Origin of the sequence: Asanoa ishikariensis, assembly GCF_900107455.1 — a bacterium.
GTDB classification, from domain to species: Bacteria; Actinomycetota; Actinomycetes; order Mycobacteriales; family Micromonosporaceae; genus Asanoa; species Asanoa ishikariensis.
The window spans coordinates 1,186,945-1,243,965 of the sequence record NZ_FNQB01000002.1; the positions used below are offsets into that span (position 1 = coordinate 1,186,945).

General features: G+C 71.3%; 51 protein-coding genes, 2 pseudogenes and 1 riboswitch (2 of these 54 cut by a window edge). Of the genes and pseudogenes, 26 read left to right on the forward strand and 27 right to left on the reverse strand.

The features are described 5' to 3' along the window. Window positions 1-13: the beginning of a CBU_0592 family membrane protein gene (locus tag BLV39_RS19860; RefSeq protein ID WP_090794512.1), read on the reverse strand. Its footprint begins 263 nt before the window's first position; 13 of the gene's 276 nt are visible here — the first part of the coding sequence; it begins with the start codon at window positions 11-13; its stop codon lies beyond the left edge, outside the window. Window positions 14-20: 7 nt separating this feature from the next. Beyond that, a riboswitch (guanidine-III (ykkC-III) riboswitch) is annotated at window positions 21-91 on the reverse strand. Window positions 92-183: 92 nt separating this feature from the next. Between BLV39_RS19860 and BLV39_RS19865 the strand changes: the two genes are divergently transcribed. The 7 genes from BLV39_RS19865 (at window position 184) to pspM (ending at window position 6,402) form a co-directional block, all read left to right on the forward strand. Then, window positions 184-1,104 carry an NAD(P)-binding domain-containing protein gene (locus tag BLV39_RS19865; protein WP_090794515.1) on the forward strand — a complete coding sequence of 307 codons (921 nt, stop codon included), beginning with the start codon at window positions 184-186 and terminating at the stop codon, window positions 1,102-1,104. 23 nt (window positions 1,105-1,127) lie between these two features. Beyond that, a complete protein-coding gene (rimO, locus tag BLV39_RS19870; RefSeq protein ID WP_090794518.1) occupies window positions 1,128-2,612 on the forward strand; it encodes a 30S ribosomal protein S12 methylthiotransferase RimO in 1,485 nt (494 codons plus the stop codon). Then, window positions 2,609-3,241 carry a CDP-diacylglycerol--glycerol-3-phosphate 3-phosphatidyltransferase gene (pgsA, locus tag BLV39_RS19875; RefSeq protein WP_090794521.1) on the forward strand — a complete coding sequence of 211 codons (633 nt, stop codon included), beginning with the start codon at window positions 2,609-2,611 and terminating at the stop codon, window positions 3,239-3,241. Before rimO ends, pgsA begins: the two co-directional genes overlap by 4 nt. 78 nt (window positions 3,242-3,319) lie before the next feature. Next, window positions 3,320-3,829, forward strand: a complete 510-nt coding sequence (locus BLV39_RS19880; protein WP_090794524.1) for a CinA family protein — start codon at window positions 3,320-3,322, stop codon at window positions 3,827-3,829. 158 nt (window positions 3,830-3,987) lie between these two features. Continuing rightward, window positions 3,988-4,515, forward strand: a complete 528-nt coding sequence (locus tag BLV39_RS19885; RefSeq protein WP_090794527.1) for a helix-turn-helix domain-containing protein — start codon at window positions 3,988-3,990, stop codon at window positions 4,513-4,515. Between the two features lie 170 nt (window positions 4,516-4,685). Beyond that, complete coding sequence (locus BLV39_RS19890; protein ID WP_090794533.1) at window positions 4,686-5,600, forward strand: PspA/IM30 family protein; 915 nt, start codon at window positions 4,686-4,688, stop codon at window positions 5,598-5,600. Window positions 5,601-5,616: 16 nt separating this feature from the next. Continuing rightward, window positions 5,617-6,402, forward strand: coding sequence for a phage shock envelope stress response protein PspM (gene pspM / locus BLV39_RS19895; RefSeq protein WP_090794537.1), 786 nt, complete (start codon window positions 5,617-5,619; stop codon window positions 6,400-6,402). 205 nt (window positions 6,403-6,607) lie between these two features. On the opposite strand, the gene BLV39_RS19900 is transcribed toward pspM, so the two are convergent. Genes BLV39_RS19900 through BLV39_RS19910 form a run of 3 tightly spaced genes read right to left on the reverse strand, consistent with a single transcriptional unit; the run spans window position 6,608 to window position 8,731 of the window. Beyond that, a complete protein-coding gene (locus BLV39_RS19900; protein ID WP_090794541.1) occupies window positions 6,608-7,405 on the reverse strand; it encodes a DNA-formamidopyrimidine glycosylase family protein in 798 nt (265 codons plus the stop codon). 27 nt (window positions 7,406-7,432) lie between these two features. Then, window positions 7,433-8,221, reverse strand: a complete 789-nt coding sequence (locus BLV39_RS19905; protein WP_090794544.1) for an SAM hydrolase/SAM-dependent halogenase family protein — start codon at window positions 8,219-8,221, stop codon at window positions 7,433-7,435. Window positions 8,222-8,224: 3 nt separating this feature from the next. Then, complete coding sequence (locus BLV39_RS19910) at window positions 8,225-8,731, reverse strand: GNAT family N-acetyltransferase (protein WP_090794547.1); 507 nt, start codon at window positions 8,729-8,731, stop codon at window positions 8,225-8,227. 18 nt (window positions 8,732-8,749) lie between these two features. Between BLV39_RS19910 and BLV39_RS19915 the strand changes: the two genes are divergently transcribed. Next, the gene (locus BLV39_RS19915; RefSeq protein ID WP_090794550.1) at window positions 8,750-9,673 is read left to right on the forward strand and encodes an LLM class F420-dependent oxidoreductase; all 924 of its coding nucleotides are present in this window, start codon (window positions 8,750-8,752) and stop codon (window positions 9,671-9,673) included. 48 nt (window positions 9,674-9,721) lie between these two features. Here the strand turns inward: BLV39_RS19915 and BLV39_RS19920 are convergent, their stop codons facing one another. After that, window positions 9,722-10,990 (reverse strand): hypothetical protein, encoded by a 1,269-nt coding sequence (locus BLV39_RS19920; RefSeq protein ID WP_090794554.1) that lies wholly within the window; start codon window positions 10,988-10,990, stop codon window positions 9,722-9,724. A gap of 91 nt (window positions 10,991-11,081) precedes the next feature. Between BLV39_RS19920 and BLV39_RS19925 the strand changes: the two genes are divergently transcribed. Continuing rightward, the gene (locus tag BLV39_RS19925; RefSeq protein WP_090794557.1) at window positions 11,082-11,684 is read left to right on the forward strand and encodes a phosphoribosyltransferase; all 603 of its coding nucleotides are present in this window, start codon (window positions 11,082-11,084) and stop codon (window positions 11,682-11,684) included. Here BLV39_RS19925 and BLV39_RS19930 read toward each other — a convergent pair. The 5 genes from BLV39_RS19930 to BLV39_RS19950 all read right to left on the reverse strand — a co-directional run bounded on the left by BLV39_RS19930 (window position 11,631) and on the right by BLV39_RS19950 (window position 19,372). After that, window positions 11,631-12,482: a hypothetical protein gene (locus BLV39_RS19930; protein WP_090794559.1), complete on the reverse strand. Its 852-nt coding sequence runs from the start codon at window positions 12,480-12,482 to the stop codon at window positions 11,631-11,633. The two genes, BLV39_RS19925 and BLV39_RS19930, sit on opposite strands and share 54 nt — an antisense overlap. Then, window positions 12,475-12,981: a SigE family RNA polymerase sigma factor gene (locus BLV39_RS19935; protein ID WP_090794562.1), complete on the reverse strand. Its 507-nt coding sequence runs from the start codon at window positions 12,979-12,981 to the stop codon at window positions 12,475-12,477. Before BLV39_RS19935 ends, BLV39_RS19930 begins: the two co-directional genes overlap by 8 nt. A gap of 196 nt (window positions 12,982-13,177) precedes the next feature. Beyond that, entirely contained in the window at window positions 13,178-13,396 is a 219-nt protein-coding gene (locus BLV39_RS19940) for a cold-shock protein (RefSeq protein WP_143049815.1), read from the reverse strand. After that, complete coding sequence (locus tag BLV39_RS19945) at window positions 13,393-17,958, reverse strand: ATP-dependent helicase (RefSeq protein ID WP_090797569.1); 4,566 nt, start codon at window positions 17,956-17,958, stop codon at window positions 13,393-13,395. The genes BLV39_RS19940 and BLV39_RS19945 overlap by 4 nt, the downstream gene beginning before the upstream one ends. Window positions 17,959-18,142: 184 nt before the next feature. Continuing rightward, entirely contained in the window at window positions 18,143-19,372 is a 1,230-nt protein-coding gene (locus tag BLV39_RS19950; RefSeq protein ID WP_090794566.1) for a bifunctional pyridoxamine 5'-phosphate oxidase family protein/GNAT family N-acetyltransferase, read from the reverse strand. 40 nt (window positions 19,373-19,412) lie between these two features. Here BLV39_RS19950 and BLV39_RS19955 point away from each other — a divergent pair, with 40 nt between their 5' ends. Then, window positions 19,413-20,747 (forward strand): aminotransferase class I/II-fold pyridoxal phosphate-dependent enzyme, encoded by a 1,335-nt coding sequence (locus BLV39_RS19955; protein ID WP_090794569.1) that lies wholly within the window; start codon window positions 19,413-19,415, stop codon window positions 20,745-20,747. A 201-nt stretch (window positions 20,748-20,948) separates the two neighbouring features. After that, window positions 20,949-21,641 carry a UdgX family uracil-DNA binding protein gene (locus tag BLV39_RS19960; RefSeq protein ID WP_090794572.1) on the forward strand — a complete coding sequence of 231 codons (693 nt, stop codon included), beginning with the start codon at window positions 20,949-20,951 and terminating at the stop codon, window positions 21,639-21,641. On the opposite strand, the gene BLV39_RS19965 is transcribed toward BLV39_RS19960, so the two are convergent. The 6 genes from BLV39_RS19965 to BLV39_RS19990 all read right to left on the reverse strand — a co-directional run bounded on the left by BLV39_RS19965 (window position 21,625) and on the right by BLV39_RS19990 (window position 28,498). Next, a complete protein-coding gene (locus tag BLV39_RS19965) occupies window positions 21,625-22,263 on the reverse strand; it encodes an HAD family hydrolase (RefSeq protein ID WP_090794575.1) in 639 nt (212 codons plus the stop codon). The genes BLV39_RS19960 and BLV39_RS19965 overlap by 17 nt on opposite strands. Then, window positions 22,260-23,054, reverse strand: a complete 795-nt coding sequence (locus tag BLV39_RS19970; protein ID WP_204082858.1) for an alpha/beta hydrolase — start codon at window positions 23,052-23,054, stop codon at window positions 22,260-22,262. Before BLV39_RS19970 ends, BLV39_RS19965 begins: the two co-directional genes overlap by 4 nt. Window positions 23,055-23,069: 15 nt before the next feature. Further along, entirely contained in the window at window positions 23,070-23,393 is a 324-nt protein-coding gene (locus BLV39_RS19975; protein ID WP_090794577.1) for a hypothetical protein, read from the reverse strand. A gap of 9 nt (window positions 23,394-23,402) precedes the next feature. Beyond that, window positions 23,403-25,568, reverse strand: a complete 2,166-nt coding sequence (locus BLV39_RS19980; protein ID WP_090794580.1) for a bifunctional polysaccharide deacetylase/glycosyltransferase family 2 protein — start codon at window positions 25,566-25,568, stop codon at window positions 23,403-23,405. Further along, window positions 25,568-25,840, reverse strand: a complete 273-nt coding sequence (locus tag BLV39_RS19985) for a hypothetical protein (protein ID WP_143049816.1) — start codon at window positions 25,838-25,840, stop codon at window positions 25,568-25,570. The genes BLV39_RS19980 and BLV39_RS19985 overlap by 1 nt, the downstream gene beginning before the upstream one ends. A 69-nt stretch (window positions 25,841-25,909) precedes the next feature. Continuing rightward, window positions 25,910-28,498 (reverse strand): DUF4062 domain-containing protein, encoded by a 2,589-nt coding sequence (locus BLV39_RS19990; protein WP_090794638.1) that lies wholly within the window; start codon window positions 28,496-28,498, stop codon window positions 25,910-25,912. A 308-nt stretch (window positions 28,499-28,806) separates the two neighbouring features. On the opposite strand from BLV39_RS19990, the gene BLV39_RS19995 reads away from it, so the two are divergent. Beyond that, the gene (locus BLV39_RS19995; RefSeq protein ID WP_090794641.1) at window positions 28,807-30,132 is read left to right on the forward strand and encodes an MFS transporter; all 1,326 of its coding nucleotides are present in this window, start codon (window positions 28,807-28,809) and stop codon (window positions 30,130-30,132) included. Window positions 30,133-30,177: 45 nt separating this feature from the next. On the opposite strand, the gene BLV39_RS20000 is transcribed toward BLV39_RS19995, so the two are convergent. From BLV39_RS20000 to BLV39_RS20010, 3 genes are read right to left on the reverse strand one after another with little or no spacing between them, the layout of a single operon-like run. Beyond that, the gene (locus BLV39_RS20000; protein ID WP_090794643.1) at window positions 30,178-31,173 is read right to left on the reverse strand and encodes an ABC-2 transporter permease; all 996 of its coding nucleotides are present in this window, start codon (window positions 31,171-31,173) and stop codon (window positions 30,178-30,180) included. Further along, window positions 31,170-32,060 carry an ABC transporter ATP-binding protein gene (locus BLV39_RS20005; RefSeq protein ID WP_090794646.1) on the reverse strand — a complete coding sequence of 297 codons (891 nt, stop codon included), beginning with the start codon at window positions 32,058-32,060 and terminating at the stop codon, window positions 31,170-31,172. The genes BLV39_RS20000 and BLV39_RS20005 overlap by 4 nt, the downstream gene beginning before the upstream one ends. Beyond that, window positions 32,057-32,443: a GntR family transcriptional regulator gene (locus BLV39_RS20010; RefSeq protein WP_090794648.1), complete on the reverse strand. Its 387-nt coding sequence runs from the start codon at window positions 32,441-32,443 to the stop codon at window positions 32,057-32,059. Before BLV39_RS20010 ends, BLV39_RS20005 begins: the two co-directional genes overlap by 4 nt. Before the next feature lie 147 nt (window positions 32,444-32,590). Here BLV39_RS20010 and BLV39_RS20015 point away from each other — a divergent pair, with 147 nt between their 5' ends. The 3 genes from BLV39_RS20015 (at window position 32,591) to BLV39_RS20025 (ending at window position 35,076) form a co-directional block, all read left to right on the forward strand. Then, window positions 32,591-32,791, forward strand: a complete 201-nt coding sequence (locus BLV39_RS20015) for a DUF3046 domain-containing protein (RefSeq protein ID WP_090794649.1) — start codon at window positions 32,591-32,593, stop codon at window positions 32,789-32,791. A 171-nt stretch (window positions 32,792-32,962) separates the two neighbouring features. After that, entirely contained in the window at window positions 32,963-34,015 is a 1,053-nt protein-coding gene (gene recA / locus BLV39_RS20020) for a recombinase RecA (RefSeq protein ID WP_090794651.1), read from the forward strand. A 506-nt stretch (window positions 34,016-34,521) separates the two neighbouring features. Next, window positions 34,522-35,076, forward strand: a complete 555-nt coding sequence (locus BLV39_RS20025) for a regulatory protein RecX (RefSeq protein WP_090797572.1) — start codon at window positions 34,522-34,524, stop codon at window positions 35,074-35,076. A gap of 581 nt (window positions 35,077-35,657) precedes the next feature. Here the strand turns inward: BLV39_RS20025 and BLV39_RS20030 are convergent. Continuing rightward, window positions 35,658-36,128: an NUDIX hydrolase gene (locus tag BLV39_RS20030; RefSeq protein WP_090794653.1), complete on the reverse strand. Its 471-nt coding sequence runs from the start codon at window positions 36,126-36,128 to the stop codon at window positions 35,658-35,660. Between the two features lie 557 nt (window positions 36,129-36,685). On the opposite strand from BLV39_RS20030, the gene rny reads away from it, so the two are divergent. Next, complete coding sequence (rny, locus tag BLV39_RS20035) at window positions 36,686-38,461, forward strand: ribonuclease Y (RefSeq protein ID WP_090794654.1); 1,776 nt, start codon at window positions 36,686-36,688, stop codon at window positions 38,459-38,461. A 305-nt stretch (window positions 38,462-38,766) separates the two neighbouring features. After that, window positions 38,767-39,147, forward strand: coding sequence for a VOC family protein (locus BLV39_RS20040; protein WP_090794657.1), 381 nt, complete (start codon window positions 38,767-38,769; stop codon window positions 39,145-39,147). A 45-nt stretch (window positions 39,148-39,192) separates the two neighbouring features. Here BLV39_RS20040 and BLV39_RS20045 read toward each other — a convergent pair whose 3' ends face one another. The 4 genes from BLV39_RS20045 to BLV39_RS20060 form a co-directional block, all read right to left on the reverse strand. Further along, the gene (locus tag BLV39_RS20045) at window positions 39,193-40,068 is read right to left on the reverse strand and encodes an amino acid ABC transporter permease (RefSeq protein WP_090794668.1); all 876 of its coding nucleotides are present in this window, start codon (window positions 40,066-40,068) and stop codon (window positions 39,193-39,195) included. Beyond that, window positions 40,065-40,739, reverse strand: a complete 675-nt coding sequence (locus tag BLV39_RS20050; protein ID WP_090794669.1) for an amino acid ABC transporter permease — start codon at window positions 40,737-40,739, stop codon at window positions 40,065-40,067. The genes BLV39_RS20045 and BLV39_RS20050 overlap by 4 nt, the downstream gene beginning before the upstream one ends. Before the next feature lie 78 nt (window positions 40,740-40,817). Then, window positions 40,818-41,696: a glutamate ABC transporter substrate-binding protein gene (locus BLV39_RS20055; protein WP_090794671.1), complete on the reverse strand. Its 879-nt coding sequence runs from the start codon at window positions 41,694-41,696 to the stop codon at window positions 40,818-40,820. 88 nt (window positions 41,697-41,784) lie between these two features. After that, window positions 41,785-42,543 carry an amino acid ABC transporter ATP-binding protein gene (locus BLV39_RS20060; protein ID WP_090794675.1) on the reverse strand — a complete coding sequence of 253 codons (759 nt, stop codon included), beginning with the start codon at window positions 42,541-42,543 and terminating at the stop codon, window positions 41,785-41,787. 120 nt (window positions 42,544-42,663) lie between these two features. Here BLV39_RS20060 and BLV39_RS20065 point away from each other — a divergent pair, with 120 nt between their 5' ends. Further along, window positions 42,664-43,167 (forward strand): hypothetical protein, encoded by a 504-nt coding sequence (locus BLV39_RS20065; protein ID WP_143049817.1) that lies wholly within the window; start codon window positions 42,664-42,666, stop codon window positions 43,165-43,167. A 29-nt stretch (window positions 43,168-43,196) separates the two neighbouring features. Then, the gene (gene miaB, locus BLV39_RS20070; protein WP_090794681.1) at window positions 43,197-44,684 is read left to right on the forward strand and encodes a tRNA (N6-isopentenyl adenosine(37)-C2)-methylthiotransferase MiaB; all 1,488 of its coding nucleotides are present in this window, start codon (window positions 43,197-43,199) and stop codon (window positions 44,682-44,684) included. Between the two features lie 129 nt (window positions 44,685-44,813). Here the strand turns inward: miaB and BLV39_RS20075 are convergent, their stop codons facing one another. Beyond that, on the reverse strand, window positions 44,814-46,409 hold the full coding sequence (locus BLV39_RS20075; protein WP_090794683.1) for a cellulase family glycosylhydrolase: 1,596 nt from the start codon (window positions 46,407-46,409) through the stop codon (window positions 44,814-44,816). 137 nt (window positions 46,410-46,546) lie between these two features. Between BLV39_RS20075 and BLV39_RS20080 the strand changes: the two genes are divergently transcribed. Then, the gene (locus BLV39_RS20080) at window positions 46,547-47,407 is read left to right on the forward strand and encodes a DUF4262 domain-containing protein (protein ID WP_176984989.1); all 861 of its coding nucleotides are present in this window, start codon (window positions 46,547-46,549) and stop codon (window positions 47,405-47,407) included. Window positions 47,408-47,642: 235 nt separating this feature from the next. Here the strand turns inward: BLV39_RS20080 and BLV39_RS20085 are convergent, their stop codons facing one another. Beyond that, complete coding sequence (locus tag BLV39_RS20085) at window positions 47,643-48,851, reverse strand: DUF349 domain-containing protein (RefSeq protein ID WP_090794685.1); 1,209 nt, start codon at window positions 48,849-48,851, stop codon at window positions 47,643-47,645. Between the two features lie 239 nt (window positions 48,852-49,090). On the opposite strand from BLV39_RS20085, the gene BLV39_RS20090 reads away from it, so the two are divergent. The 4 genes and pseudogenes from BLV39_RS20090 to BLV39_RS44250 all read left to right on the forward strand — a co-directional run. After that, window positions 49,091-49,771: a class III extradiol ring-cleavage dioxygenase family protein gene (locus BLV39_RS20090; RefSeq protein WP_090794687.1), complete on the forward strand. Its 681-nt coding sequence runs from the start codon at window positions 49,091-49,093 to the stop codon at window positions 49,769-49,771. Then, window positions 49,768-50,685, forward strand: coding sequence for a tRNA (adenosine(37)-N6)-dimethylallyltransferase MiaA (gene miaA, locus BLV39_RS20095; protein WP_090794689.1), 918 nt, complete (start codon window positions 49,768-49,770; stop codon window positions 50,683-50,685). The genes BLV39_RS20090 and miaA overlap by 4 nt, the downstream gene beginning before the upstream one ends. A 44-nt stretch (window positions 50,686-50,729) precedes the next feature. Then, window positions 50,730-51,311 (forward strand): annotated as a pseudogene (gene dapF / locus BLV39_RS20100) (diaminopimelate epimerase); the annotation flags it as partial. A 354-nt stretch (window positions 51,312-51,665) separates the two neighbouring features. Next, a pseudogene (locus BLV39_RS44250) lies at window positions 51,666-51,905 on the forward strand (diaminopimelate epimerase); the annotation flags it as partial. A gap of 1,307 nt (window positions 51,906-53,212) precedes the next feature. On the opposite strand, the gene BLV39_RS20110 reads toward BLV39_RS44250, so the two are convergent. Next, window positions 53,213-54,640 (reverse strand): NAD-dependent malic enzyme, encoded by a 1,428-nt coding sequence (locus tag BLV39_RS20110; protein ID WP_090794691.1) that lies wholly within the window; start codon window positions 54,638-54,640, stop codon window positions 53,213-53,215. 169 nt (window positions 54,641-54,809) lie between these two features. On the opposite strand from BLV39_RS20110, the gene hflX reads away from it, so the two are divergent. Both hflX and BLV39_RS20120 read left to right on the forward strand, forming a co-directional pair. Next, complete coding sequence (gene hflX / locus BLV39_RS20115; protein WP_239083832.1) at window positions 54,810-56,210, forward strand: GTPase HflX; 1,401 nt, start codon at window positions 54,810-54,812, stop codon at window positions 56,208-56,210. Window positions 56,211-56,265: 55 nt separating this feature from the next. After that, window positions 56,266-57,021, forward strand: partial view of a hypothetical protein gene (locus BLV39_RS20120; RefSeq protein WP_090794693.1) — the beginning only. It continues 885 nt past the right edge of the window; 756 of the gene's 1,641 nt are visible here — the first part of the coding sequence; it begins with the start codon at window positions 56,266-56,268; its stop codon lies beyond the right edge, outside the window.

Genomic DNA, 57,021 nt, shown 5'->3' on the forward strand with positions numbered 1-57,021 from the left:
CCAAAATATGCATAGTTTGGTGCGCGCCGTCTTTGCTCGACCGGGTACGGAGCGCCACTCGTCCGGGGTGGACGCGGGGTGGCGCCACCGGTTCTAGACCTTAGCGGGTTCATCCACCCGGTGGGATTGGTCACCGCGTGGTTGTTTGACCTCAACCAAGGTTCAACATCGAGGATTGATCCCGTGCCATTGCTGTTGACCGATGCCGACGTGGCCGCTCGGCTGGACGCGGCCACCGCCGTCGCCGCGATGCGCGACGCGCTGGTCGCCGCCCACGAGGGCCGGCTGATCGCACCGCCCCGGGCCAGCGCCGTGCTCGAAGGCGGCCGGCTGGTGATGACCGCGGGCCATCTCGCCGACGAGTGGTACGGCTTCCGCTCCTACGACACCTTCGGGCACGCCGACGGCGAGCAGCTAGTGGTGCTGCACGACGCCTGCGACGGGCGGATTCGGGCCATCGCGGTCGGCGAGGAGATCGGGTCCCGGCGCACCGGAGCCCTCGGCGGCGCGGCCGTCGACCTGCTGGCCCGGCCCGACGCCACCACGATCGGGGTGATCGGCTCCGGGCGGCAGGCGTGGACGCAGCTCTGGGCGGCCGCGGCGGTGCGCCCGGTGCGGGCGGTGCGGGTGTTCAGCCGGTCGGCGGCCCGCCGGTCGGCCTTCGCGGCGCGGGCGCGCGCCGAGTTGGGGATCGCGGCCACGGCCGTCGACTCCGCGGCCGAGGCGGCGCGCGGGCAGGACGTGGTGATCGTCGCCACCACCAGCGAGCGGCCGGTGCTGGCAGCGGCCGACCTGGCGCCCGGCGCACACGTCAACCTGGTCGGGTTCAAGCAGCGGGGGCGGGCCGAGTTCGGCTCGGACGTGCTGGCCCGGGCCGCCCTGATCGCCACCGACTCACCGGCGCAGGCGGTCGCGTACGAGCCGCCGCTGCTCTGTGGGAACCCGGCGGACCTGCGCTCGCTGGGCGCGGTCGCGGTCGGTGCGGCGCCCGGGCGGGGCTCGGCGGAGGAGGTCACCGTGTTCCTGTCCGTGGGACTGGCGGGCACCGAGGTGTTTCTGCTCGACCGGGTGGCCGCGCTGCTGACGTCCGCGGACGTGGCGTAAGCACCGCCCGGTACCCTCGTTAGGTGTCCGCTTCCTCCTCGACCGATGCCACCCGTCGCCGGGTCGCGCTGCTGACCCTGGGCTGCGCCCGCAACGAGGTCGACTCCGAGGAGCTGGCCGCCCGATTGCATGGCGGTGGCTGGGATGTGACCACCGACGGCGAGGGTGCCGACGTGGTCCTGGTCAACACCTGCGGTTTCGTCGAGAAGGCCAAGCACGACTCGATCCAGACGCTGCTCGCCGCCGCCGACACCGGCGCCAAGGTGGTCGCCGCGGGGTGCATGGCCGAGCGCTACGGCAAGGAGCTGGCCGACAGCCTGCCCGAGGCCGAGGCGATCCTGAGCTTCGACGACTACCCCGACATCGCCGCCCGGCTCGACGCGGTGCTGGCCGGTGAGACGATCAGCCCACACGTCCCGCGCGACCGCCGCGAGCTGTTGCCGCTGACCCCCGTCGAGCGCCGTGCCGCCGCCGTGGTGCAGCCCGGGCACGCGGTCGTCGACGAGCACACCCCGGCCCACCTGCGCACCGTGCTGCGGCGTCGGCTCGACACCGGCCCGGTCGCGTCGCTCAAGCTGGCCAGCGGGTGCGACCGGCGGTGCACCTTCTGCGCGATCCCCGCGTTCCGCGGCGCGTTCGTCTCGCGTACCCCCGACGAGCTGTTGGCCGAGGCCGAGTGGCTGGCCGGCACCGGCGTCCGCGAGCTGGTCCTGGTCAGCGAGAACTCGACTTCCTACGGCAAGGACCTCGGCGACCAGCGGGCGCTGGAGAAGCTGCTTCCGCAGCTCGCCGCGGTCTCCGGCATCGTCCGGGTGCGGGTGAGCTACCTCCAGCCGGCCGAGACCCGGCCCGGTCTGGTCGAGGCGATCGCCACCACGCCCGGCGTCGCGCCCTACTTCGACCTGTCGTTCCAGCATTCCAGCGAGCCGGTGCTGCGCCGGATGCGGCGGTTCGGCTCGACGGAGCGGTTCCTGGAGCTGCTGTCGTCGGCCCGGTCACTGGCGCCGTCGCTCGGAGCCCGGTCGAACTTCATCGTCGGCTTCCCGGGCGAGACTCGGGCCGACTTCGACGAGCTGGTCCGGTTCCTCACCGAGGCGCGGCTCGACGCGATCGGCATCTTCGACTACAGCGACGAGGACGGCACCGAGGCGGCCGGCTTCGCTGACAAGGTCAAGAGCGCCACGATCAAGCGGCGGCTCGACAAGCTGAGCGCGCTGGCCGACGAGCTCTGCTCTCAGCGGGCCGAGGACCGGCTCGGCAGCACCGTCGAGGTGCTGGTCGACACGATCGAGGACGGCGTGGTCGAGGGCCGCGGCGCACACCAGGCGCCCGAGGTCGACGGCTCCACCACCCTGGTCGCACCCGAAGACGGCTCGGTCGACCTGGCCGCGCTTCAGCCCGGCGACCTGGTCCGCGCCCGAGTGGTCTCGTCCGAGGGTGTCGACCTCGTGGCGGTCCCCGTCGAGATGGTGAGCGCGGCTGCGGGCTCCTCGGGGGTCCGCGGGTGACCGGGGCCTCTGACCCCGCACCGACGACCGTCGCACCCATCCTCAATGCCGCCAACGGCCTGACCGCACTGCGCCTCCTGCTGGTGCCGGTCTTCGTCGCGCTGGTGGTCACCTCACAGCTCGAGCACACCGGCTGGCGGATCGCGGCCTGCCTGACGTTCGCGTTCGCCTCGGCGACCGACCTGGTCGACGGCTGGATCGCCCGCCGGTACGGCCTGGTCACCCCGTTCGGCAAGGTCGCCGACCCGATCGCCGACAAGGCCCTGACCGGCGCGGCCCTGGTCCTGCTGTCCTGGTACGACGCGCTGCCGTGGTGGGTGACGGTGCTGATCCTGGTCCGCGAGTGGGGCATCACGCTGATGCGGTTCTGGGTGATCCGCTACGGCGTGATCGCCGCGAGCCGCGGCGGCAAGCTGAAGACCGCACTCCAGATCGTCGCGATCGCCTGGTACCTGTGGCCCGTCCCGGACGTGGTGCAGCCCGTCGGTCCTTGGATCATGGGCGCGGCCGTCGTGGTCACGGTCGTCACGGGCCTCGACTACGTCCTCCAGGCGATCCGCATGCGCCGCGCGGCCCGTCCGGCGCCGCCCGCCGACCACCCGGCCGACTCCGCGGACTCGACCGCCTGAGTGCAAGGAAGGGACCCTTGTTAACGCTTTCCGCAGCGCAAGGGACCCTTACTAACGCCGTGTTGGGAGAATCGGTCGGTGAGCAACCCGCTGGAGCCCAGTGCGGCCGCGCCTGCCGTACGACTGCTGGTCGATCGGGGTGAGACCCTGGCCGTCGTGGAGTCGCTGACTGGCGGGCTGCTGGCCGCGACGATCGTCGAGGTGGCCGGGGTGAGCGCGGTGTTCCGGGGCGGGCTCGTGGTCTACGCGACCGACCTCAAGGCCAGCCTGGCCGGGGTGCCGGCGCCGCTGCTGGCCGCACAGGGCCCGGTCGACCCCGACGTCGCCCTGGCTCTCGCGAGCGGGGTCCGCCGGGTCTGCGGCGCTGATTGGGGAGTGGCCACCACCGGGGTGGCCGGGCCGGACCCGCAGGACGGCAAGCCGGTGGGCCTGGTCTATGTGGCGGTCGTCGGACCGGCCGGCCGCCGGGTCGACGAATTGCGGCTCGACGGTGACCGGGCGGCGATCCGGGCCGGTGCCGTTTCCCAAGCCCTGGAATCGCTGGTGGCGGTGCTGCGTTCGCCTGTGGCGAACAGTTCGGGGTCCTGACGGCCCGCGTCCCCGGCGAGTTGCGGACAAAAGGGATTTCTGGCACTTGGGGGTCCTCCCCTCACCCGGCGGGGCAGGATGTCGGGGAAGCGGAGAACGAGTACGGTTGCGGGAAGCCTTCGGCGTAGGTCGGGGCGACGACGGAGGGGGAGGTGCGAATGGTCCTGCTACGTCGGGTGATCGGCGACGCATTGCGCGCACGCAGGCAGGGGCAGCATCGAACCCTGCGTGAGGTCTCTACGGCCGCCAACGTCAGCCTGGGCTACCTCTCCGAGATCGAGCGGGGGCAGAAAGAGGCCTCCAGCGAGCTCCTCTCGTCGATCTGCGACGCCCTCGACACCCAGCTTTCCCAGGTGCTCCGCGAGGCCAGCGACACGCTGGCACTGGCCGAGCAGATGGAGGGTGTGCTGGTGGGAGTCGGTGGCCAGGAGAAGCCGCCGGAGCTCCAGCCGGCCCGTGTCGTGCCGCCCACGCCGGTGCTGGATCCGGCGAACGCGGCGACTCCCGAGCCCGCCGCTCCGGCCGCGCTGGCCGGCGCCGCCCGTGCCAAGGCCCCCGTCCGGCAGGTCGCCACCGACGGCAAGGTGTCCGTTTCGGTGCACCAGACCTCGCCGCTCAAGGCCACCCTGCGGGCCACCCGCAACACCGGCGGTCCGCGTGACCGCGACCGTGTCTTCGCCGCGTGAGCCCCATAGCCGCCGGTTCTTACCGCGCGTACTGTGATCAATAGCTGCCAAGGCAGTGACCGGGTGGCGTGCGCCTGAGACGATGGAGCGAGCGCCGTGCCGTCGCAGTGGCGTGACGGCGCAGGACCCAAGCCTGCCGGCAGGCACGGACACGAGGGGATAACGCGGACATGGCGAACCCGTTCGTCAAGGGATGGCGCTACCTGATGGCGCTCTTCGGCGCCAAGATCGACGAGTACGCCGACCCGAAGGTGCAGATCCAGCAGGCCGTCGAAGACGCGCAGCGGCAGCACCAGGCCCTGGTGCAGCAGGCCGCCGCCGTCATCGGCAACCAGCGCCAGCTGGAGATGAAGCTGTCCCGCCAGATGTCCGAGGTCGAGAAGCTCGGCTCGATGGCGCGCCAGTCGCTGGTGCTCGCCGACAAGGCCCGCGCCGAGGGCAACGAGCCCGAGGCCGGCAAATACGAGCAGACCGCGCAGCAGCTCGCGTCCCAGTTGGTCTCCGCCGAGCAGGGCATGGAAGACCTCAAGAGCCTGCACGACCAGGCGATCAACGCCGCCGGCCAGGCCCGCAAGGCCGTCGAGAACAACCAGATGATCCTCCAGCAGAAGCTCGCCGAGCGCACGAAGCTGCTCAGCCAGCTCGAGCAGGCGCGCATGCAGGAGACCGTCGCGCGTTCGCTGGAGTCGATGTCGTCGCTGACCGCGGCGCCGGGCAACACGCCGTCCTTCGACGAGGTACGCGAGCGCATCGAGCGCCGCTACGCCAACGCCATGGGCCGCGCGGAGCTCGCCTCCAACTCGGTCGAGGGCCGGATGATCGAGGTGCAGCGTTCGACGCTCGACATGGCCGGCGCCGATCGGCTGGAGCAGATCCGGGCGAGCATGGCCGGCGAGAAGCTGGGCAGCGCGTCCGAGCGTCCGGCGGTGGGCGGTGCCAACGAGGCCGCCGACGCACAGCAGGGCAACGGCGACAAGGCGGCCAACGACGAGAAGGCCGACGTCGCCGGGATAGCGCGCCTCGACGAGCTGCGCGCGAGCATGTCCAAGGACAAGAACCCCGGCGGTTCGAGCGCCGCCGGCTAAGACCTGGGGGACAGAAGTGGCCGACGCGCGGACCCGTTATTTCCGGCGACTCCGCCGGTTGCGTAGCTCCGCCCGTCGCTGGAGCGTGGCCGGTGCCGGTCTGGCCGGCGCGGCCGCTGTCCTGACTCCCTATGCCGGCCTCGGCCTGCCTGACGCCGCCTGGGCGGCCGCCGCGGGGGGTTCCCTGGTCCTGGCCGGGTGGCGCTGGGCCGACCTGCGCCGGCTGTCGGCCGAGCCGGCCCCGCCGGCGCCGGACCCGGCGCTGGCCGCCGAACGCACCCGCGCCCGTTTCATCGCCGCCGTGGAGTCGGCGCCTGGTGGGCGGTCCGCGTTGGCCGAGGTACGCCGCCAGAAGGGCCGGTTCGCGCTACGCGGCAGCACCGCGGCGACGGGTTGGGACCGCCTGGACCGAGCGTCGTCGACCTTGAACAGCCTCGCGCCGCGCCTGACCGGCATGGGCGGCAGCGCGGTCCTGGAGGCCGCGGTCGCCGAGGACTCCCTGCGCGACCTGGCCCACCGGGTCTCCGGGGTGGAGAAGGCGACGCAGTTGGCCCCGCCGGACGCCAAGCCGGGCCTGACGGAGGCCCACCGCGACCTGACGCAGCAACTCGACGAGGGCGTGGCGGCCTACGAACGCCTGGTCGCGGCCGCAGCCGCGTATGTGGCCGAGGACGGCCGCCTAGGCACCACCCACCCGTCGGTCTCCCGCCTCACCGAGGCGAGCGACCTGCTGCGCGGCGTCGCCTCCGGCTTGGCCGAGCTACGCACCACCACCCCCGATCCCATGCGCGCCGCCTCGTAGCTCACGCCCTGCGCCCGGCCTCAGTGCGGGTCGTCGTCTCGTTGCGCCACTCAGAGGAGAAACCCCCGCGAGCCTGGCAGCGACGCGAAGCGAGCGGTGCGCGCGGGAGCGAACGGTCGTGCCCACCGCGGACGCGCGAAATGAACGAGCGTTCGTTTTGGTTGGTATTGAGGGATCAACAGACGCCCACCGCGGACCCGCGAAATCAAAGATCGTTGGGTTTGGGTTGGCAACGAGGGCACCAGTAGGTAACCCGTTCCCCCTGCTCGGCTTTTTGGATCGCGGTGGCGCAGCGGCGGCAGGGTTGGGCGCGGCGGCCGTAGACGTAGTTGGCGTCGCCCTTGCGCAGTGAGCCCGTGGTGGTTTGCAACCAGCGCCCCCGGTTGCTGGCCAGCAGGCGTTGGGCGAGCGAGACCATGGCCGGCAGGTCCGGCACCGACCGCACCGGGGTCCACGGCCAGACGCCGCGCAGGAACAGCGTTTCCGCCTTGTAGAGGTTGCCGATGCCGGCCAGGTTGCGCTGGTCGAGCAGGGCTTCGGCGATCGCGGTGTCGGGGTGCGCGGACAGCCGCTCCACCGCCTGCGCCGGGTCCCAGTCGGCACCGAGCAGGTCCGGACCGAGATGGCCGACCAGTTCCGACTCCCGGGCGGTGGGCACCAGCGTCAGGTCGTGCAGGTGGTAGCCGACCGCGACGGCGTCCGACGTGCGCAGCACCACCCGGATCAGGTGTGCGGGCTTGGCCGCCCAGCGCTCGCCCGGCGCGTACGCCCGCCAGGCGCCGTCCATCCGCAGGTGCGAGTGCAGGGTGCGGTCGGTGCCCGCCGGGTCGCGCAGGCGCAGCAGCAGGTGCTTGCCGCGCGCGGTGGACTCCAGCACCCGCCAGCCGGTGAGTTTGGTGGTGGCCAGCCGGGGGATCCGGAAGTCGGACGCGGTCAGCTCACCGCCGCCGATGGCGCGCTGGAGCGTGCGGGCGGTGTTCCAGACCGTGTCACCTTCGGGCACCCTTCCATCGTGCCGCACCGGTGGTGGCTACGGCTCCCGGCGTTCGACAGTGATCCGCAGCACGTCGCCGGGGTGTACGCCCAGGGTCGCGTCGGCGGGTGCGCCGTTGGCCGCGACCGCGACCATCCCGGCCGAGTCGACGAGCACGACGAGCGCGCCGGGTGCCGCGTCCGCGAAGGTCTCGCCGATCACCGCGGGCTGGTCCGCGACCCGCACGCCGCCGCCGACGGCCGCCGGCAGGGCGTCGGCTTTCGCGGCGAGCTGGATGTTGCCGAACCGGTCGACGGAGAGCACCGCCGCCTCCAGCCAGCCTTCGCCGTGGGCCGACTTGGGCTCCGGCAGGCGGACGAGGCCGGCCGGCTCGATCGCGGGGCCGGCATCGGCCAGCGGTGCTCCGCCGACGAGCCGCGCGGCGACCGGCGCGAAGATGTCGCGGCCGTGGAACGTGCGGGTCACCACCGGGGCCAGCCAGGCGGGGTTGCGCAGCTCGACCGCCTCGGTGACCCCACCGAGTGCCTCCGCGGCCCAGATCAGCAGGCCGTTGTCCGGACCGACGAGCAGGCCGCCCGGGGTGCGCAGGGCGACCGGCCGCCGGGCCGTGCCCACACCCGGGTCCACGACCGCGAGGTGTACGGAGGCCGGCAGGTCACCGACGGTCTGCGCGAGCACGACGGCGCCCCGGGCGACGTCACCGGGCGGCACCTCGTGGGTGATGTCGATGACGCGGGCGGCCGGCGTGATCTTCGCGATCGCCCCGTGGCAGGCGGCCACGAAACCGTCGAGCCGGCCGTAGTCAGTGGTGAAACTGATCCACATTGGTCATTGACCTTCGATCGGCAGCTCGAGGCGGAGCTCGTCGCGGATGGGGATGCCGTTGTCGGCGACCGTGGGGATGCTCGGCTTCATCCGCCGGGCCCGGTCGACCGCGCCCTGGTCGACGCCGACGATGCGCAGGCCGCGGCGCTGGTAGAAGTGCAGCGCCCGCAGGTTGTCGTTGGTGGTGACGAGCCAGATCCGGCTCGACCCGGAGGCCCGGGCCTCGGCCACCACGGCGTCGAGCAGCGCCGTTCCCACGCCTTCGCCGCTGGTGCCGGCCGCGATGCTGACCACCTCGAGAGCGTCGCCGTCGACCCGCCACGACAGTGCGCCCGCGAACTTGCCGTCGGCGCCGACGGCGACCAGGGCCGGCAGCGTACGCAGGTCGATCGCCTCGTCGTGCGCGACCACGATCGGGCCACCCCAGGTGCGCTGATGGAACTCGTCCAGCGCCTCCCGGTCGTCGCCGCTGAAGGACTGGCGGATCTGCCAGCCGGTCGAGGGAAGCATCGGGTTAGGTTGGCACACATGCGCTTGTGCATCTTCACCGAACCCCAACTCGGTGCCAGCTACGCCGACCAGGTCAAGGCCGCCCGGACCACGGAGGCAGCCGGTTTCGACGGCTACTTCCGCTCCGACCACTACCTCACCATGGGCGGCGACGGGCTACCCGGACCGACCGACTCGTGGGTCACGCTGGCCGGTCTGGCCCTGGAGACCTCGACGATCCGGCTCGGCACTCTCGTCACGTCGGCCACCTTCCGCCACCCGGGACCCCTGGCCATCAGCGTCGCGCAGGTCGACGAGATGAGCGGCGGCCGGATCGAGCTCGGCCTCGGCGCCGGCTGGTACGACGCCGAGCACCAGGCCTACGCGATTCCGTTCCCGTCGGTCGGTGAGCGGTTCGACCGGCTGACCGAGCAGCTCGAGATCCTCACGTCGCTGTGGGCGACGCCGGTCGGCGAGCGGTTGAACTACGCGGGCAAGTACTACAGCGTCGTGGACTCGCCGGCCCTGCCGAAGCCCGCCCAGTCGCCCCGCCCGCCGATCATCATCGGCGGCTCGGGCCCCAAGCGCACGCCTGCGCTGGCGGCGCGCTTCGCGGACGAGTTCAACGTGCCCTTCCGCTCCGCGGCGGAGGTCTCGCGGATCTACCGAGGGGTCGACGACGCCTGTGTAGTCGCCGGACGCACGGATCTGCCCGTCAAGTCGGCCGCGGTGACCGTCGTGAGTGGCCGCACCGACGCCGAGGTTCGGGCCCGCTGGGGCACCGACGTCCTGGATACCGACTCGGGCGACGGCGCGGTCATCGGCACGCCGAACAAGATCGTGAACGACCTCGGCGCGTACGTGGAAGCGGGCGCGACCCGGCTGTTCCTCCAGATGCGCGACCTGCGCGACATCGACCTGATCGAGCTGATCGCCGCGGAGATCGCGCCGCAGCTCGCCTGACCGTCACCGCCGGCGTCGCCTCGGGGTTGGGGAGGCGGCGCCGGCGAGTTAGTCGGATGTCTGGGAGAGCGCGGTTTCTTCGGCGTTCTGATCCGCGGTTCGCTCCGTGACCGCCTGGGTGACCGGGCTCGGTTGGCGTGGGCCGGGGCCCCCCGGGGCGTTGGGCAGGACGATGTTGCGGACCGTCAGGTAGACCGCGTGCACGGCCAGGACGCGCTCGACCTCGTCGAGGATCGGTGCGAAGAACTGGTGTCGCTGTTCCGCGTCGATCATCGAGGTGACCGCGAAGTACATACTTCCGAACCCGGCCAGCACCGCGGCGTTCTTCAGCAGCGCGACCGGGACCGCGCGCAGCATCTCCGGCTCCGCGCCGATCCACTGTGCGGCCGTCTCCTTGGTGACCATCAGGAAACCCAGCAGGACGAAGAAGCTGAACAGGCCGAGCCCGACCACGGCCGCCTGTACGAGTTGGCGCGTCGCCAGGATGACCAGCAGGTTGGTGATCTGGCCGTTCGTCAGCCGGACCGGCGCGAGCGGCTCGCCATCCGGTGCCACGTCGGCCATGTCCACCATGGACAGCGGCGTGCGCTTGCAGGCGTGGCTGAGCCGGTCCGGGCGCAGGTCGCGCTCGACCCGGCCGATCTCGTCACGCAGCCGGCCCGCGCTGGCCAGGATGGTGACCGCCGCGAACAGGGCCAGGACCGCACCGACCCGATCCCAGCCGAGCCGGTGCATCGCCTGCCACAGCTCACCGGTGAAGAAGAAGAACAACGTCACGAACAGCAGCATCGGCAGCGCCCGCCCCTGCAGTCGCAGGCTGTTGCGCATGTCGTCGATGGCGTGCCGGACGGCGCTGCGCAGCAGGGGCAGCAGGCCGTAGGTGACCACGAGATAGCCGCCCGCGGTGGTCGCCACGGCCGCCAGCAGGTACTTGGCCACTCCCTCGCCCGACCACCCGACCTTGAGCGCGGCCAGCGGCACGGCGGCCAGCAGCACGGCGTACCCGGCGAGCAATGCCCATGCCGTGACCAGCGAGAACCTGGGCATCCGGCGGCTCCAGGCGGCCAGGGCGGGCCAGGCGGCGAGCGCGGCGATGACGGCCGCGAGCCCGATCAGCTCGTGGGTCCGGCCGCTCGCGCCGGCGGCCAGTGAACCGAACCAGGCGAGGTCGACGAGGGCCACCATGGCCAGGTACGGCGCCATGCGGGGGAGCACGTGCCGGCGGAAGTCGTACCCGGCGATCATCTGTGGCACGCCACGCCGGACGAACCAGCGCTCGGTCTGCCGGACGAGGGCGCGGGATGCGGTGAGCGGCACGCACTGATGGTGCCAGGCGCGCGTGCGCGGCGCGCGCCCCGCACGTTCGTGTGATGGAGGCTCCGTGGCCAAGTGGGGTAGCTTGTTGCGCGTGGAGCACGCGCACGTGATCGACGACGTGGCCGAGGTCCTCGCGACCGAAGACGAGATCGCCGCCCGTGTGGCCGAGTTGGCCGCGCGGATCGAAGCGGACTACGCGGGGCGCGACCTGCTCCTGGTGGGAGTGCTCAACGGAGCGGCCACCGTGACGGTCGACCTGGCCCGTGCCCTGCACCGGCACGTGGAGATCACCTGGATGGGCATCACCTCGTACGGCGCCGGCCAGGGCGGCTCCGGAGCGGTCCGCCTCCGCAAGGACATCGACGTGGACGTGGCCGGCCGGGACATCCTGATCGTCGACACGGTGATCGACACAGGGCTCACGGCGGCCTGGCTGATGACCAACCTGCGCGCCCGTGGCCCCGCGTCACTCGAGTTCTTCGGCCTGTTCCGCAAGCCCGGCGCCCAGAACGCGAACATCCGATATGTCGGCTTCGACGTACCGTCCGGAGTGGTCGTCGGGTATGGCCTCGACTACCAGGGCCGCTACCGCAACCTGCGCTGCTGCGCCCTGCTGGCCCCGCACGTCTACGAGCGGCCGTCAGCAGGCGTTGTCAGCGGCGCACAGCCGGTCGGCGGCGCGCTCGCCGAGTAGCCGGACCCGCTCCGGCTCGTCCTGCTCCATCAGGACGAAGCTGACCCGGTCACCCACCCGGACGGCCGCGATCATCACGGTCCCTTCGAAGAGCTCGGCACCGTCCTCGCCGACGGTGCGGACCTGCTTGCGGACCAGCCGCGCCTGATCGCCCGCGAAATCCCTGGCCAGCACCGTGTACGTCGTAGTGGTGACGCCCGGCCGCTGCTCGCTGGTGGCCTCGCCACCCTGGCGGTCCCATTTCGCACAGGCCGTCGTCACGCGGTCGATGTCGGCCATGACGCGGGCGCCGAGGCCGGCGGGAAAGCGGCTGCCCTCCGTGAAGACCGGCGGCCCGTCGCCCTCGAGGTTGGCGTGCCGGAACCAGAGGTACGACTTGAAGGCCGTGATGTCCAGGCCGGCGTAGGCCGGGCAGTCGTCACCGCCGAACGCCCAGGTGGGGTAGGAGCCTGGCGAGTACCCGACATCGTCGGTGACCTGGTAGCCGGCACCGACGTCGGCCGGCTGCAGCATGGCCGTCTTGGGGAACAGCGTCGACCCGTCGATGACGGCCGGCTGGGTCGGCGCCGCTGAGGTCGTGGCCGGAACAGGTTCTGGAGGCGCGGCCGGCGTCGACCGCGTGCCGGTCACCAACCAGCCGGCACCGGCCAGGACGACCAGCACGGCGACGGCGGCCAACACCGTCGAGCGCCGCTGCGCCCGGGTGCGACCGCGCGAGCGGATCCGGTCGGGCTCGTCCCACGCGACGTCAGGAAGCTCGTGGTCGAGCCGGCCGGCCAGCTCTTCGAGATCAGCCACGGTTCACCTCCGCCATGTTGTCGTCGCCCAGCAGTTGAGCGAGCGCGACCCGGCCCCGGGACAGCCGGGCCTTCACGGTGCCGACCGCCACGTCTGTCTCGGTCGCGATGTCCGCGACGGACAACCCGAGCACGTAGTGCAGCGCGAGCGTTGTCCGCTGGTTGGCCGGCAGTTGCCGCAACGCGTCGACCAGCGCCACCGTGTCGGGCGTCGGCCCGTCGACCGGTCCGGGCGCACCGTGCCGCACGTACGCCCGCGCCCGGCTCCGCCGCCCCCGCCAGCGACTGATCGCGATCCGCGCGGCGACCACCCGCACCCACGACTCAGGGTCCGGATAGGTCCCGACGGTCGCCCACCGCTGCCAGGCACGCACGAACGCCTCCTGCACGACGTCCTGCGCCTCGGCCACGTCGCCGGTGAGCACGTAGACGTAGCCCAGCATCCGCCGCCGACCAGCCCGATAGAACTCGTCGAAATCCGCCTCGCGCGCGCCGCCCATCCACCCCTCCGCCACACCAGATGCGGGATATACGCCCGAGCGGACGAGAAGGTTGCATGGAATCACGCGGGACAAGAAACCCACATCCCACAGGCGCCCGTAACCACCGGCCGACGCCCGGTTCCGTGCGCGGACCCGCGCACGTCCCCGCTGGCCGCAGGCGCGCCGCGCACGTCCGCGCCGCGCGCGAGGCGTCTCAGTTAGGGCGAACCGACACCGCCCGGTAGGCGAAGCCGTCCTGTTCGCCGGCTTCGGCGACGAAGGTGACCCGTTGCCCGGCCGACAGCACCCGATAGCCCGGCATCTCAAGCGCGGAGAAATGGGCCCAGCACCCGCCCGGGACGGTCGGGGCGTCGATCACGCCCCAGCCCAGCTCCTCGTGCCACTCGCGGACGATGCCCTGCTGTGCGCTCACCCGCGCAATCGTAGGCCGCGCGGTGTCGCGCGGAATCCCGCGGAGGTCAACGCGTCCCGCAGCGGCGACGCGTGGACGCCCTCGCCGTCGGCGCGTTCGACGGACAGGGCGCCCAAGGCCCCGGTGTGCACCGCGTCGGCCAAGGCCTTCGCGGCTGCGGCCAGCGCCTCCGTGTCGTCGGTGAAGGAGAGCAGCGTGCGGCCGCCGCGTTCGACGTAGAGGGTCAGGTCGCCACCGACCACGACGACCAGGGCACCCGCCTTGCGGCCCGCGCGGTGGCCTGTGGCGGGGCCGGGTTGGCTCTCGCCGGAGTCGACCGCGCGGTCGGGCCACGGCAGGGCCGCGCCGTAGGGGTTGGCCGGGTCGGTCGCGGCCAGGACCAGGGCGAGGCCGCCGCGGGTCCGGCCTCGGCCCGGTGGCTCTTCGACCGCCTCGACGCGGTCGTTGCGGTCGGCGATGGCACGGAGCCGGTCGACGGCGCCCGGCACCGCGAACTGGGCCGCGCCCAGGCCCTCGACGAAGTAGCCGCGGCGGGCCGCGCCGCGTTCCTCCAGCGCGGCCAGCACCGGGTAGACCGCGGCGAAGCCGCCCGTCACTCCTTCGGCGGCGGCGACGCCTCGGGTGACCACGCCGTGGCGTTCGAGCAGGACGTCGGCCAGGGCGGCGGCTCGTCGGGTCGGGTCGGCGTCGCGCTCCGGCAGCCGTGACCAGCGGCCGGCCACCGTCGGCGGGCCGGTGCGGCTCGGCATGACCGCTCGGCCGCCGGGGCGGCGGTAGCGGGTGCGTGGCGTGCTCGGCCGCGACCGGTGTGCGCCGCCCGCGCCGAGCACGGCGCGCAACGGTGCCAGCGTGTCGTTGGTGAGGTGGCCCGCCCAGACCAGGTCCCACACGGCGCCGACGAGCTCGGCGTCGTCGGTGGAGCCGACCCGGTCGGAGAGGGTGCGGAAGAACAGCGCCTGGCCGTCGGACAGGGCGGACAGGACCGCGTCGTGGAGCGGGGTCAGGGCCAGCGCTTCGTCGGGGACCGGCAGCAGGAGGGGCGCCGAGTCGGCGTAGGCCAGGGTGACCCAGCCGTCGCCCCCGGAGATGGCGCCGCCGCCGGCCCAGATCACCTCGCCGCTGGCGCACAGCTCATCGAGGTAGCCGGGCTGGTAGTCGGCCACCCGCGCCGGCAGCACGAGACGCTCCAGCGCGGAACCCGGCACGGCCAGGCCCTGTAGCTGCTCGACCGCGGCCTCGACCGCCTCGACGCCGCGGGCCGACGAGCCGACCTGCTGCCAGCGGGGCAGGAAGGTAGCCAGCACCCGGGGCGGCACCGGCTCGATCTCGCGGCGCAGCGCGGCCAGTGACCGGCGGCGCAGCATCCGCAGGACCTCGGCGTCGCACCACTCGCTGCCGGCGCCGCCGGGGGAGAACTCGCCCGAGACCACCCGGCCGGTCGCGGCCAGCCGGCGCAGGGACTGCTCGACCACGTAGACGCCGAGCCCGAAGCGGGCGGCGGCGGTGATGGCCGCGAACGGCGAGTGCGTGCGGGCGTAGCGGGCCAGCAGGTCACCGAGCGGGTCGGCGACCGGCTCCAGGTGGGCGGTAGGGATGCCCACTGGCAGTGCGACGCCCAGCGCGTCGCGGTAGCGGCCCGCGTCGTCGATGCCGATGAACCGGTCCTCGCCGGCGATCCGCACCAACAGCGCTCGCCGCGCCGCGACCAGTTCCGAAGCCCACTCGACCGAGGCACCCCGCGTGGTCAGCTCGGCGGGGGAGAGGTCGCCGAGCAGCCGGAGCAGCTCGGCCACATCCTCGGCATCGCGTGGGGACCGTTCGGGGGTCAGCCATTGCAACTGTCGCTCGGTCTCGGTGACCACCGCGGGCTCTAGCAACTCGCGCAGGTCGACCCGGCCGAGCAGCTCGCCGAGCAGTGCCGAGTCGAGGGCCAGCGCGGCCGCCCGGCGCTCGGCCAGCGGGGAGTCGCCCTCGTAGAGGAAGGCTCCGACGTAGCCGAACAGCAGCGACCGCGCGAACGGCGACGGCCGCTGGGTCTCGACCTCGACCAGGCGCACCTTGCGGGCGGCCAGGTCGCGCATCAGGCCGCTCAGCCCGGGCACGTCGAACACGTCCTGCAAGCACTCGCGGGCGGCCTCGAGGGTGATCGGGAAGTCGCCGTATTCGCGGGCGACGTCGAGTAGCTGCGCCGAGCGCTGCCGCTGCTGCCAGAGCGGCTGGCGGCGGCGCGGGTCGCGGCGAGGCAGCAGCAGCGCCCGGGCCGCGCACTCGCGGAACCGGGCGGCGAACAGGGCCGACCCGCCGACCGCCTCCTCGACGATCTGGGTGATCTCGTCGGGGTCGAAAGCCACGATGTCGGCGCCCGGCGGCTCGTCAGCCGTGTCGGGCAGTCGCACGACGATGCCGTCGTCGGAGGGCATCACCTGTGCGTCGACGCCGTAGCGCTCGGCCAGCCGCTGGCCGACCGCGAGCGCCCACGGGCCGTTGACCCGGGCGCCGAGCACACAGTGGACGGCCATCCGCCAGTCGCCGAGCTCGTCGCGGAACCGCTCGACCACGATCGTGCGGTCGTCGGGCAACGAGCGGGTCGCCTCGCGCTGCTCGCGCAGGTAGGCGATCAAGTTGCCGGCCGCCCAGTCGTCGAGCCCGCCGGCTTTGAGGGCGCCGGTGGCCTCCTCGTCGGACTGCTTGACCAGGGTGCGCAGCCGGGCGCCGATGGCCCGGCCCAGCTCGACCGGCCGGCCGATCTGGTCGCCCTTCCAGAACGGCATGCGGGCCGCCTGCCCGGGCGCGGGCGAGACCAGCACCCGGTCGGGCGTGATGTCCTCGATGCGCCAGGAGGTCGAGCCGAGCAGGAAGACGTCGCCGACCCGGGACTCGTAGACCATCTCCTCGTCGAGCTCGCCGACCCGGGCGGCGCGTTCGGCGCCGGCCAGGAACACACCGAAGAGCCCGCGGTCCGGGATCGTGCCGCCGCTGGTCACCGCCAGCCGCTGGGCGCCGGGCCGGCCCGTGAGCTGGTCGGTCGCCCGGTCCCAGACGAGCCGCGGGCGCAGCTCGGCGAACGCGGTCGACGGGTAGCGGCCCGAGAGCATGTCGAGCACCGCGTGCAGCGCCGACTCGGGTAGCTCGGCGAACGGCGCCGCCCGGCGGACCAGCACCGAGAGGTCGCCGACGGCCCACGGGTCGAGCGCCACCATCGCGACTATCTGCTGCGCCAGCACGTCGAGCGGGTTGCGTGGGTAGCGCAGCTCCTCGATCGCGCCCTCGCCCATCCGCTCGGCGACCACCGCGCAGGAGACCAGGTCACCGCGGTGCTTGGGGAAGACCACCCCGCGGGACACGGCACCCACCTGGTGGCCGGCCCGGCCGACCCGCTGCAGCCCCGCGGCCACCGACGGCGGCGCCTCGATCTGGATCACCAGGTCGACCGCGCCCATGTCGATGCCCAGCTCCAGGCTGGAGGTGGCGACCACGGCCGGCAGCGAACCGGACTTGAGTGCCTCTTCGGTGTTCTTCCGTTCCTCGCGGGAGACGCTGCCGTGGTGGGCCCGGGCGATCACCGGCGGTGCGCCGGCGGCCGCGCCGGCCTGCGCCATGATCTCGGCCGGCAGCCGCGCGGCGCCGCCCGCCGCGAGCTCTTCGACCGCCTCGACGGCCAGCTCGTTGAGCCGGGCGCAGAGCCGCTCGGCGCTGCGTCTGGAGTTGGTGAAGACGATCGTCGACCGGTGCCGGGTGATCAGGTCGTAGACCCGTTCCTCGACCGCCGGCCAGATCGACGCCCTCCGCGCCGGAGCGCCCAGCTCGTCGTTGCCCGGCTCCTCGACCTCGTCGAGCCGGGTCATGTCTTCGACCGGAACCTGGACGCTGACCTCGATCGTCTTGGTCGTGGCCGGCCGCACCACGTCGACCGGATGCGCGCCACCGAGGAACTGCGCGACCTCGTCGACCGGCCGCACGGTCGCCGAGAGCCCGATCCGCTGGGCCGGCTTGGGCAGCAACTCGTCGAGCCGCTCCAGCGACAGCGCCAGGTGCGCGCCGCGCTTGGTCGCGGCGACCGCGTGCACCTCGTCGACGATCACCGTCTCGACCCCACGCAGCGAGTCGCGCGCGGCCGAGGTGAGCAGCAGGAACAGCGACTCGGGCGTGGTGATCAGGATGTCTGGCGGGGTGCGGGCGAAGGAGCGCCGCTCGTCGGCCGGCGTGTCACCGGTGCGCATGCCGACGGTGATGTCGGGTGGCGGCAGCCCGAGCCGCCCGGCCGCCTGCCGGATGCCGGTCAGCGGCGCGCGCAGGTTGCGCTCGACGTCGACGGCGAGCGCCTTGAGCGGGCTCACGTAGAGGACGCGGCACCGCTGCTTGCGCTCGGCCGGCAGCGGCTCGCGGGACAGCTTGTCGAGCGACCAGAGGAACGCGGCCAGCGTCTTGCCGGACCCGGTGGGCGCCACCACCAGCGCGTTGCGCCCGGCACCCACCGCCTTCCAGGCACCGGCCTGGGCGTCGGTGGGCGCGGCGAAGGCGGCGGCGAACCACTCCCGAGTGGCAGGCCCGAAGCTCTCCATCACGTCCACGAGGGCAATCCTGCCCGAGGGGTAAGACACTTTCTAACGGCGCGTGACCAGAACCGGACAAAGAGCCATTAAGGGCTGGTTTTCCCGGGTTTTCGGTGGGCGCGACCGTTGCTCCCGCCTGAGACCGCTCGCTTCGCTTCGCTGCCAGGTCCGCCGCCGGTCGCGCCTTCCTTTATCAGGGGTTGCGCAGGCGGGAGCGTAGAGCGACTGACGCGGCGGGCCATTCCTCCGCGAGCATCGAGTACTGGACCGTGTCGCGCCAGGAGCCGTCGGGGCGCATGCGGTGGTGGCGGATGAGGGCCTCGCGGGTGGCGCCCAGGCGGGCGATGGCTGCCTGCGAGCGTTCGTTGCGGATGTCGGTGTGCCAGACCACCCGCTCCGCGCCGAGCGTTTCGAACGCCCGGGACAGGAGCAGCAGCTTGGCCTCCGTGTTGATGCCCGTGCGCCAGGCCGCCCGGCCCAGGAATGTGTGGCCGATCGCCAGCGACCGGGCGCCGGGCGCGACCTCGTAGTAAGAGGTCGTGCCGACCACCTCGCCGGTCGCGGCCGAGCGCTGCACCCACGGCACCCGCTCGCCGCGGTGCGCGGCCGCCAGCGCGTCGGACACGTAAGAGGCCAGTTCCTCGCGGCTCTGGGGCAAGGGCGCGGTCAGATGGCGCCACACCTCGGCGTCGGCGGTGGCTTTGAACAGCTCGTCCACATGCGACAGGTCGAGTGGCTCGAGGATTACGTGGGAGCCGACCAGTCGTTCGGGGGAGAGCCACGGCGAGACGGCCGGCCGCAGATAAGAGGGCATCGGCACCGCCACGCCCGCGTCCGGCTCGGGCACGCCGGCGGTCAGGCGCAGCGGCAGCACGCCGGCCCAGTGCGGGAGGTCCAGGTCGTACTCCTCCTCGCGTACGCCACCGGTGCGCGTCCGGGCGGAGACCTCGCGCAGCGGCAGCGCCAGCACCGCCGTCTCGGCCAGCTCGCGCTTCGACGGCGGCCGCGTCTGCGCGGCCCGGCCGGTGCCCAGCTTCTCCACCAGCGCGGTCATCGCGGTCCGCTTCGCCGTCTCGTCGGTGACCAGGGTGGCGACGCCGTGCGCGACCACCGACCGGTAGTTGGCGCTGTGGTGGAACTGCGAACGCGCGTAGATCAGCCCGTCGAGCAGCGTGACGGTGACGCAGACCGGCAACCCGTCGTCGCGCGCCCCGAGCAGCGGTCGGCTGCCGGTCGACCCGTGCAGGTAGAGCGTGTCGCCGACGCGCACGTGCAGGGTCGGCAGGACACGCGGCTCGCCGTCGACCACGAACGCCATCGCGCAGTGGTATGCCTCGTCCAGGACGGCATGCACGGTCTCGGCGTCGTAGACCATCCGGTCACGGGCTCGCGTGGCGGTGGTCCGTTCCGTCGGCGCGTACATGATTGCCCTCCCGGTTTTGTTCTAGTACATTATTGAAACTGTGACAGCACATTATCAGATCGTCGGCTCCACGGCGGCAGAGATTTCGGCGAGCATCGAGGAGGGCGTGCGCACCGGCGCGCTCGCACCCGGCACGCCGCTGCCACCGGTCCGCGGTCTGGCCGACGGGCTCGGTGTCAGCGCCGGCACGGCCGCGAAGGCCTACCAGACGCTGCGCTCGCGAGGGGTGATCGAGACCGCGGGCCGCAACGGCACCCGGGTGCGGCCCCGCCCGCCGGTCAGTGGCGGCCGCGCGGCGCTGGTCGTGCCGCCCCCGGCAGGCACCCTCGACCTGCTCTCCGGCGAGCCCGACCTGCGCCTGCTGCCACCGCTCGGCCCCTACATCCGCCGGCTCGCCGATGCCGACCCGGTGGGTTACAACCACGCCGGCACGCACCCCGACCTGGCAGAGGCCGCCGCCGCCCGGTTCGCCGCCGACGGGGTCGACCCGGCGCACCTCACCGTCACCAGCGGAGCCCTCGACGGCATCGACCGGCTGCTCGCCGCCAACCTGCGCCCCGGCGACAAGGTGGCGGTCGAGGACCCGGGCTGGGCCGCCGTGATCGACCTGGTCGCCGCGCATGGCCTGGAGGTGGTCGGCGTGCCGGTCGACGACGAGGGGCCGACGCCGTCCGGGACGGACCTCGCGCTCGCGGCCAGCGCGCGCGCGTTCATCGTGACCAGCCGCGCGCACAACCCGACCGGCGCCGCGGTCACCCGGCGGCGCGCGGCCGACCTGCGGCGGGTGCTGGCCGAACACCCGGACGTGCTGCTCGTCGAGGACGACCATTCCGCCGAGTTGTCCACGGTGCCGCTGCACACGCTGGCCAAGGCGACCCGCCACTGGGCGTTCCTGCGCTCGGTGAGCAAGCCCTACGGCCCCGACCTGCGGCTGGCCGTGCTGGCCGGCGACGCGGCGACGATCGCCCGAGTGGCCGGCCGGATGCGGCTCGGCTCCGGCTGGGTGTCCACGTTGCTGCAACAGGTGGTCGCCGGCCTCTGGGCGGACCCGGCCGTGGTCGAGCTGGTGGCGACCGCGCGGGACAGCTACGAACGACGACGCGGAGCCCTGCGGGCCGCGTTGGACGCGCACGGGTTGCCGAGCCAGGGGCACACCGGCATCAACGTCTGGGTCCCGGTGCGCGACGAGACCTCGGTGGTCACCGCACTGCGGGACGCCGGCTACGCGGTCGCTCCGGGCTCGCTCTACCGCCTGGGCGCACCGGCCGGCATCCGGATCACCATCAGCCGGCTCGACGACGACCGGATCGAGCCGCTGGCCGCCGCGCTGGCAGCGGCGGCCGGCGGCGCGCAGCCCCGGTCGTTCAGCACCTAGGCCCTGTTTCGTATCTGGAGCCGGGCTGCGGCGGGCCCAGGGGTCGTCTGGCCGCACGGTGCCTTCACCCGGATACAACACCGGTATCCGGATAAAGCCGCCGCACACCCAGACGACCCCTGGACTCCGCCTCGCCTCGACCCCAGATACGAAACAGGGCCTAGTCGATGAGGACCGGGGCGGATCGGGTAGAAAGGCCGAATGGCGGCGACCGAACCACCACCCGGGGCAGAACGGTTCATCCCTGACGGGGCACACAGCCTCGACGACCTGAAACGGGCCGCGCCAGGGTGCCGGGGCTGCGAGCTATACGCCGACGCGACGCAGGTGGTGTTCGGCCGCGGCGACGCCAAAGCCAAGATCGTGATGGTCGGCGAACAGCCTGGCGACATCGAGGACCAGAAGGGGTTCCCGTTCGTCGGCCCCGCCGGGCACCTGCTGCGGCGCGCGGTCGACGCGGCCGGCATCGAGGTGCCAGAGATCTACTTGACGAACGCCGTCAAGCACTTCCGTTTCGTCCAAAGAGGACAGAGGCGCATCCATCAGACGCCGGAGCAGCAGCACATCGTGGCCTGCCGCCCCTGGCTCGTGTCCGAGTTCGCGCTGCTGCGCCCACGGGTCGTCGTGGTGCTCGGCGCGACCGCCGCGAAGGCCCTGCTCGGACCGTCGTTCCGGGTCACCCGGCAGCGCGGTCAGGTGCTGCCGTGGCCGGACGCGGCGCAAAACCCCGACGACTTTCGCGTCGCACCGATCGAGGGCGGCGTCGAGGTGCCGCCGGCCAAGCTGGTCGCCACCATCCACCCGTCGGCCGTGCTCCGCGCCGACGACCAGGACCTCGCCTTCAACGGCCTGGTCGACGACCTGAAGGTGGTGGCGGCTACGGCTCGTCGATGAGCGAGCGACCCAGCGCGTACGCCTCGAACAGGTCCGAACCCGCGTAGGTCGCTCCCGCCACGCTCGCCACGTGAGCGTCGGCGTTGACAGCGACCGTGGTCCGGCCGAGGTGCGCGAACAACGGAACGTCCGAGATGGAGTCCCCGTACGCGACGCACCGCGTCACCTTGTGTCGGGCGCACAGCGAGGAAGCGATCCGCACCTTGTCGGCCGGCGTCAGAATGCCCAACGGGTCCACCGATGTAACGAACGGCACCGCGGGAAACCGCGACGCCACCACCTCGTCCACACCCTCGTCCAACAGCAGCCGGGCGAAGAAGTCCGGCGACATGGTGATCACCGCCGACCGTTCGCCACGTCGCCGGATGTCGGCGCACACGTCGCGGATGCCGGTCAACCAGGGGCTGCCGGCGTAGACGGCCGTGACGATGTCGAGGGTCAGCCCCTGCCAGAGCCGGTGCACACCCCGCGCGAACCCGACCGTGTCGATCGAGCCGGCCACGAACGCGGCCTCCAGCGCGGCCACCTCCGCGACAGTGCCCGTCGCCCGGCCGATCTGCAGGCTCGCCGAGCTTCCGCGCAGCAACGTGCCGTCCATGTCGAACACGTGCAGGACGGTCACAGCAGAAGCTCGCGGGCCGCGGCCAGGAAGCGGTCCTCGGCGGCGGCGGCAGCCGGGTTCGCGTCCCGCATCGTCGGGAAGTCGTGCAACAGACCGGCCTCACGCCAATGCCGCACGGGTACGCCCGCGGAAGTCAACCGGGCCACGTAAGCCTCACCCTCGTCGCGCAGCGGATCGTGCTCGGCGGTGACGACCAGCGCCGGCGGCAGCCCGTGGAGGTCGGCGACCAACAGGTTGACCGCCGCCGACGCGCGCACCTCGGGGGAGGGCACCCACCAGCCGATCCACTCGCGGAGCTGGGCGGGGTCGAGGAAGCCGTTGTCGGCCTCGGACACCACGCTCGGCGAGCTCAGCGTCAGATCGGCGTTGGGACAGACCAGCAACTGCGCGAGCAGGCCGGGCACCCGCAACGCGGCCAGCGCCGCCAACATCCCGCCCGACGAGTCGCCGGCCACCGCCAGCGGCTGACCGGCCAGCGCGGTGAGCACCGCGACCGTGTCGTCGACCGCCGCCGGCCACGGGTGCTCGGGCGCGCGCCGATAATCGACCGCCACCACGCGGGCACCGGTCGCCGCGGCGAGGCGGCGTACCTGCGCGTCGTGTGTCTCCAGATCGCCGATGACGAAGCCGCCGCCGTGCAGATAGACGATCACCGGGGTCGCGTCGGGCTGGTAGACCCGCACCGGCACGCCGCCGATGCGGCGGTCAACGGTGGGCATCGGTGGGCCGGGCGAACGCCGCGCCGCCCTGGAACGCGCACCGTCCCGCTGTGCGGCGATCTTGTGGTCCATCGCCCTCACCATAGGTCAGCCGCCGGTGAAGTTCTCCTCCACCTCGCCATCGAGCTCGGTCAACGCGTGCTCGACGACGGCCGTCAGAGCGGCATCGTCGAGCCCGTCCGCGGACATCTCCAGCACCGCGAGCGCGCCGCCGCTGGGGATGTCCTCGACCACCAGGTCGGCCCGCCACCCGCCGGCGTCGTCCCGCCAGGTCGCGAAGAGCCCCGGCGCGGTGGCCGCCGGGCGGTGGTGCAGCGGCTCGGGAAGCCACCCCACACGCGCCGGATCGGTCGCCACGTTGAAGACGACCTCGGGCTCGGACGAGATGCCGCGTTCGCGTCGCACGCTCACAGGACCAGCCTAAGCCTCGGCGGCGACCTCGCCGCTGCGTCTGAGGTGCTGCCATTTGAGCAGGCCACCGGTCAGCGCGGTGGCCGCCGCGTGCACCAGCACCAGGTACATCATCTGGCGATAGACCAACTGCTGTAACGGCAGTGTCCAGAGCGGCCGCAGCGGTTCGCGGTCGAGCCGGAACGCCAGGATCGCGGTCACCGCCTGGATCACCATCACCACGAGCCAGGCCACCAGCGCCTCGACCCGGTCGAGGAAGAACAACCCGTACACGGCCAGGATGTCCAGCACGGGAGCGAAGAGCGGCAGGACCACCGAGAACAGCGCGATGAACGGCAGGCCGCGCCGGCCGAACCGACCTGAGGCGCCGTGCTCGACCACCGCCCGGCGGTGTCGCCACATCGCCTGCATCGTGCCGTAGCTCCACCGGTAGCGCTGCCGCCAGAGCTGGCCGAGCGTGTCGGGCGCCTCGGTGCGCGCGACGGCGGTCTCCTCGTAGACGACCCGCCAGCCGGCCCGGTGGATCGCCATCGTCAGGTCGGTGTCCTCGGCGAGGGTGGCCCGGCTGAGTCCGCCCGCCTCGTGGACCGCCTGCCGGCGGAAACCACCGAGCGCACCCGGGATGGTCGGCATGCAGCGCAGCGTGTCGTAGAGGCGGCGGTCGAGATTGAAGCCGATCACGTACTCGATGTGCTGCCAGAGACCGATGAGCCGGCGCCGGTTGCCGACCTTGACGTTGCCGGCGACCGCACCCACCCGAGGGTCGGCGAACGGCTGCACCAGCTTGTGGATCGCGTCGGGCGTGACGACGGTGTCGGCGTCGACCATCACCAACAGGTCGTGCCGGGCCAGCGCGATGCCCGCGTTGAGCGCGGACGCCTTGCCGCCGCCGGGTACCCGGACGACCCGCACATTGGGCAGGCCGAGCGCCTCCACCTCCTCGGCCGTGCCGTCGTCGGACTCGTCGTCGATCACCAGGACCTCGATGCCCGGGTGGTTGCCGGTGGCCAGCGTGCGGACCGCGGCGGCGATGGTCCGCCGCTCGTTGTAGGCCGGGACGATCACGGTGACCGGCTCGTGGACCTCGGCTCCCCACGACCAGGTTCGCGCGCGGCGCCGGCGGGCGTGCCGCAGAGCGAAACCGAAGAGCACCAGGGTGCGGATCAGGGTCAGTGCGCCGACCAGCAGGAGCAGGAACCAGAGGAGCCGGTTGGTGCCGTCGGCCACCTTGACCGCCCAGACCAGCAGTCCGCCGCGGATCTGGTCGGCCCGGCTGGCCTTTCCAGCCGCCAGGCCCGGCGCCTGGTCGCCGAACGCCCCTTCGACGGTGGTGAAGCGGTAGCCGCGCTGGCGCATCTGTGGGATGAACGTGTCCAGCGCCGCCACCGTCTGCGATCGGTCGCCGCCGGCGTCGTGCAGCAGCACCACGGCACCGCGGCCGTCCGGCGGCGTGGAGCTCCGGACGATCTGGTCCACACCTGGGCGGGCCCAGTCCCGGCTGTCGGTGTCGTCGAACACCGAGACCATGTTCTGGCCGCCCGCGCCCTGGACCACCGACCAGTGCTTGTTGTCCAGCGAGTCGACCCCGCTCGAGTACGGCAGCCGCAACAGCGGAGTGGTCACGCCGGCGGCGTACGCGATGGCGGAGCGGGTCTGGCTTATCTCGAGCCGTTGCCGCCAGCCGTCCATCCCGGCTAGGTCGGGGTGGGTGAACGTGTGCACGCCGACCTCGTGGCCCTCGCGCACCATCCGGTCGACGAACTCCGGGTGCCGGCTGGTCTGCGAGCCGAGGACGAAGAAGGTGGCCGGCACGCCGTGCTTGTGCAGCACGTCCAACACCTGTGGCGTCCACAGGGGATCAGGACCGTCGTCGAAGGTGAGCACGATGGTGCGGTCCGGCACCTGGTGGCTCGCGACCCGTCCCGTTCTGGTGTCGACCACCGGGCCGCCGTCGCGTACCGCCGCCGGCACCGCGTCCTGCAGTCCCGGCTCGCCCTCGTTGTCGGGCGCGAACCGGGAGTTGGCGTACGCGCCGATGGCGAGCAGGTTGGCCAGCACCAGCGTGCCGACGCCGGCGATGATCCAGCGGCGCCCGGCGAACCGGGACTTCCGAGGCTCGGGTGTGGCGATGTGCTGCGTGTCGCCGATCTTCTGGCCCTCTCGCCAGGTCCCCATCAGCCGACCACGGCGACCTGGCTGAGCCAGAGCAGAGCCAACAGGACGAGCACGAGCAGCAGCACCGCGTACGCGGTCCAGCGCAATCGGCGGCCGCGACGGCCGCTGCGGTCGACGAAGATGGCCTGGGTGGCGTCGGGCAGGCGGATCGCCTGGGTGGCGACGTCGGGCTTGTCGGCCCGGCCGCGCACGGTGCCGCTCGTGGTGGGGCGTGGTGCGTCGTGACGGATCGCGTCGTCGGTGCGCGCGCGACCCACGAATCGATCGGGCATGGCGCAAAGCGTAAGTTTTGTGACCCGTGGCCACATGATCAACAGGGCGAATGTCCGGATAGCCGGAAATCAGGTCGCGAGCGCCTCCGCCACGGCGCGGTCGAGTCCGAGTGCGGCGCCCTGCCGGCGGGCCTTCTCATAGGTGACGCTGCCGAGGTTGCGGCGCAGCATGACCTCGTCGGGGCCGTCGTCCGGCCACGGCAGCACGTACGCGGCGAGCCAGGTGGCACCCGAGGGCGTCTGCAGGGCCCCGGCGGCGGAGATCAACCGGACCGCCTGCTCCGGGTCGCCCTGGCGCGCGTCCAGGTCACCGAGGGCGGCGATGAACAGGGGCGGGCTGTTCGTGTCGCCCTTGCCGTACGCCGCCGAGAGCCCGTCGGCCAGGTAGTCGTGCGCCTCCGCGAAGTCCCCGCGGCCCATGGAGTTGAGCGCCAGGCTGTAGAGCGCGACCGACGTGCCCAGCGAGTCGTCAGCGAGTTGGGCGGCCACCAGCGCGGCGTGGAACTCGTCGGCGGCGGTGTCGTGGTTGTCCTCCAGCAGCGCTATCGCGCCCAACCGGCTGTGGTAGATGCTGGCCTGCCAGTCGTCGCCGGTCTGCGCGCTGAGCCGGCTCGCCTCCTCGATCAGCGGGCGGGCCCGCTCGAAGTCGCGTTGGGTGAGAGCGAGGTGGCCGAGCGGCCCGGCGGCCCGGGCGATGCCCTCCATGTCGCCGACCTCGCGCAGGATGAGCAGCGCCCGCTCCAGCCGGGGCCCGCCGCGCGCCAGATCGCCGCTGGCCAGCGACATCGTCCCGGCCGAGAGCAGCGCACGGCCGTAGCCGCGGCGGCTCAGGTACTCGCTCATCTCGAAGATCCTGGTCAGGTAGCGCAGCGCCTCGTCGATGTGGCCGTGCAGCCACCAGAACACCCATATCGCCTCGGCGAGCCGCAGCGCGGACTCCGGGTCGTGGTGATCCAGGAACCAGCCGATCGCCGCGATCAGGTTGTCGTGCTCGGACTCCAGCCGGTCCAGCATCCCGGCCTCGGCGAGCCGGCTGAGGCACGGCTCGACGGTGAGCGCGAGGTCCAGGTAGTGCGCCGCGTGCGCGTTGTGCGCCGGCTCCCAGTCGGGCCCGTCGCGGAGTTGGTCGAGCGCGAACTCCCGGATGCTGTCGAGCATCCGGAACCGCGTCTCGTTCGCCGGCTTGCTCTCCTGCCGGATCAGGCTGCTCTGCACCAACCCGTCGAGGGCGTCCAGCACGTCGCTGTCGTCCGCGGCGTCCGCACCCAGCGCGCCGACCGTGTCCGCCGCCTCCAGGGTGAAGCCGCCCATGAAGACGGCCAGCCGGCGGAACACGGCCTGCTCGCCGGGGTTGAGCAGGTCGTAGCTCCAGCCGACGGTGTCCCGCAGCGTGCGCTGCCGGTCCGGCAGGTCGCGCGCGCCGCCGGTGAGCAGCTCCAACGGGCGGCCCATCCGCTGCAGGATGGCGGTCGGCGGCAGCACCCGGATCTTCGCCGCCGCGAGCTCGATCGCCAGGGGCAGGCCCTCCAGCCCCCGGCAGATCTCCACCACCGAGGGCAGGTTCTCGTCGGTCAGCGTGAAGGCGCCGGACGCCGCTCGGGCCCGGTCGACGAACAGGCGCACCGAGCCGTAGTGGCGTACCGCGTCGAGCGTGATGTCCCGGTCCGGGATAGCCAGCGGCTCCAGCGCGAACGCGTGCTCGCCACTGATCCGCACCGGCGAGCGACTGGTCACCAGGGCGGTCACGCCCGCGGCGCCGGCCAGGATGTCGGCGAGCACCGGTGCCGCCTCGGCGACGTGCTCGAAGTTGTCGACCACCAACAACATCTGCCGGGTACGCAGGAACGCCACGATGTCGGCCACCGGTCGCCAGGTGCTCGACGTGCGCAGCCCGAGGGCGCGGGCGATCGCGTCGACGACGAGCTCGGGCGAGTTGACGGTGGACAGTTCCACGTAGCCGATCCCGTCGGGGAACAGCGGGCGGAGCCGCTCCGCGAGGTCGGTGGCGAGCCGGGTCTTGCCGACGCCGCCGGGCCCGGTCAGGGTGACCAGCCGGACGTCCTCGTCGGTGAGCAGCTCGGTCAGCGCGGCGATCTCCAGGTCGCGGTCGAACATCTGGGTACGCGCGACCGGGATGACCGCCGGCGGCGCCGTCTCGGGCGCCGCGCCGCTCTCCTGGAACCGCTCGGTCAGCAGCACCGCGATGTCGTGCTCGACGAGCCGGCGCAGCTCACGGGCGTCGGTGAAGCGGCGGAACGAGACGTCGGCGCTCGACTCGATGTCCTCGATGAGCGCTTCCAGCCGGGGGTCGCGCCGGGGCGCGGGCGTCTTGACGTAGATCAACCGGGGCATGTCTGCGGCCAGCCGGTACTCGTCCTCGATGCCGGAGATCGCGGAGCCGGGCGCGGTCCAGCCGTAGTCCTCGGCGTACACCCCGACGAAGACGTGGCTCTGGGCGATGTAGGACCGGTAGACGTCGCGAGGCGGGTGCGGCCGAGCACCCTGCTCGAACATCACCGGTGCCAGGTGCAGGCGTTCGATGGCCTCGCTGACCGACCTCCGTTCGGTCGCGAGCTCGTCCAGCGTCGAGCTGACGAACACGCGCAGCCGCTGATCCGGGGTGTGGATCAGCGACGGGGACGGGCTGGGGGTCGACAAGGTTTTTCACCACCTAATTGGGGCAATTGACGTGAAATAGCCTAGCGCCGGGACGGTCGGATTCGGAGGCCCGTGGTCACTGGTCGTCGGATACCCACCCACTGGCCTGGGCCGGGACCAGGGAGTCTCCCCGGCGTCAACGGACAGCCTCCTGTGCGTATTCGCGCCCTGGCAGTGGCGCGGCTCACCCTTTGGCCGATCATCTGCGGGGTGTGAGGTGCGCTACAGGTCGTAGCTTCCGGTCGTAAGGCCGAAGTGTCCACTTAGGCCCTTACGGTGCGGGTGTGCCGGCAGTTAGCCTGCCGGTCATGGATGTCGTCGCCGTTCAGCGCCATACCGTCCGGCTGCTGTTCGGCACGCAGATCCTCGCCGGCATCGGCACCACGATCGGCATCGCCGTGGGCGCGCTGCTCGCCGCCCGGGTCGGCGGCACCGCCATCTCCGGCCTGGCCTCCAGCATGGTGGTCGTCGGCGCGGCGGCGTTGGCCATCCCGATCAGCAAGATCATGACGGGGTACGGGCGGCGGACCGGCCTCGTGGCCGCGTACACCGTCGGCATCATCGGGTCTGTCCTGGTCGTGGCGGCGACGGTCGCGGACAGCCTGGCGCTGCTGCTGCTCGGTTTCGCCGCCTTCGGCGGCGGCTCGGCAGCCAACCTGCAGGCCCGCTACGCCGCGATCGACCTGGCCACGCCGGACCGCCGGGCGCGCCAACTCGCGCTGATCGTGTGGGCGACCACCCTGGGCGCGGTGGCCGCACCCAACCTCACCTCGCTGGCCGACAGCGGCGGCCGGAGTTTCGGCCTGCCCGCGCTCGCCGGCCCCTTCGTGGCCAGCGCCGTGGTGTTCGCGGTCGCGGCTGTTGTGCTCTTCGCGTTCCTGCGGCCCGACCCCCTGCTGACGGCCCGCGCGCTGGCACCGGCATCGGGCGACCCGCGGGCGGCGACGTCCCGCGACGGCTTCCGCGCCGTCTTCGCCAGCCCGACCGCCCGCCTCGGTGTCGCCGCCGTCGCCGTCGGCCACCTGGTCATGGTCGGTGTGATGTCGATGACCCCGGTGCACATCGACCAGGAACCCGGGCACGCCGACGCCGACGTGCTGCGCATCGTCGGCCTGGTGCTCAGCGTGCACATCGTCGGCATGTACGCGTTCGCGCCGGTGGTCGGCTGGCTCGCCGACCGGCTCGGCCGCCGGGTGCTGGTCCTGGTCGGCGCCGGGGTGCTGGTGTTGGCCTGCGCGGTCGCGGGCACCTCGGGCCACTCGACCACATGGCTGACCGTCGGTCTGTTCCTGCTCGGCCTCGGCTGGTCCGCGACGATGGTGGCGGGTTCGACACTGCTGTCCGAGTCCGTGGCCCTCGAGGTCCGGGCCGCGGCTCAGGGCCTCTCGGACACCCTGATGGGTGTGGCGGGGGCGGCCGCGGGAGCGCTCAGCGGGGTAGTCGTCGGCGTGGCTGGTTATCCAGTTCTCACTCTGCTCGCGGCTACTGCGGTTGTTCCGCTGGTCGCGCTAGCGTTGCGGCCGTTGCCCGCCGGGCCGGCACCTTCTTCCTCCGGCCCGGCTGGGCACTCCTCCACCGACGCGGACCTGGTCGGCCCAGAGCTCGCGGGCCGAGACCTGTCCGGCCCCGCCTGAGACAGGCCCCTGCCCCGACCGTTACCTGCCCGGCCGGGGCTGTGGTCAGGACAGGCGGCGGCGGAGCCACCAGAAGCTGACGATGGCCAGTGCCGCGGCCAGACCGAGGAAGACGGCGGTTTCGGCCAGTTGCAGCGTCCAGTACTGGCTGTCCGGGTGATAGACCACGTTCTGCCGCAGGCCGAGCGAGCCGACCCATTCGGTGCACGAGCCGCTGGGCAAATCTGGGCCACACCGCGTCGGGTCGACCGGCCCCGTGAAGACCTGGCCGGTCGGGGTGATCGGCTGGTTGGTGATCGTCCAGGCATTGGTCACGTCGTTCGGCTCGACCGCCACGGCGCCACTCCGGTCGATCATCAGCGCGTCCAGGTTGCCCATGTCCAGCGCCGGGGTCTCGTGCGTCGCCGGGGCCAGGTGGGTGCGCAGCCACAGCGGCATCGCGGCGACCGCGGCCGTGTAGACCGCCAGCGTTCCGGCCATCGCCGGCACGGTGCGGCGGACCAGCATGCCCGCGGTGACGCCCAGGGTGAAGGCGAAGAGGGCGTACGCGATCGGCACGATGCCCCGGGCGCCGAACACCAGTGGGGTGATCCGGTCGGCCGCCGCGCTGTCGACCCGGCTCGCCCACGCGGTGACCGCCCAGCTCAGCAGCCCCGTCGCGGCGGCCGTGGCCGCACCGATCAGGCCGAGCTTCGTAGCCAGCCAGCGCGTACGCGTGATCGACTGGTTCCAGGCCAGCCGGTGTGTGCCGGCCTCGATCTCGCGGGCGACCAGTGGAGCGCCCCAGAAGATGCCGATCAGCGGTGGTGCCGCGTACATGATGGCCAGGGTCGTGTAGTAAACAGTGCCGCCGGCACTGTTGTAGAACCGGGTCAGGAAGGCTTCGACGGCGTTGCCGCAGTCGCTCTGGCAGGCGGCGACGCTGGCGTACAGGTCGGTGATGGTGCCGCGGCTGACGAGCAGCCCGACAGCCAGCATGGCCAGGGCACCGGCGGTCACGACAGCCGGCGTGCGGAACTGGCGCCAGGTGAACCAGATCATCGGGCGGTCTCCAACTCGGGCCGGTGCGCTGCCACGGAGCGCGACAGATAGGCCAGGACGAGGTCTTCGAGGGTGAGCTGTTCAACGGTCAGCGAGGGGTCCTCGACCGGCACGAGGCTGCGCACGATGAACGTGGACTGCCGCTCGGTGTGGCTGTGCTCGATCGCCTCGGCGCCGGCGGGCAGGTCGGCGGCGTCGCGACGGGCGCCGGTCAACCGGTAGTGGCTGCCCATGAGCTCGTCGATGTCGCCTGCGACGCGCACCCGGGAGTCGGTCAGCACGATCACGTAGTCGCAGACCCGCTCCAGGTCGGACACCAGATGTGAGGAGAGGATCACGCTGGACCGGTGCTCGGCGGTGTGCGCCATCAGGCCGCGCATGAACTCGCGCCGGGCGATCGGGTCGAGGCTGGCCACCGGCTCGTCGAGGATGAGCAGCTCGGGCCGCTTCGCCACGGCCATGGTCAGCGCGAGCTGGGCCCGTTGGCCACCGGAGAGCCGGCCCGCCTTCTGGCTCGGGTCCAGGCCGAGCTCGGCGATCCGCGCGTCGGCCAGCGCCTGATCCCAGCTCGGGTTGGTGCGCGCGCCGAACCGCAGATGGTCTTTGACGGACAGATTGGCGTACGTGGGTGCGTCCTGCGCCACGAAACCGACCTTGGCGAGCTGGGCCGGGCCGTCGCCGGGACGGCCGCCGAGCACGGTGATCCGGCCGGCGGTCGGGGTGAGCATCCCGACGGCGAGCTGGAGCAGGGTCGTCTTGCCGGCACCGTTCGGGCCGACCAGCCCGACGACGCGGCCGGGCGGGATGTCCAGGGTGCAGTCGGCCAACGCGACGCGCCGCCCGTACCGCTTGGTCAGGCCGTCAGCCTGCAACACCACCTCAGTCATGCTGACTCCTGTAACTGGATGCGGAAGGTGGTCGCGAACAGCGCCTCGATGCTTTCCGGGTCGAGCCCGGCCGCCTGTGCCCGGCGCAGCCAGGCCCGCAGCTCCACGCGCAGCGGCTCGACCGCGCCGGCCTCTTCGTTGAGGGTGCGGGCCACGAAGGTGCCGACTCCGGGGCGGGCGGTGACGAGGCCCTCGTACTCCAGCTCGCGGTAGGCCTTGAGCACCGTGTTCGGGTTGATCGCGACCTTGGCGACCACGTCTTTGATCGTCGGGAGCCGGTCACCCTCACGCAGCAACCCGAGGCGCAGGGCCTGCCGCACCTGCTGGATCAGCTGCATGTAGGGCGCGACGCCGGAGCGACCGTCCAGATGAAACTCGATCATGGTTACCGCATTTCTCTAGTTTCATAGGACTATAGAGCGCGGCCCTTGTGCGGCGTCAAGGCTCGCGGTGCGCAGGGTTACCTGTGTGTCGGGCTGGCGGCGTACCGTTTCGGTTCGGACTTTGGTTTCTGAAGGGGTGCTGCGACTGTGCGGTTGACGGATTTCTGGACGCGGCTCGAGCAGACGTTCGGGCCGGGGTACGCGGCCAGCATCGCCGCCGACCAGGTGCTGCCCCAGCTCGGTGGGCGCACCATCGAGCAGGCGTTGGACGCCGGGATCGAGACGGTCGTCGTGTGGCGGGCCGTGGTCGCCGCCTACCCGGACCGAGTGCCGGCGCGGTTGCACTGAGCCTTTCGCCTTTGCGGCGTGTCGGCCCGCGCCTAGAACACCTGTTCGGCTATTGTCCACAGCTGGCGGTTATCCACAGGCGCGGCACGGCGGCTGTTTTCTGTCATACCCAGCGCCTAGGTTGTCCGCGTGACGAAGAGTTCAAAGATGCCGGCGAAGGCAGGGGTGGCAATGGCAGCAGTGCCTGATCGGGACAAGGCGCTAGACCTTGCTCTCGCGCAGATTGACAAGCAGTTCGGCAAGGGCTCGGTGATGCGGCTGGGGGAGCGGCCTGTCATCCAGATGGCGGTGATCCCGACCGGGTCCATCGCACTCGACGTGGCGCTCGGCGTCGGCGGTCTGCCGCGCGGTCGAGTCGTCGAGGTGTTCGGGCCGGAGTCCTCCGGCAAGACGACCGTGGCGCTGCACGCCGTGGCCAATGCCCAGCGGGCGGGTGGCATCGCGGCGTTCATCGACGCGGAGCACGCGCTCGACCCCGACTATGCCAGGGCGCTCGGTGTCGACACCGACGCGCTGCTGGTGTCCCAGCCCGACACCGGTGAGCAGGCGCTCGAGATCGCCGACATGCTGATCCGCTCCGGCGCGATCGCCATCATCGTCATCGACTCGGTCGCGGCCCTCGTGCCGCGCGCCGAGATCGAGGGCGAGATGGGCGACAGCCACGTGGGTCTGCAGGCCCGGCTGATGAGCCAGGCGCTGCGCAAGATCACCGGTATCCTCAACAACTCAGGCACGACCGCGATCTTCATCAACCAGCTCCGCGAGAAGATCGGCGTGATGTTCGGCAGCCCGGAGACCACGACCGGTGGCCGGGCGCTGAAGTTCTACTCGTCGGTGCGCCTCGACGTGCGACGCATCGAAAGCCTCAAGGACGGCACCGACGTGGTCGGCAACCGCACCCGCGTCAAGGTCGTGAAGAACAAGGTCGCGGCGCCGTTCAAGCAGGCCGAGTTCGACATCATGTACGGCAAGGGCATCTCCCGCGAGGGCTCCCTGATCGACGTGGGCGTCGAGCAGAACATCATCCGCAAGTCCGGCGCGTGGTACACGTACGACGGCGACCAGCTCGGCCAGGGCAAGGAAAAGGCCCGCGAGTTCCTCAAGGAAAACCCCGACGTAGCCGCCGAGATCGAGAAGAAGATCCTCGAAAAGCTCGGCGTCGGTCAGGGCGCCGGCGCCGGTGACGCGGCTGGCGGCCTCGAGTTGCCGCCGGTCGACTTCTAACCGGCTGACCGGCGATGGCCGGTCGACGCAGGGGTGCCCGTTCCGGCCGAGGCTGGGACGCGGCACCGCCACGTCCTAACACCCGCCCGCGCCGCCCCCAACCGGCGCCCGACGGCGAAACCCAGACGGACCCCTCAGCCGAGTTCCTCTGGCCCGAGGGAGCCGAGACCCTCGGCGACCCTTACGGAGGCCGAGCCGCCGTCCTCGACGACGGTCCCGGATCCACCTCGGCCGCCGAGGGCTCGGCGTTCGGATTTGGCAGCCGTCGTGTGGGCGGCGGGCAAGGCTTCGGGAGCGGTGACGGCTTGGGCACGGGATCTGACTCGGCTGCGGAGGGCTCGGCGTTCGGGGGCGGTGGCCGAGGTCGCCGTCGTGCGGGCGGCGGTCAAGGCTTCGGGGGCGGTGACGGGTCGGGCGGTGCTGGCGGTCGGGGGCGGCGCAGTGGGTTCGGCGCGCCGCGGCGGGTCGTCGCTGAGGGGGAGCCGCCGCCGGCTGACGAGGCGGAGCTGGCGCGGGAGATCTGCCTGCGGCAGCTCGCGGTGCGCCCACGCACCCGTGCCGAGCTCGCCCGCGCCCTGGCCCGCCGGGGCATCTCGGAGGAGACGGCGTCCGGCGTGCTCGACCGCTACGACGAGGTCGGCCTGATCGACGACGCCGCGTTCTCGCGCGCCTGGGTGAGCAGTCGCCACGCGGGCCGGGGCCTGGCCCGCCGAGCGCTGGCCAACGAGCTACGCAAACACGGGGTCGACGCCGACACCGCCGGCGCAGCCCTCGAACAACTAGACGACTCGACCGAGGCCGAAACCGCACGCACCCTGGTCGACCGCAAACTCCGCACGGTCCGCGGCGACCCCGAACAGGTCTTCCGCAGGCTGGTAGGCATGCTGGCCCGCAAGGGCTACGCCCCGGGCGTGGCCATCCGCGCGGTCAAGGACGCCCTGGCAGCACAGAGCGCCGAGGCCGCGGAGTTCGTGGAGCAGGTCGACGTCGACGCCCTGACCGAGGCCCAATCGGCGATGGAAGCCGACGCCGACCTCACCCGCCCGACCGACCAGGACTGACTACTGCACCACCGGGGCCGGAGCCGAACTCATCGGTCGGCTCGGCCGTCGGTGGGTGCCGGGCTGATGCGGCGCGGTCAGCGTTAGCAAGGCGCGCCGCCGCTGCGCGGCGCTATGGCCGTGTCGCTGCGGGCCCGTGTCGCGGCGGGCCCGCGGCGCGGCGGGCCGGCCGGCCGGAACGACGTGGCTACCCAGGCCTGCTGACAGGCCAGTTGCTGAGCACAGGCCGTTGCCGGCGGGCCAGGATCAGCCCGTCAACCAGCGGACCACTCAACACAGCTCTTCGACCTGAGAACTCCGACGCCGGTGCTACTTGACGGTCTCGGACTCTCGGCGCGGATGCCAGGGGGTGCCCTCGGCCTCGCCCGGCGCGTAGTCGACCGCACGGTCATCGCTGCGCCGGCACCGGCGGCGAGGGCGGGAGCCAACCAATCCGCCGACTACCGGCGCTGAACGCATGGCCGAGTGCTGCTGACCAGCCCCGGCTCCAGGTCGATCCCACCGGCGACCCCTGCACATGATCGTGCGGCTCGTCAGGTCAAGCCCGACGCGTCGTGCGGCTAGCAGCGCACGATCACTGGTCACACCGCGAGCCAAGCCTCCGCGAAGGGCGTCAGCGCCAGCGCCAGGCACCGCGCCTGATGTGCCGGCAGCGGCGGCACCTCCGCCGGATCGAACCAACCAACCGCCACCGACTCGTCGTCGTTGACGTGCGCGACCCCCGACACGAGACGACAACGCACGCCGACCGCGACCCAGTACACCTGATCCCCGTTGGGCCCCACCGACAGCGGCAGGGACTCCACGGCCAGCAACCGCTCGACCGCCACCTCGACTCCGGCCTCTTCACGCACCTCACGGATGGCCCCGGCCGCCGGCTGTTCGCCCGGCTCGAGACAGCCGGTCGTCAGCGCCCACTCCCCGGTATCCGACCGTCGCACAAGGAGCACCCGCCCACCCTCGTCCAACACGACCGCGATGACGCCAACGAGCGGAAGCGGTGCGCGACCGACCGCAGCACGCAACGCGACGACGAAGTCCGGTATGGCCACCAGGGCACGCTAACGACCGACCTCAACGGTGACTGTGGACCGTGGCTATGGCACCATCGGGTATCCACGTTGCGCGACCGCGCGACTACCGACACGCCACGTGGATGCTGTTGGCAACTTTAGTTACGGTTCGAAGCGTGTTGAGCAGGTGGTGAGCGCATCCGTGCCCTATGTCCCTCGCCCAGCCGGATCATGAGTCCTTGACCGAACGGCCCCTCGCGACCTAGCCTCGCGTTACAGATTGGATCGCCCGACCATCGCAGGCTAAGCGCACAACATAGATCGCGTAACAAGACGGCATCACTTTTGGCCAGCTACCCGGCCACATACCCCGTTTTCGGACAGGCCGGTCCGATGACGAGGTGATAGCAGCAGCGGCCAACCGGCGGCGCAGAGGCGCACCGTCGGTCGGCTTGACACGGCCACAGCCGCCTCGGTCGGGCGTCCGTACAGCCGCGCTCAGAGCGGGAGGGATACCCCCTCCCTTGCGCCGGACCGGTGAATGGAGGCGTCATGACCGGGCGACACCGGCGATGCCGCGGTAGGGACGTCCTCGCATGAGCCCACTCGACGTCGTACTCCTCTCCGCGGTCATTCTTCTCGCCGCCGCCGTCCTGGTCGGTCTCGTGCTGGGTGCCCGCGCGCTGCGCCGGCTCAACACCCAGCCCATCGGACCCACGCCGGAAGACCCCAGCTACACCGCCGAGCGCGAGCGGCACGAACAGTCGCTGGCGACGCTGCGCACCAAGGCCGAAGAAGTCAGCACCACCGTCGACACCGCGAAGTCCGCTGCCGCCGCCGCGCGCGCCGAGGCCGCCGCCTCCAAGGCCGAAGCGTCCTCCGCCCGGGCCGAGGCGCGCCGGGTGCTCGACACCGCCCGCGCCGAGGCCGACACCGTTCTGGAGCGCGCGCACAAGCAGGCCGAGCAGGACGCGGAACAACTACGCGCCGCCGCCCGCCGCAGCGGTGAACGCGAAGCCGCCATGGTCGCCGCCACCACCAAGGAGCACGCCGCCGACGTCGAGCGGCGCGCGGCCCGGATGGACGAGCGGGAGCGGCTGCACAGCGAAGAGGTCGAGCGGCTCACCGAGCGGGAACGCCGGCTCACCGCCGCCACCGCGGAGCTCACCGAACGCGGCCAGGGGCTGACCGCCCGCGAGGTCGCGATCGCCGAGGCCGAGGAGCAGCGCCGCCGGGAGCTCGAGCGGGTCGCCAACCTGACCGCCGAGGTCGCCCGCACCGAGCTCATCGAGTCGATCGAGGTGCAGGCCAAGCGCGAGGCGGCGATCCTGGTCCGCGACATCGAGGCCGACGCCCGCTCGACCGGTGAGCAGCGTGCCCGGCACATCGTGGTCGAGGCGATCCAGCGGGTCGCCAGCGAGCAGACCGCCGAGAGCGTCGTCAGCGTGCTGCACCTGCCGGGCGACGAGATGAAGGGCCGGATCATCGGCCGCGAGGGCCGCAACATCCGGGCGTTCGAGTCGGTCACCGGCGTCAACCTGATCATCGACGACACACCCGAGGCCGTACTCCTGTCGTGCTTCGACCCGGTCCGCCGCGAAATCGGCCGGCTCACCCTGGAGAAGCTGGTCCTCGACGGCCGGATCCACCCGCACCGCATCGAGGAGGTCTTCGAGTCCGCCAAGCAGGAGGTCGAACGCCTCTGCCAGCGGGCCGCCGAGGACGCCCTCGTCGAGGTCGGCATCACCGAGATCCACCCGGAGCTGGTCACGCTGCTCGGCCGGTTGCGCTACCGCACCAGCTACGGGCAGAACGTGCTCAAGCACCTGGTCGAAACAGCGCACATCGCCGGCATCATGGCCGCGGAGCTACGCCTGGACGCACCGCTGATCAAGCGCGGAGCCTTCCTGCACGACATCGGCAAGGCACTCACGCACGAGGTCGAAGGCAGCCACGCCCTGATCGGCGCCGACCTGGCCCGCAAATACGGCGAGTCCGACGAGGTAGTGCACGCGATCGAGGCACACCACAACGAAGTCCAGCCGCAGACCATCGAAGCGGTACTCACCCAGGCCTCCGACGCCTGCTCCGGCGGCCGCCCCGGCGCGCGCCGCGAAAGCCTGGAGGCCTACGTCAAGCGCCTCGAGCGCATCGAGGAGATCGCGGGCGGCAAGACCGGCGTCGAGAAGGTCTTCGCGATGCAGGCAGGCCGCGAGATCCGCGTCATGGTCAAGCCCGACGACGTCGACGACATCGGCGCCGCCGTCCTCGCCCGCGACGTCGCCAAGCAAATCGAAGAAGAACTCACCTACCCCGGCCAGATCAGGGTGACGGTCGTGCGCGAGTCGCGGGTTACCGAGATCGCCAGGTAAGGGATCAACCCAACCCTTTAGAAGCTGTGCTCCCGGGTTCGTCGGGGGCACGACCGTCGCTCCCGCCGGGGACCGGCCGAGGGCCAAACCCGGGCCCTCGCCCTGCCAGGCCCGCGAAACGCATTCCCAAAGCCGCAAGGCCACGCCTGGCGCTACGAAGCGGCTTACTGCGTCGACCAGGTGGCGGTCACCAGCAACGGCTCGGCCCGGAACTGTCTCGCTCGGGATCGGCCCGTCGCGTACCGTCGCCGATTGTTTCCCGCCGGGAGCCCTCGGCGGAGTCCCGGATCGAGAGCAGGTTTGTGATGGCGGCTCGGATCAGTGAGCTCGTGCTCAGTTGCCGCGAACCTGAGGTGCTGGCGCGGTTCTGGTGCGAGGTCCTGGACTTCGTCGTGCTCGATCGCGAGGACGACGGCTCGGTGGAGATCGGGCCGCGGGAAGGGTTCGGTGGTGCGCAGCCGACGATCATCCTCAGTCGCCAGGACGAGCCGGTGAAGGGGACATCCCGGCTGCACATCGACGTGAACCCCACCGACCGCGATCAGGACGCCGAGCTCGAACGATTGCTGGGGCTCGGTGCGCGCCCGGCCGACGTCGGTCAGACGGGTGACGAGCCTTGGCATGTCCTGGCCGACCCCGAAGGCAACGAGTTCTGCCTGCTCAAGGCCCGGCTCAACCCACTCTGACGCAACGCGCGAGGGTGCGGGCTCGACCCGCACCCCGACCGAGGCTTACGCGCCCGCGGCCGCGCCGCCGCCGCCCATGGCCGCGCCTGGGTCGATGGCGCGGGGCCTGATGCCGCGGCGTTGGCTGCGGCGGTCCAGATAGTTGGCCAGCGAGGTCAGGGCGAAGTTCACGATGATGTAGATGACCGCCACCACGATCGCCGCCGCGACCACGTTGCCGTAGTTGGCCGACAGGACGTTGACGCCCAGTTGGAGCAGTTCCGGGTACGAGACGATGTAACCCAGCGCGGTGTCCTTCAGCAGCACCACGAGCTGGCTGACGATCACCGGGAGCATCGCGCGGGCCGCCTGGGGGACCAGGATGTGCCGCATCACGAGGCTCTTGCGCATGCCGACCGCGTACGCCGCCTCGGATTGGCCCCTCGGCACCGAGTAGACACCGGCGCGGAATGCCTCTGCCAGCACCGATCCGTTGTAGAGGGTCAGGCCGATGACCACGGACCAGAACGGCGGGACGGGCTTCTGGATCAGGAACGGCACGCCGTACGAGATGAAGAAGATCATCAGGAGCAGCGGGACCGCGCGGAAGAACTCGACCACGATGCCGGCCGGGACGCTGATCCAGCGGTGTTCCGAGAGGCGGCCGACGGAGAAGATCAGGCCGAACGCCAGCGCGAACACCATCGCCGTCGCGGCCGCCTTCAGCGTGCCCTCGATGCCCGGGATGATGAAGTTGTTCCAGGTGGCCGCCTTGAGGAACGGCTCCCAGAGGATCGCCGCGAACTGGCCCTTCTCGTCGAACTTGCGGTAGACCCAGTAGAGCACCGCGAGGATCAGCAGACCGAAGACGACGGTCAGAGCCAGGTTGCGAATCCGAGCCCGCGGGCCGGGGTGGTCGTAGAGAACCGGGTTGCCGCTCAACGCTTCACCGCCAGTCGGTTGGCCAGCCAGCCGAACAGGTAGCCGACGGGGATCAGCACGGCAGCGAACGTGCCGGCGAAGACCAAGAAGATCAGGATGACCTGGTCACCGTTGTCGTTGATCAGCTGCTTCATGATGTTGCTGGCTTCGAGCAGGCCGATCGTGCCGACGATGGTGGTGTTCTTGCAGAGCGCGATCAGCACGCTCCCCAGTGGCGCGATCACCGCGCGGGCGGCCTGGGGGAGCACCACGATCCGCAGGGTCTGCGAGAACGTCAGTCCGATGGCCCGCGCCGCCTCGGCCTGGCCGGCGGGCACCGTGTTGATGCCCGAGCGCAGCGCCTCGCAGACGAACGCGGCCGTGTAGACCGAGAGGCCGATCACGCCGAGCCAGAAGTTGTTGAGGTCGATGTCGTCACTCAACGAGATGCTCAGGGTGGCGTACAGGCCGAAGTAGCAGAAGAAGATGATCAGCGTGAGCGGGGTGTTTCGGAAGATGTTGACCCACGCGGCGCCGAACCAGCGCAGCACCGGCACCGGCGAGACTCGCATCGCGGCGAGCAGTACGCCGAGGACCAGGGCCAGCACCGCCGACGCACCGGTCATCTTGAGGATCCACATGAACCCCGACACGTACATGTCGAAGTTGGCGGGATCGCTGAACACGGGCACGCCCCGCTCCTCCCTCTTCTGGCTCTTACCGCGTACGGGGCCGGCGGCGTGTCCGCCGCCGGCCCCGCGCGTCGCGCGTCAGGCGCAGTTGGTCAGCTTGCTGGTGTCGAGCTCCGGAGCCGCGGTGCCGCTCGCGCCGAGGGTCTTGTCCCACGCCGCCTTGTAGGAACCGTCGGTCGCGGCGGCCTTCAAGATCTCGTTGATCTTGTCGCAGCCGGCCTTGTCGTCCTTCTTGAGGCCGATGCCGTAGGGCTCCTCGGAGAAGGGCTTGCCGACGACCTTGAACTTGCCGGCGTACTGCGACTGCGACGCGTAGCCCGCGAGGATGATGTCGTCGGTGGTCACCGCGTCGACCTGGTTGCCGGCCAGCGCCGTGATGCACTTCGAGTACGAGTCGAAGAGCTGCAGCTTCGCGTCCTTGTAGTTCTCCTGGATCCGCTTGGCCGGGGTCGAGCCGGTCACCGAGCAGACCTTCTTGCCGGCGAGCTGCTCCGGCGCGGTGATCGTCGAGGCGGACGGCACGAGCAGGTCCTGGCCGGCGATGAAGTACGGCCCGCCGAAGTTGACCTTCGTCTTGCGCTCGTCGTTGATGGTGTAGGTCGCGATCACCAGGTCGACGGTGCCCTGCTGGATGTAGGGCTCGCGGTTGGCCGACACCGTGGTCACGTACTGGATGCCGGACTCCTGCAGGCCGAGGCCCTTGGCGATGATCTTCGCGATCTCGATGTCGAAGCCCTCGTAAGCGGTGCCGGTCTGCAGGCCGAGACCCGGCTGGTCGGCCTTGACGCCGATCTTCAGCGAGCCAGACGATGCCTTACCGACCACGCCGGTGGCGGTGTTGCCCGAGCCCGAGCCGGTGCCAGTGCCGGTGCCACTGCCGTCGTCGCTGCCACAGGCTGCCATCGTCAGCGCGAGCACGGCGGCCGCGGCGGTGGCCGCAACGCGCGTCATCCGCATGTACTTCTCCTTCTTGTGAAGGAGACCCGGCGCCGGTGCGGCCGGATCCCTTGGTGTGCAGGATCGTGATTTCGCAGAACGTGTGAGGTCAGTGCGTAAGGATCTTGGAAAGAAAGTCCTTGGCCCGGTCACTGCGCGGGTTGGCGAAGAACTCGCCAGGTTCGGCCTGCTCGACGAGCTGACCGTCGGCCATGAATACCACGCGGTTGGCCGCATGCCGCGCGAAACCCATCTCATGGGTGACGACGACCATCGTCATGCCGTCACGGGCGAGGGACGTCATGACGTCGAGGACCTCGCCGACCATTTCGGGGTCGAGGGCGCTGGTCGGCTCGTCGAAGAGCATCGCCTTGGGCTGCATCGCCAGCGCTCGCGCGATCGCCGCGCGCTGCTGCTGGCCGCCGGAGAGCTGGGCCGGGTATTTGTCGGCCTGGTTGGCGATGCCAACCCGTTCGAGCAGCGCGAGCCCGCGCTTGCGTGCCTCTTCCGGCTTTTCCTTGCGCACCTTGATCGGACCCAGGGTCACGTTCTGCAGGATCGTCTTGTGCGCGAAGAGGTTGAAGGACTGGAACACCATGCCCACGTCGCTGCGCAGGCGCGCCAGTGCGCGGCCCTCGGCGGGCAGCGTGTTGCCGTCGAACGTGATCTGACCGGAGTTGATGGTCTCCAGTCGGTTGATCGCGCGACAGAGGGTCGACTTGCCCGAACCCGACGGTCCGATCACGACAACTACTTCGCCACGTCCGACCGACAGGTCGACGTCGCGTAGAACGTGCAGGTCGCCGAAGAACTTGTTGACCTTGTCGAGCACGATCAGCGGCTCCTGCGACGCGTTACTCGCGACCATCGACCCCTCCCTCTGGATGCAGCCACTCTAAGGGTGACGATGTGCCAGGACGGGTCTCGAACGGTCACGGAGCGGTAACGCGGCAGACGTGCGTGCCCGCAGGCAGGCACGATCATTGGTATGGCGATCCCTCCGGTCTTCCCGGTTCAGGGCTCCGCGATGTGGAACTGGTTCGCGGAGGAGCCCCTGACACCTTCCGTGGTCATGCGCGCACTAAGCGTCGTCACTGGTTGTGCTGTCGTTCCATTGGGTGACGACGACCCTCCGGGTGACGCGGTGCTCTGCGACGTGTGGCTCGGCGTCGGCGAGTTTCCCGTCTCCATCGACTGCTACGCGCCACCGTTCGAGGTGGCCGAGCCGGCCGCCGCGGCCGAGGTCGCGGCCCTGCTGCGGCGCCGGGTGCTGCTGGCCGACGACACCCTGATCCCCGACCGGCACATACTGGCGACCAGCGACGGCACGCTGCGACCCGTACACGTGGACGTGGTGGAGACCGACGACGGCGAAGCCCGGACCAACGTGCGGTTGTGCACGGGCCACGACCCGTGGTGCCTCCGCCAGCGGGTGCCCTGCCAGCAGTCGCGGTGGACCCCCGACCGGGTGGTCCCGGGCCTGGCCGCCTGACCTTTCCAGGCGGCTACCCTGTAGGGGTCATGACTACTACAGCGGGCCCTCGCACGTACCAGGTGCGCACATACGGCTGCCAGATGAACGTGCACGACTCCGAGCGGATCTCCGGCCTGCTCGAGGCGGCGGGCTACGTCCGCGCCGAGGCGGATGACGCCGACGTGGTGGTCTTCAACACCTGTGCCGTCCGGGAAAACGCCGACAACCGCCTCTACGGCAACCTCGGCCACCTGCGCCCGACCAAGATCCGCCGGCCCGACATGCAGATCGCGGTCGGCGGCTGCCTCGCCCAGAAGGACCGCGGCGAGATCGTCAAGAAGGCGCCCTGGGTCGACGTCGTCTTCGGCACCCACAACATCGGCTCGCTGCCGACGATGCTGGAGCGTGCCCGGCACAACGCCGAGGCCGAGGTCGAGATCCTCGAGTCGCTCGAGGTCTTCCCGTCGACGCTGCCGGCCCGGCGCGAGTCGACGTACGCCGGCTGGGTCTCGATCTCGGTGGGCTGCAACAACACCTGCACCTTCTGCATCGTGCCGTCGCTGCGCGGCAAGGAGAAGGACCGGCGGCCTGGGGAGATCCTGGCCGAGGTCGAGGCGCTGGTCGCCGAGGGTGTGCTGGAGGTGACGCTGCTCGGGCAGAACGTCAACTCCTACGGCGTCGAGTTCGGCGACAAGCTGGCGTTCGGCAAGCTGCTGCGTTCCACGGGGTCGATCGAGGGCCTGGAGCGGGTTCGGTTCACCAGCCCGCACCCCAAGGACTTCACCGACGACGTGATCGCCGCGATGGCCGAGACGCCCAACGTCTGCCACTCGCTGCACATGCCGTTGCAGTCGGGCTCCGACGCGATCCTGAAGGCGATGCGCCGGTCCTACCGCCAGGAGCGTTACCTCGGGATCATCGACAAGGTACGCGCGGCGATGCCCGATGCGGCGATCACCACCGACATCATCGTGGGCTTCCCGGGCGAGACCGAGGACGACTTCGCGCGCACCCTCGACGTGGTGCGGCAGGCCCGGTTCTCCAGCGCGTTCACCTTCCAGTACTCGCCGCGTCCCGGCACCCCGGCGGCCACAATGGAGGATCAGATCCCCAAGGCCGTGGTGCAGGAGCGTTACGAGCGGCTGATGGTGGCAGTCGAGGAGACCACCTGGGCGGAGAACAAGGCGCTGGTCGGCTCGACCGTCGAGGTGCTCGTCGCAGTCGGTGAGGGCCGCAAGGACGAGCGCACCGGGCGGATGTCCGGCCGGGCCCGCGACGGGCGGCTCGTGCACTTCGCGACCGGTTCGCTGGAGGGCATCCGGCCCGGCGACGTCATCGAGACCGTGGTCAGCTACGCCGCGCCGCACCACCTCAACGCCGACGGTGCGCCGTTGTCGCACCGCCGCACCCGCGCGGGTGACGCGTTCGAGGCCGGTCGGGCGACCCGCACGCCGGGCGTCAGCCTGGGCATGCCTTCCGTGGGTCGGCCTCCGATCCAGCCGCTTCCGGCGGAATCGGCCTGCGCCGCGCAGTGACCGTCTCGACCGGGTCTGCCAGGCCCGCCGTTGCGGTATTTCCGTTCAAGTGCGGAGGTGTGCGCCCGGGGCCAGTCGTTTCCAGGGCGGCGGCGGGCCGTTGGCTACCCGCCGCCGCGGTTCTGGGATTCAGCAGGTGGTGCCGTTCAGTGCGACCGCGCCCGGTGCGGCCGCCGTGCCGTTGGCGGTGAAGCCGACGGTCACCGACGCGCCCGGGGCGAGCGCCGGGGACCAGGTCGGTGCCGCCGCGGTGATGGTCGTGCCGGACTGGGTGACCGTAGCGTTCCAGCCGCTGCCCAGCGTGACGCCCGACGGCCAGGTCCAGGTCACCCGCCAGGGGTTGGCCGGAGCGCTGCCGCGGTTGGTCACGGTGAGCTCGCCCTGGAAGCCGCCCTGCCAGGAGTTCGTCGAGCGGTAGGTGGCGTCGCAGTCACCCTGCGGCGCCGGGGTCGTGGGGCCGGTGGTCGGTCCGGTAGTCGGCCCAGTGGTTGGCCCGCCGCCGGTCGGCGCGATCAGATAGGGCGAGATGATCGACTGTTTCGCCTGGTTGATCGTCGTCCAGTCGTCATTGGCGATGCCGCCCGTGTCACCGGAGTTGGGGTTCCACGACCAGTAGGTGAACGACATCCCGCCCGTGCCACTGCCCAGATAGGACATCAGGTTGGTGAGCCAGACGCGGTCCTTGGGGTCGGCGAGCGTGGTGCCGAACTCGCCCAGCATGATCGGGGCGGTGTTCTGCTTGAACAGGTAACCCCAGTACTTGTCCCAGATCGCCGGCAGGTTGGCCGGGTAGTTCGGCGCGTCGAACCAGCTCTGGTGGTAGACGGAGATCGCGTAGTCGTGCGGCGAGTACACCAGCCGGTTGGCCACCGACAGCCGCACCGGGAACTGGCCGGCCTTGCTCAGGTTGCCGCCCCACCAACCGCAGTCCTCGTCGTTGCTGGTGTCGCCATCCCACACATTGGACAGTCCGCCGCTCGGGCAGCTCACGCCCTCGACGAAGATCAACCAGTTGGGCTGCACGCCGAGGATCGCGTTGCCGGCCCGCTCGGCGGCCAGCCGCCAGTCACGGTTGGTGTCGCCGCAGCCCCAGCAGGCTCCGGTCGCCGCCGGGTTGGTGCCCTCGGCGTGCGGCTCGTTGTGCAGGTCGGCACCGATGACGGTCGGGTTGTTGGCATAGCGCTGGGCGAGCATCCGCCAGTCGCTGATCCAGGTGCTCTCCGGCACCGCGGCCGTGTACCAGAGCGCCGTCTGCTGCGCGCTCGTCGGCCGGTGCCGGTCGAGGATCACCCGCATGCCCTTGCTGCCGGCGTACGCGATGACCTTGTCGAGGATCTGCAGTGGTGAGTTGCCGACCAGGTCGGGGTTGACGAAGTCGTTGATGCCGGTGGCGGTCGCGCCGGCCTTGAGAGCGTCGTTGGAATAGGGGATGCGCAGCGTGTTGTAACCGAGGTTGGCCATCGTGTCGACCTGGCCACGCCACGGGTTGCTCGACCACAGGCCGTGGAAGGTCCTGTTGTCGGTCTCCATGCCGAACCAGTTGATCCCGGTGAGCCGCACGGTCGCACCGGTGCTGTCGACGATCTTGTTGCCGCTCGTGCGGAGGTAACCGGTGCCGGTCCCGGCCGCTCGTGCCGGCGCGCTCGTCAGCGCGACTCCGACGAGGACGGTCGCGGCCGCGACCACGATCGCGGCGAGCGCGCCGCGGACAGGTTTGCGTTGCATGTGCCAGGGCTCCATTTCACGGGGGTACGAAGTCCGCGCGCGCCGTCATAGGCGCCTCTCTCGCGGTGCGTGCCCTGGCTCCGCCGCCCATTGTGATAGCGATCGATGCGTCTGGTCAAGGGTTGTACGATCCCCAGGTGCAAGATCCAGGCTGCCCGTGCGTGATCTGCGGTGGTGTCCGCCGCGGCCGTGACACGGAAACCATCGCGACCGTCGAGAAGCACGGTTGGTGCTCGCTGCTGGTGCCGGGCACGGTCGACTTCGCGTACACGGTCGGCCTCTGGCACTCCTTCCAGATCCCCGAGATCGTGATGTTCGGCCTGGCCGGCGAACACATGCAGCTATGGCTCAACACCTGCGTGGAACGCCTGCGCGACATCGGCTGGCCGGCTGCCGAAGCGCCGTTCACCGGGGTCATCGAGGGCCACGAGACGATGCTGCGCCCGGTCGACGAGTCCTGGCGGGACGCCCTGTTCGGCACCGCGTACCGGTTCTACGGCGGCTGGTCCGTCCCGATCTGGCAGCTCGTCTGGCCCGACGGCGCGGGCCGCTGGCCATGGAACGACGAGGCGACGGTGAGCAGCCGCACCCGGCAGGCGTTCGGCTGGCTGCCGGTATCAGCGCATCCCGCCGGAAGCTGGCGCCTGGTCGGCACGTTCGGCAACGACTTCCCGTTGCCGGCCGAACCGGACAGTTGGGCTCTGAGCACCCGCTCGCTGCTGGCCGGGGAGACCTCGCCGGCTCTGGTCGCCTTCGACGACGGCACGTTCGACGTCCTCGACGCCCGTGGCTACGCGGCCGACGACCTGTGCCTGGCCTACCTGGGTCACACCGTCGAACGGCATCCGTCGCTGAGCGCGTTCGCGGACCTGCCCGCCGGACACGTCGCCACCCTCGCCAAAGACGGCGCTTGGCAACGCGCATCGTTGTCGGATCCGCAGCGCACGGAGAGCACTGCCGCCTGGCGCGCCAGCCAACCGCTACGTGTCACCGGTTGACGCACCGCGCTGGCGGGCCACGGTTCCGTGCCGCTGAGTCGTAACTCATGCACGGAGTGTGCCAGCCACCACCGACAATTCTTGTCGGTCAGCGCGGCCACGTGACAGACCCGGGCTGTTATCCCACCGCGGACCTGGCAGGGACGGGCCCCCTCGGGGCCCGGCCCGTTCTCCGGCGGGAGCAACGGTCCGGACCACCGCGAACCCGGGACAGAGGTTTCTGTCCCTTTAGGAGCTAACTGGCTTGTTCGGCCAGGTTGAGGAACTGCCTCTTCTGGTTGAGGGCGTTCTCGGCCTCGCGGATGCGCTTGCTGTCGCCGGCGTTGCGGGCGCGTTCGAGGCGCTGCTCGGCCTCGGCGACCTGCTCGCGCATCTGGACCAGCAGTGGGTTGGCGGACGGCTCGGTGCGGCGCCACGCGGAGTCCATCGCGAGCCGGACCTTCTCCTCCACCGCGCGGATGCGCCGGTCGAGCTTGCTGGCGTCGTCACGGCCGACCCGGCCCGCGTCGTGCCACTGGCCCTGGATCTCGCGGAGCTTCGCCTGCGCGGCCCGCGGGTCGGTGTCGACGTCGAGCGACTCGGCCTCGGTGACCAGCGCCTGCTTGCGCTCGAGGTTGCCGCGCTGCTCGGCGTCGCGGGCGGTGAACACGGAGCTGCGGTTGGTGAAGAAGGCGTCCTGTGCGGCGCGGAACCTCTCCCAGAGGCGCTGCTCGGCCTCCTTCGAGGCACGCGGCGCCGCCTTCCACTCCGTCATCAGGTCCTTGAGCCGGGCGGCGGTGGGGCCCCAGTCGGTCGACTCCTGCAGCGTCTCGGCCTCCGTGACCAGGTCTTCCTTGGTCGTCTGGGCCTGCTTGCGCTGCGCGTCGAGGGTCGCGAAGTGCGCGCCGCGGCGGCGGGTGAAGCCGTCCCGGGCGGCGGCGAAACGCTTCCACAGCTCGCCGTCGGACTTCTTGTCGACGCCGCGGATGGTCTTCCACTCGTCGAGGATCTCCTTGAGCCGGTCGCCGGCGGACTTCCAGCCGGTGGACTCAGCGGCGATCTTCTCGGCCTCTTCGACGAGCTGGGTCTTGCGGACCAGCGCCTCGGCACGGGCGGTCTCCCGCGCGGCGCGGGCCTCGCCGGCCTTCGTCTCGGCGGACTCGGCCAGCTTGTCGAGCCGGGCGATGAGCCCGTCGATGTCGCCGACCACGTGTGCTTCCGGCAGCGACGCCCGGATGCGGCGGATCGTGGCGAGGGAGTGTGCCGCGTCGGCCGCGCCAGAGCCCATCCGGGCCTGGACGAGGTCGACCTCGGTGACCACGTCGGCGAAGCGCCGGGCGAAGTGGGCCAGGCCCTCCTCAGGCGACCCGGCCTGCCAGGAGCCCACGACCCGCTCCCCGTCGGCCGTCTTGACGTAAACCGTGCCCTCCGCGTCCACGCGTCCGAAGGCCGTCCAGTCGCTCATCTGCCCATCCTCGTTCGTCCGACTCCGTCTGGAATGCAAGGAATGCACCCTTCCGGCGTCGCCATAGCGCAGTATTGTTACCGCTGCATTGTCACAGGTCCCACCCCGTCCGCGTCGAGCGCCTATTGGCGACCGTGACCATACGGAGACCGGGGCGGGAATCAGGCGGGCACGGACCGCACCCCCGATACCGTTATGCCGTGACCCTCGTAGCTGTCGCGGTCTGTCCTCATCCGCCCATGATCGTCCCAGAGGTGGCCGGTGGCGCCGCCGCTGAACTCGACGACCTGCGTTCCGCCTGCGCGAGCGCGGTCACGACGCTGGGCCAGGCCGGTGCGCGGCAGATCGTGGTGTTCGGTGCCGATTCGGCCATGACGTCCTATGACCCGCCCCAGCGCGGTTCCCTGCGCCCGTGGGGCGTCGACCTCGACGTGTCGCTCGGCCCGCACGACCCGCTGGAGAGCCACGAGTTGCCGTTGAGCCTGGTGATCGGCGCGTGGCTGTTGCGGCAACACCCGCCACAACAGCCCGTCATGGTCAACATGCAGGGCATCGCGGCGGACGCGTCGGCGGATGCCTGCCGGAATTTCGGGGAGTGCTGCGCCCCCGACGGCCCGTGGGGTCTGCTCGTGATGGGCGACGGGTCCGCGTCGCGCGGTGTGAAGTCGCCCGGGTACGACGATCCGCGCGCGGAGCCCTACGACGACGCACTGGCGTCGGCGCTGGCCTCGGTCGACCTTTCCGTCCTGCACGGCCTCGACCCGGTCGTCTCGGCGGAGCTGGGCGTGGCCGGGCGCCCGGCGTTCCAGGCGTTGGCCGGAGCGGTGGGCGCGGCCGGCGGAACCTGGCAGGGCGACCTGTCCTACTACGGCGCGCCCTACGGCGTCGGGTACTTCGTCGCCAGTTGGCAACGCTCATGACCGTGATCGCCGTGGTCGGACCGACCGCCGCGGGCAAGACCGCGCTCAGCCTCGCGCTGGCCGAGGAGCTCGGCGGCGAGGTGGTCAACGCCGACTCCATGCAGCTCTACCGCGGCCTCGACATCGGCACCGCCAAGGTGCCGGTGGGCGAGCGCCGCGGGGTCCCGCACCACGTACTCGACATCTGGCCCGTCACGGAGCCCGCGAGCGTGGCCGAGTACCAACGGCTGGCCCGGGCGGCGATCGACGACATCCAGGCCCGGGGCAAGGTGCCGCTGCTGGTCGGCGGCTCAGGCCTCTACGTGCGGGCGGTCCTGGAGGAGTTCGACTTCCCGGGTACGGACGCCGCCCTGCGCGCGTCCCTGGAAGCGGAGCTGGCCGAGGTCGGTGCGCTGGCCCTGCACGAGCGGCTGCGGGCGGCCGACCCGGTAGCGGCGTCGCGAATCCTGCCGACCAACGGCCGCCGGATCGTCAGGGCCCTCGAGGTGATCACCCTCACCGGCCAGCCGTTCGCGGCCGCCCTGCCGTCCGCGCCGGTGCCGTTTTATCCCTCTGTGCAGATTGGGGTCGATGTGGCCGGCCCTACGCTCGACGAACGGGTGGCCACGCGGGTGTCGGCCATGTGGTCGGCCGGCCTGATCCCGGAGACGCGCGACCTGGTCGCGGAGGGCCTGCGCGAGGGCCGCACGGCGAGCCGCGCGCTCGGATACCAGCAGGTCCTGGCGTTTCTGGCGGGGGAGTGCACCGAACAGGAGGCGCACGACGAGACGATCCGGGCAACCCGCCGCTTCGTACGCCGCCAGCGCACCTGGTTCCGCCGCGACCCCCGGATCGCCTGGCTCGACGGCGCGGATCCTGCGCTGGCCACCATGGCGCTGCACGCGGTCCACGCGGAGTGCGCGGGTGCGCCATGATGGTCGGCGTATCTGTTGGGGGGCGGCTCGACAAGGGGGCAGTGGTGCGGTTCGTCAAGGGGCATGGCACCGGCAACGACTTCGTGATCCTCCCGGACCCGGACGGCGTTCTGGCGCTGACACCGGAGACGGTGGCGGCACTCTGCGACCGCCGCTTCGGGATCGGCGCCGACGGCGTCCTACGGGTGGTCCGCACGGCCAAACACCCCCACGCGGTCGACCTGGCCGGCGAGGCCGAGTGGTTCATGGACTACTGGAACGCCGACGGCTCCATCGCCGAGATGTGCGGCAACGGCGTACGCGTCTTCGCCCGCTTCCTGGCCGCCGAGGCTCTGGTCGAGGGAGCGACGTTCCCGATCGCCACCCGCGCGGGCGTGGTCCAGGCCACGGTCACCCCGGACGCTGTCTCGGTCGTCCTCCCGCTCCCGCGCGTAGGCGCGGGCTCCACGGCCACGATCGGCGGCCTGACCTTCACCGGCACGTCGGTCGACGTCGGCAACCCACACCTGGTGTGCGCGCTCCCGTCCGGCATGTCCCTGGGCGATCTGGACCTGACCAGCGCACCGGCGTACGACCCGGCGGCCTTCCCCACCGGCGTCAACGTCGAGTTCGTAGTGCCCGGCGCCACCGAAGCAGCCACCTTCGGCCACATCGCCGTAGACCGCCGCCCAGGCCCGGACCACGGCCACATCGCAGTGGACTCGCCGCCGGCCGATGGCCCGGACCGGGGCCACATCGCAGTGGACTCGCCGCCGGCCGACGGTCCGGATCGCGGTCATATCGCGGTGGACTCGCCGCCGACGGACGGCCCGGCCCGGGGTCACATCGCGATGGACGCCCTGCCGGCTGACCGGCGGGAGCAGGGTCACATCGCCGTCGACTCGCCGCCACCGACCCAGCCGGACCGGGGCCACATCGCCGTCGACCGCCGCGGCGGGGAGTTCGGCCACATCGCGGTCGACAAGCGCCCGGTCCCGGTAGGCGTGGACGCCCACGTGGCGATGCGCGTCTACGAGCGCGGCTCAGGCGAAACCCTGTCCTGCGGCTCAGGCGCGATCGCGGTAGCAGCAGTCGCCCTACGCGACGCAGGCAAGCAAACAGGCGTCGTGGCAGTAGACCTACCGGGCGGCCGCCTAACGGTCGCCTTCGACGGCGAAACCTGCGTCTTCACAGGCCCAGCCGTCCTAGTAGCCACAGGCGAAACCCTCCCCACCACGTAACCGCGAGCCACCGCCCCACTCCACCGGCACCCTCAACCCGAGGCGCCGAGCCGGAGCGGGCGGACCATGGCCGCACCCACATGGCGACTTCGGGCCCGACCGATCCCGCCCGCCAACACACCGACCGACCACACGCCGGCCGACCCTGCCCGCACGCCGCCTCCACCCACCGGCGCTAGGGCTGCGGGACAGCTACCGAGCCCGAAGCGTCGCCCGCCAGCCGGCGCGCGAGCGCGGCGATAAAACGGAGACGCCCAAGGCGTTGCCAGTTCGAGCCGGCGCGGAGACAGGGCGCCAGCATGCGGAGGCGCGGTCGGAGGCGTTGCCAGTTCACGCTGGCGTGAGCGGGGCGGCGGCGGATTTCGGAGGCGCTGTCCGAGGCGTTGCCAGTTAGGGGCGTCTTGGACGGGCTGCTCGGCCGCTGGTGCGGTGGCCGGCGGTGCCGTCGGTGGCGCGGGCTGGACCGCGGCGACCAGCGGCAAGCGGAAACCGCCCGAGGCGTTGCCAACGCGAGCCGGTGTGGGCGAGCCGGCGTCATGCGGAGACACCGCCTGCGGCGTTGCCAACTCGGGCAGCGTGGGTGGGGCGGCGGTATGCGGAGCCACTGCCCGCGGCGTTGCCAGTTCGGCCGGGTGTGGGCGGAGCGCCGGTATTCGGAGACACAGTCTGCGGCGTTGCCGGCTCGAGCAGTAGCGGGCAGGAACGGGCATGCGGAGGGACTGGCTGCGGCGTTGCCAGTTCGAGCCGGCGTGGGCAGGCCGCAGTAAGCGACAACCGCCCGAGGCGTTGCCAACGCGAGCCAGCGTGGGCAAGCGCTGGCAGATTGAAACACCGGCCAAAGCGTGCCAGCGCCAGCCACTGTGTAGGCGGGCCGCTGGAAGCGGCGCCGCGCCCATCTCGCCGACGCATAGGCGAGCGGTGCGGCGGCAGTCGTCCGCACCGCGGACAAGCCGACAGTCAACGCACGTCAGCCACCGCGAAGATCAGCCAATGGACTGTGCCCGACAAACCCGGAATCGGAGTCGACCAACCCCGCCTAGGTCAGGGCGGGGGAGGATGTCGTGCGCAAAGCCATAAGAGGCGCGCCCTTTGCGCCTAGGCACTGCGCACGACATCCTCCCCCGCCCAAGACCGCAACCAAAAGCCCAACCGACACCCTGTCAGACGAACAGCAACCGGTCGTGGGACGGCCCAAAACGCGCAACCACCCAACGACCCGGCAGAGCCGGCGGAAAAGAGGCCGTGACCAACGACGGACATGGACGGCCCGGCGGGAGCAACGGTCCGGACCACCGCGAACCCGGGACCTAGGGCGCAGAAGTATCAACAGCGGCAATAGCCGCACTGCTCTGGGCCGCAGCCCGCACAGCAGCGGCAACCGCGACCGCCACCCGAGCGTCGAACACGCTGGGCACGATCACCGTTGGGTTGATTTTGTCCTCGCCGACCACGTCCGCGATGGCGCGGGCCGCCGCGATGGCCATCTCCTCGGTGAACTCCTCGGCGTGGGCGTCGAGCATGCCGCGGAACACCCCGGGGAAGGCCAACACGTTGTTGATCTGGTTCGGCTGGTCGGAGCGGCCAGTCGCGACCACGGCAGCGTGCTTGCGGGCCTCGCGCGGGTCGACCTCCGGGTCGGGGTTGGCCAGCGCGAACACGATCGAGTTCTCGGCCATCGCCGCGATGTCGTCGCCGGTGAGCAGGTTGGGCGCGCTGACGCCGATGAAGACGTCGGCACCGCGCAAGGCCCCGGAAAGAGAACCCTGGTAGCTGTCGCGGTTGGTGTGCTCGACCAGCCACTGCCACGAGGCCGGCAGGTCCTTCAAGCCGGCATGCAGCACCCCGGGCCGGTCGTACGCGATGATGTCGCCCACGCCCTGGCGGAGCAGCAGCTTCATGATCGCGGTCCCGGCCGCGCCGGCGCCGCTGACGACGACTCGGACGTCCTGCATCCGCTTGCCGACGACGCGCAGCGCGTTGGTGAGGGCGGCCAGCACGCAGATCGCCGTACCGTGCTGATCGTCGTGGAAGACCGGAATGTCCAGAAGCTCGCGGAGCCGCTCCTCGATCTCGAAGCAGCGCGGGGCAGCGATGTCCTCCAGGTTGATGCCGCCATAAGCCGGCGCGATCGCCTGGACGATCCGCACGATCTCGTCGGTGTCCTGGGTGTCGAGCACGACCGGCCAGGCGTCGACCCCGCCGAAGCGCTTGAACAGGGCGGCCTTGCCCTCCATCACGGGCAGCGACGCGGCGGGTCCGAGGTTGCCCAGGCCCAGCACCGCCGAACCGTCGGTCACGACCGCGACCGTGTTGCGCTTGATCGTCAGTCGGCGGGCGTCGGCCGGGTTCTCCGCGATCGCGAGACAAACCCTGGCGACACCCGGCGTGTACGCGCGGGAAAGCTCGTCCCGGTTCCGCAACGCCACCTTCGGCGTCACCTCGATCTTGCCGCCGAGGTGGAGCAGGAACGTCCGGTCCGAGACCTTGCGGACGTCGACCCCGTCGAGCGCCTCGAGGGCCTTGACCACCGAGTCGGCGTGGGTTGCGTCGGCTGTGTCACAGGTGAGGTCGACGATCACCATCGTGGGGTCTGAGTCGACGACGTCGAGCGCCGTCACGATGGCGCCCGCCTCCCCGACGCAGGTGGTCAGTCGGCCGATCGCCGACGCATCGGCGACCACCCCGATCCGGATCGTGATCGAAAAGCCGGCACTGGGCAGGCGTGTCGTCGCCACGTGGTCCTCCGTCGTCCTACGGCGCGGGCCACGGCGCCCACGCCGTAGCGCATTCTTGCCCACGTCGGTGCAGGTCGGCCAACCGCCTGCGCGATTTGTGGATGCGCTCGCGCCGCAGGCGTGTCACGATCGGTGTTCAAGGAGGATTGTTTTGCGCACATTCCACACTGTGGATGATCTTGCTGACATCGAACCCACGACCGGCGAGTTGGAGCTGGAAGACCGACACGCCATGCGACGTGTCGCAGGTCTCTCCACCGAGCTCACCGACATCACCGAGGTCGAATACCGCCAGCTCCGGCTCGAACGGGTCGTCCTGGTCGGTGTCTGGACCGAAGGCACCGTGACCGACGCCGACAACTCCCTGATCGAGCTCGCGGCGTTGGCCGAGACGGCGGGCTCCCAGGTGCTCGAAGGGCTGATCCAGCGCCGCGGCCGGCCCGATTCCGCGACCTTCATCGGGCGGGGCAAGGTCGACGAGCTGCTGTCCGTGGTCACGTCGACCGGCGCCGACACGGTGATCTGCGACGGCGAGCTGTCTCCGTCGCAGCTCCGCAACCTGGAGCAGCGGGTCAAGGTCAAGGTCGTCGACCGCACCGCTCTGATCCTCGACATCTTCGCCCAGCACGCGAAGAGCAAAGAGGGCAAGGCGCAGGTCGAGCTGGCCCAGCTCGAATACCTGCTGCCGAGGCTGCGCGGCTGGGGCGAGACGCTGTCCCGGCAGACCGGTGGTTCCGGGCGGGGTGGCGGCGCGGGCGGCGGCGTCGGCGTGCGTGGTCCCGGTGAGACCAAGCTCGAGACCGACCGTCGCCGGATCAACCACCGGATCTCCCGGCTGCGGCGCGAGATCAAGGCCCTTCGCACCGTACGCGCGACCAAGCGCGCCCGCCGCAACCGCAACAACATCCCGGCCGTGGCGATCGCCGGCTACACCAACGCCGGCAAGTCCAGCCTGCTCAACCGACTGACCGGTGCGGGGGTGCTGGTCGAGGACGCGCTGTTCGCCACCCTGGACCCGACCACCCGCAAGGCCCGGGACGCCGACGGGCGGATCTACACGCTCTCCGACACGGTCGGCTTCGTCCGGCACCTGCCACACCAGATCATCGAGGCGTTCCGCTCGACGCTCGAGGAGGTCGCCGACGCCGACCTGCTGGTGCACGTCGTCGACGGCGCGCACCCCGACCCGGAGGAGCAGGTTCGCGCGGTCCGCGAGGTGCTCGCCGAGGTCGGCGCCGACAGCGTTCCGGAGCTGTTGGTGGTCAACAAGATCGACAGCGCCGACGAGGAGACGCTGCTGCGGCTGAAGCGGGCCTGGCCCGACGCGATCTTCGTGTCGGCCCGGTCCGGGCGGGGCATCGACGAGTTTCGTACGACGCTGGAAGGGCACCTGCCCCGACCGGCGGTCGAGCTGCGCGTCGTGGTGCCTTACGACCGTGGTGAGCTGGTTGCCCGGTTGCACCGCAGGGCCAAGGTGTTGAGCACCGCCCACATCGCCGAAGGCACCGCGCTGCATGTGCGGGTCGACCCGGCTCTCGCGGCTGAGCTGGTGCCCTACGTGTCGGCATAGGGCGGAGATCACGAGGGGGAGGCGCGCAGCCGGTACGACGTGCGACACTGGCCCGATGCCGCGCGCTTCCTCTTCGATCACGGTCGTCCTGGGCGTGGTCGCAGCGGCGCTCGGTGCCGGATTTGGCACCGCATGGGCCGCTCCATCCCCCACTCCCGCCGGTGCAGCCGGCGCAGCGGCGGTCGTCGACGGCAAGAAGGTCTGCGCGATCACCGACTCGAAGTTGGTCGAGCTCTCCGGTCTCGTCGCGACCAAGTCGGGCTACGTCGTCATCAACGACAGCACCGACGTGTCGAGCCGCGAGCGCGTCTTCTTCCTTGACAAGAAGTGCAAGGTCGACGACTCGGTCGCCTACCCCGGCGGCGGTCCCCGCGACACCGAAGACCTGGCGCTCTCGCCGGACGGCAAGACCCTCTGGGTCGCCGACACCGGCAACAACATCACCAGCGACGACCAGCGCGAGAGCATCGTGCTGTGGAGCCTCCCGGCCAACGGCAGCAAGCAGCCGACGCTGCACCGCTTCGTCTACCCGGACGACAAGCCGCGCGACGCGGAGGCGCTGGTCATGACCGGCACCGGCGCCGGCACCCCGCTGGTCATCACCAAGTCGGCCGGCCCGGCGGAGCTGTTCGTCCCCGCCTCGGCGATCAAGAACGGCAACTCGACCGGCGTGCCGATGAAGAAGGTCGGCGACGTCACCGTCCCCAAGACCGAGACGCCCAACCTCCTCAACGCCGCTGGGCGCCTCACGGTCACGGGCGCGGCCCGCTCGGACGACGGCACGAAGGTGGTCCTCCGCACCTATGCCGAC

Coding starts and splice junctions, on each gene's coding strand:
- BLV39_RS19885 (WP_090794527.1), top strand. CDS start 3,988: ATGGTCCTGCTACGTCGGGTGATCGGCGACGCATTGCGCGCACGCAGG.
- BLV39_RS19890 (WP_090794533.1), top strand. CDS start 4,686: ATGGCGAACCCGTTCGTCAAGGGATGGCGCTACCTGATGGCGCTCTTC.
- BLV39_RS19905 (WP_090794544.1), bottom strand. CDS start 8,221: ATGTGGATCAGTTTCACCACTGACTACGGCCGGCTCGACGGTTTCGTG.
- BLV39_RS19910 (WP_090794547.1), bottom strand. CDS start 8,731: ATGCTTCCCTCGACCGGCTGGCAGATCCGCCAGTCCTTCAGCGGCGAC.
- BLV39_RS19915 (WP_090794550.1), top strand. CDS start 8,750: ATGCGCTTGTGCATCTTCACCGAACCCCAACTCGGTGCCAGCTACGCC.
- BLV39_RS19935 (WP_090794562.1), bottom strand. CDS start 12,981: ATGGGCGGCGCGCGCGAGGCGGATTTCGACGAGTTCTATCGGGCTGGT.
- BLV39_RS19945 (WP_090797569.1), bottom strand. CDS start 17,958: ATGGAGAGCTTCGGGCCTGCCACTCGGGAGTGGTTCGCCGCCGCCTTC.
- BLV39_RS19950 (WP_090794566.1), bottom strand. CDS start 19,372: ATGTACGCGCCGACGGAACGGACCACCGCCACGCGAGCCCGTGACCGG.
- BLV39_RS19960 (WP_090794572.1), top strand. CDS start 20,949: ATGGCGGCGACCGAACCACCACCCGGGGCAGAACGGTTCATCCCTGAC.
- BLV39_RS19970 (WP_204082858.1), bottom strand. CDS start 23,054: ATGGACCACAAGATCGCCGCACAGCGGGACGGTGCGCGTTCCAGGGCG.
- BLV39_RS19980 (WP_090794580.1), bottom strand. CDS start 25,568: ATGGGGACCTGGCGAGAGGGCCAGAAGATCGGCGACACGCAGCACATC.
- BLV39_RS19985 (WP_143049816.1), bottom strand. CDS start 25,840: ATGCCCGATCGATTCGTGGGTCGCGCGCGCACCGACGACGCGATCCGT.
- BLV39_RS19995 (WP_090794641.1), top strand. CDS start 28,807: ATGGATGTCGTCGCCGTTCAGCGCCATACCGTCCGGCTGCTGTTCGGC.
- BLV39_RS20000 (WP_090794643.1), bottom strand. CDS start 31,173: ATGATCTGGTTCACCTGGCGCCAGTTCCGCACGCCGGCTGTCGTGACC.
- BLV39_RS20005 (WP_090794646.1), bottom strand. CDS start 32,060: ATGACTGAGGTGGTGTTGCAGGCTGACGGCCTGACCAAGCGGTACGGG.
- BLV39_RS20010 (WP_090794648.1), bottom strand. CDS start 32,443: ATGATCGAGTTTCATCTGGACGGTCGCTCCGGCGTCGCGCCCTACATG.
- recA (WP_090794651.1), top strand. CDS start 32,963: ATGGCAGCAGTGCCTGATCGGGACAAGGCGCTAGACCTTGCTCTCGCG.
- rny (WP_090794654.1), top strand. CDS start 36,686: ATGAGCCCACTCGACGTCGTACTCCTCTCCGCGGTCATTCTTCTCGCC.
- BLV39_RS20040 (WP_090794657.1), top strand. CDS start 38,767: ATGGCGGCTCGGATCAGTGAGCTCGTGCTCAGTTGCCGCGAACCTGAG.
- BLV39_RS20055 (WP_090794671.1), bottom strand. CDS start 41,696: ATGCGGATGACGCGCGTTGCGGCCACCGCCGCGGCCGCCGTGCTCGCG.
- BLV39_RS20060 (WP_090794675.1), bottom strand. CDS start 42,543: ATGGTCGCGAGTAACGCGTCGCAGGAGCCGCTGATCGTGCTCGACAAG.
- BLV39_RS20065 (WP_143049817.1), top strand. CDS start 42,664: ATGGCGATCCCTCCGGTCTTCCCGGTTCAGGGCTCCGCGATGTGGAAC.
- miaB (WP_090794681.1), top strand. CDS start 43,197: ATGACTACTACAGCGGGCCCTCGCACGTACCAGGTGCGCACATACGGC.
- BLV39_RS20075 (WP_090794683.1), bottom strand. CDS start 46,409: ATGCAACGCAAACCTGTCCGCGGCGCGCTCGCCGCGATCGTGGTCGCG.
- BLV39_RS20085 (WP_090794685.1), bottom strand. CDS start 48,851: ATGAGCGACTGGACGGCCTTCGGACGCGTGGACGCGGAGGGCACGGTT.
- BLV39_RS20090 (WP_090794687.1), top strand. CDS start 49,091: ATGATCGTCCCAGAGGTGGCCGGTGGCGCCGCCGCTGAACTCGACGAC.
- miaA (WP_090794689.1), top strand. CDS start 49,768: ATGACCGTGATCGCCGTGGTCGGACCGACCGCCGCGGGCAAGACCGCG.